Genomic DNA, 55,175 nt, shown 5'->3' on the forward strand with positions numbered 1-55,175 from the left:
GTTCTAGGTTCTAGGTTCTAGGTTCTAGGTTCTAGGTTCTAGGTTCTAGGTTCTAGGTTCTAGGTTCTAGGTTCTAGCATCAACCTAACCCCCCTAGCCTTTATTTCTAATTTTTATTGTTATGTTTTGGATTTTATATGCTCTAATCTTTTCGTCTTTTCCGTGAGTGAGCTTGCGAACGTTCCGTTATCCGCCAGCGAAGCATTCGGCCCAGCTTTTATCCTTCCTAGCCCCTAGTACCTTTCTTAGCTCTTCCTAGCACCTTCTTCGCTATAACAAAAACAGTCTGTAGTGTGGTCATTGACCATGCCAACCGCTTGCATAAAGGCGTAGCAAATTGTCGGGCCGACAAAGTTGAATCCCATCTTTTTTAATGCCTTAGACATGGCTTCTGACTCAGGGGTTTGTGCGGGTAACTCCGCTGAAGAACCAAAATGATTTACCTTAGGAATATCGCCAACAAAGCCCCATAAAAATACTGAGAAATCATTCCCCTGCTCTACATATGCAAGATAAGCTTTTGCGTTTCTGATGATCGAGTTTATCTTTAATCGATTGCGCACAATGCCCGGATTAAGCATTAACTCCTCAACTTTGGCTGCATCAAAGGTCGCAATAGTTTTAGGATCAAAATGGGCAAATGCCGCCTCATAATTTTGCTGTTTTTTAAGAATAGTAATCCAAGATAACCCGGCCTGCTGCCCATCTAAACAAAGCTTTTCAAATAACTCTAAGCTGTCATAAACCGGCCTTCCCCACACCTTGTCATGATACTCTTGATAGATAGGATCTTTGCCTACCCAAGCACAACTTGTCACTTCCATTGCTGTATTCCTAATTTTTTAAGCTATCAGGTAAAAAATAACCTACATAAGCGTTATTCTACAAGGTATAATTGATCCCATTTTCTATTAAAGCTTCCAGGCAGTAGACAAGCGGATATGACGACGAAACACGACGTAAAAACATTCCAGGGCTTCATTATGACCCTGCAGGAATACTGGGCGCAGCAAGGTTGCGCAATCGTACAACCATTGGATATGGAAGTAGGTGCGGGTACATTCCACCCTATGACATTCTTACGTTCATTAGGCCCAGAGCCAATGAGCAGTGCCTATGTTCAGCCATGTCGTCGCCCAACTGACGGCCGTTACGGTGAAAACCCTAACCGTCTTCAGCACTACTACCAATTTCAAGTAGTACTCAAGCCATCGCCAAGCAACATTCAAGAACTCTACCTAGGCTCATTAGCAGCCGTCGGTGTAGATATGAATGTGCATGACGTTCGCTTCGTAGAAGACAACTGGGAATCACCAACACTAGGTGCTTGGGGTTTAGGCTGGGAAATTTGGCTTAACGGTATGGAAGTCTCTCAGTTCACTTACTTCCAGCAAGTGGGTGGTCTAGAGTGTAAGCCTGTAACCGGCGAAATCACTTACGGTCTTGAACGTCTTGCTATGTATATTCAAGAAGTAGACAGCGTTTACGATCTTGTTTGGACCGACGGCCCAATGGGCAAAATCATGTACGGCGATATTTTCCATCAGAACGAGGTTGAGCAATCAACTTATAACTTCGAACATGCCAATGTTGAAGTACTGTTCAAGATGTTCGACGACTGTGAGCAAGCTTGTGAGCGTTTATTGACGCTAGAAAAGCCACTTCCACTACCTGCTTATGAGCAAGTAATGAAAGCCTCTCATGCATTTAACCTGCTTGATGCTCGCCACGCTATCTCTGTTACTGAGCGCCAGCGTTATATATTACGCGTTCGTACCATGGCTAAAGGCGTAGCTGAGTCTTACTATCAGGCCCGTGAAGCGCTTGGCTTCCCAATGTGTAAGTAGAGGAATAACTAATGAATTTTGAAAACTTACTCATTGAAGTAGGCACTGAAGAGTTACCACCAAAATCACTACGTAAGTTAGCTGAGTCTTTCTTGGCTAATTTTACCGAAGAGCTAACCAAGGCAGAATTAAGCTTTGAGTCTGCGGTATGGTACGCAGCGCCACGTCGTTTAGCGATTAACATCAACCAACTAGCACTAGCACAAGCAGACAAGGTGGTTGAGAAGCGTGGACCTGCTGTAGCGCAAGCATTTGATGCTGACGGTAACCCAACGAAAGCGGCTATGGGCTGGGCTCGTGGTAACGGTATTACTGTTGAACAAGCCGAGCGTTTAAAGACAGATAAAGGCGAATGGTTACTACATCAAGCACGTGTTGTTGGTGTTGAAACTAAAAGCCTTATCGCCGACATGGCGCAGCGCTCTTTAGATAAATTACCTATCCCTAAGCCTATGCGCTGGGGTAGTAACACCACGCAATTTATCCGTCCTGTTCACACGGTCACTATGCTACTGGGTAGCGAAGTGGTTGACGGTGAGCTACTAGGCATCAAGTCCGATCGCGTTATTCGTGGTCACCGCTTTATGGGTGAGTCTAGCTTCGAGTTAGATCATGCTGACAACTACCTTGTTGCTCTTAAAGAGAAAGGTAAAGTATTAGCCGATTACGAAGCACGTAAAACGATTATTAAAGCGGGCGCAGAAGCTGCAGCAGCTAAAATTGGTGGCGTAGCCGATCTTGAAGATGACCTGCTTGAAGAAGTGACTTCTCTCGTTGAATGGCCAGTCGTTTTAACAGCAAGCTTCGAAGAAAAATTCTTAGACGTACCTGCTGAAGCTTTGGTTTACACCATGAAAGGCGACCAAAAATACTTCCCTGTATTTGATAATGCTGGCCAGTTACTGCCTAACTTTATTTTCGTGACTAACATCGAATCTAAAGATCCACAGCAAATTATTTCAGGTAACGAAAAAGTGGTTCGTCCACGTCTTGCTGATGCTGAGTTCTTCTTTGAAACCGATAAAAAGGAATCTCTTGAAGCACGCCTTGCCAGCTTAGAGACCGTTGTATTCCAAAAGCAACTTGGCACCATTAAGCAACGCGTTGAGCGTATCTCTGCGATGGCCGGTTACATAGCCACCAGCATTGATGCTAATAGCGAAGAAGCGGCCCGTGCAGGTCTATTATCAAAGTCAGATTTGATGACTAACATGGTAATGGAATTTACTGACCTTCAAGGCACTATGGGTATGCATTACGCACGCCTTAACGGTGAAACTGAAGCCGTAGCCGTTGCACTATCTGAGCAGTATAAGCCTAAGTTCTCTGGCGATACCGTTCCAACGGCCCCTATCTCAATTTGTGTGGCACTAGCAGAAAAGCTCGACACCCTCGTGGGTATCTTTGGTATCGGCCAAGCACCAAAAGGTGCTGCGGACCCGTTTGCACTTCGCCGCGCAGCAATTGGTGTGCTACGTATCTGTTTAGAGAACAACTTACCGCTAGATCTTGTAGACCTGATTGCTAAAGCACAAGAGCTACACGGTGAATCTCTGACTAACCCAGACGTGGCAGAACAAGTACTTGAGTTCTTTATGGCGCGTTTCCGTGCTTGGTACCAAGATCAAGGTGTGAGTGTAGACGTGATCCTAGCCGTATTGGCTCGTCGCCCTACAGCTCCTGCTGATTTTGAAAGCCGCATTAAAGCCGTTGCTCACTTCAGAACACTAGAGCAAGCATCTGCACTAGCCGCTGCTAACAAGCGTGTATCAAACATCTTGGCTAAAGTTGAAGGCGAGCTACCAGCAGCTATCGATGAAAAACTACTTGTCGAAGATGCTGAAAAGGCGCTTGCAGCTAAACTTGCTGAGCTTCAGCCACAGCTAGCACCGCTTTTTGCGGCGGCTAACTATCAAGAAGCGCTAGCACTGCTTGCGAGCCTGCGTGAGAGTGTTGATACATTCTTCGAAGATGTGATGGTAATGGCTGACGATGAAGCCCTTAAGAACAACCGCCTAGCGCTACTTTCTAGCCTACGCGAACAGTTCTTACATGCTGCTGATATTTCATTACTTCAGTAATCGCTGAGTAATGAGTAATAAAAAACGCGCCTATTGGCGCGTTTTTTATATTATCTTTTAGCTAAAACTGCACGAGTTTCAGATGCAGTAGTTCAAATGTCTCACGGTCTATAGCGGCTTCAAATAACAGCCGATTCAATTGTTCTGGTGGTAACTTACCCGCTTCAAATAACATAGAACATTCACTGATAAGATTTGCGCGCCAGACGACTTCTGCGAGTCCACCAGCAGGCTTAAAATCGGCGACAGCTAAACGGCCGAGCTCTGACTCAAATAAGGATGGTAATTCCCAATAGCGAGCCAGTAGCGCGCTTAAACTCAAAGATTTTGTCGTCATCACCTGTCGAAATAAGCTCGAACAAGGCTGCTCACCGGGTTCTGCTTGCTTAAATGCTTCTAGTAACAATTTAAAAATCGCAATTTTGCCTACGTCGTGCAGTAAACCTAATAAAAATGCACTGTCAGGATCGTCATCGGTAAGCTCACTTGAAAGGTAGGCAACCTGCATCGAGTGGCGCCAAATTTGACTGCCAAAACGACGAAAATAGATAGGTTTAACCTCTACGACTTTACGCATCATGGCTGTAGTCACAAAGCGACGCATCTGTTCACGGCCAAGCTGAACTAAGGCCTGCTGTAAGCTAGTCACCTCTTTATCACCGCGCCTAAATAGCGGTGAATTACAAAGATTAAGCACCTCTACACTTAATACCGGATCTTTTTCGATTAAGGCTAACAAAGCTTTAGTGTCGCTGTTTTCATCTGCGAGCTGCTGATCTAATGCAGCGATTTGAGTCGGTAACTTTAATACCCGTTCAGCAATGGCCTTAGGAGAGGCGATTGCAGCTTCTACACGCCTAAATACGCTTTTCTCAAGCTCATTTGCAGTGCCGATCATTTGAGAGCTTGGAAATAACAAGCTATAAAACAACGCCGAAAGATCAATCGCCACCGGAGTATCGACGATCTGTTGGGGAATTTTTGGCGCAGATTCACTTTGCTTGGACTGAAAATGATCCATTGATCCACTAAAGCTCTTTGGCTTCTCAATAACTAGCTGTTCTCTGATATTAAACAGTTTTTTTATGGCTTTACTAAACAATTTATTATGACCGGGTACTGTATTTTAAACAAAAAAATCGGTGCATATAGCACCGATTTCACTCAATCTCTAAGTGTACTTATAAAAATAAACTTAAACGTCGAGGTTAGCCACATTAAGCGCGTTAGCTTCAATAAACTCACGACGAGGCTCAACGTGATCACCCATCAAACAAGTAAACAGTTGGTCAGCACCAATCGCATCTTCAATAGTTACTTGCAACATACGACGAGACTCAGGATCCATTGTAGTTTCCCACAACTGCTCAGGGTTCATCTCACCCAATCCCTTATAACGCTGTATGTATAGGCCGCGCTTAGATTCGCTCATCAACCAATCAAGAGCTTCAACAAAGCTTGTTACATCCTTAGTACGCTCACCACGTTGTACATAACCGCTTGCTTCAACCATACCGTTGATTTCAGAGCCCATCTTAACGATGCGCTGGTAATCTGTAGACTGGAAGAAGTCATACGAGAACATATAGTGTGTATCGATACCATGCTTACGGATAGTAATCTTTGGTAGATAAACCTGACGCTCAGGATCGAGTACCGGCTCAGCACTATATAAAATACCGCCAGACTCTTTTTCAATGAGGTCAGCAATAAATACATCAACCCAAGCCTTCACCTGTGCTTCATCGCTCAACATCTCATTAGTGATTGCTGGGTGATATAGCATTAGATCGGTAATATTAGCTGGGTAACGTTGCTCTAGACGCGCAATGATAGACTCAACTTCACGATACTGATTAACTAAACGCTCTAACGGCTGGCCAGACATGCCTGGTGCCCCCTGCGAAGGATAGATGTTTGCATTATCAAGCGCTTGAGTCGTTAGGTACTCTGTTAGTGCCGGATCATCTTTTAAATACTGCTCTTGCTTACCTTTCTTAACTTTGTACAAAGGTGGCTGTGCAATATAAATATAACCACGTTCAATAAGTTCAGGCATTTGACGGAAGAAGAAGGTCAACAACAGCGTACGAATGTGCGAGCCGTCGACGTCAGCATCGGTCATGATTACAATGTTGTGGTAACGCGTCTTATCTGGATCATATTCGTCACGACCAATACCACAACCTAGTGCAGTAATTAGCGTAGCAACTTCCTGAGAAGATAACATTTTATCGAAACGGGCTTTTTCTACGTTTAGGATCTTACCCTTTAGTGGCAGAATCGCTTGGTTCTTACGGTTACGCCCCTGCTTGGCTGATCCGCCAGCAGAGTCACCTTCCACTATGTAAATTTCAGAAAGACCGGGGTCTTTCTCTTGGCAGTCAGCTAGCTTACCTGGCAAACCACCTAAATCTAATGCGCCTTTACGACGAGTCATTTCACGCGCTTTACGCGCCGCTTCACGAGCACGAGCAGCATCGATAATCTTACCAACAATCATCTTAGCTTCGTTTGGATGCTCGATTAGGTAATCACCCAATTGTTCACCCATTGTCTGCTCAACTGCCGTTTTCACTTCACTAGAAACCAGTTTGTCTTTAGTTTGTGAACTGAACTTTGGATCCGGCACTTTAACAGAAATAACTGCAGTTAAACCTTCACGAGCATCGTCACCCGTCGCTGCAGTCTTACCTTTCTTGTTATACCCTTCACGTTCCATGTAGTTATTCAAGTTACGTGTTAACGCACCACGGAAGCCCGCTAAGTGAGTACCACCATCGCGTTGTGGAATGTTGTTGGTAAAACAGAAGATATTCTCTTGGAAACCATCGTTCCACTGCATAGCCACTTCAACGGTAATACCGTCTTCACGCTCTTGGCAGAAGTGGAATACTTCTTTGTTTACCGGTGTCTTGTTAACGTTTAGATAGTCAACAAACGCGCTGATACCGCCTTCGTACTTGAAGAACTCATCACGGTTATCACGCTCGTCAACAAGACGAATACCAACACCTGAGTTCAAGAATGACAATTCACGAACACGCTTGGCTAAAATATCAAAATGGAACAGGACATCGGTAAAGGTTTCTGTACTTGGCCAGAAACGGATTTCAGTACCAGTCTTAGTCGCTTCACCAATAGGCGCAATAGGAGCATCTGGTACACCATGGGTGTAAAACTGCTCATATACCTTACCTTCACGACGAATAGTCATCTGTAACTTAGAAGATAGTGCGTTTACAACTGAGACACCCACACCGTGCAAACCGCCTGATACTTTATAAGAGTTATCATCGAATTTACCACCAGCGTGAAGTACAGTCATAATAACTTCAGCTGCAGAGATACCTTCCTCTTCGTGAATAGATACCGGAATACCACGGCCGTCATCTCGAACCGATACCGAACCATCGGCATGAATCGTAATAATGACGTCGTTACAGTGGCCCGCTAACGCTTCATCGATAGAGTTATCGACTACTTCGAATACCATGTGATGTAGACCCGTGCCATCATCGGTATCGCCGATGTACATACCTGGTCTCTTACGTACCGCATCAAGGCCCTTTAGAACCTTAATACTCGAAGAATCATAACTATTCTCTGACATATTATTCTCTCGTCGGTTATTCAATTACCGTTACACGACCGTGTTCCACATGGAACATCTTACTTGGCGGCGTGATTAACGAATCCACTATTGCTGCAGGCTCAATAGCCGTGACAAAAACTTGTGCCCCGGTATCCACTAACTGCTGTAACAATAGTTTTCTATGCTGTGCATCCAATTCCGATGGAAGATCGTCCACCAGATAAATACTTTTTTTATCTATTTGTTGTTTTAGCAACTTTCCCTGTGCAATGCGTAATGCACAGACTAACAATTTCAGCTGACCACGAGATAAAGCATCTTGTGCCGGTAGGGTTCCTACCCGCAAACGTAAATCCGCTTTATGAGGTCCACTGACGGTATAGCCTGTGGCTAAATCTCTGGGATATTGCGTCTCGAGTAGCTGTACATACTCGGTTTTTGCATCCCATCCTCGGGTAAAAGAAACCTTAACATCAACCTGAGGTAAAAACTCTCCGATTATACCCTTAAGTAGCTCATTTAACGAGTCTACATATTGCTTTCTTATGTCGGTGACCAGTTCAGCATAACGAATAAATTCTTTATCCCAAAATTGGATAGAACTATAAGCAGCACCGTCCCTGAGTAACTGATTTCGCTGCTTTAAAATTCGACGTACATTGATCCATGCAGCATAAAAACGGGGGTCAGAATGAAACGCGCCCCAATCAATAAACTGACGTCTGGATTTAGGTCCCTCAAAAAGCAATGAAAAGCTCTCTGGAGTAATAACCTGAATGGGTAAGGTTTCAGCCAACGTTGATAAACGCTTTACTTTATCACCATTAATTTTAACTTCAATATCGCCGCTTCTAAAGCGACGCAATCCGATCTTACTCTGCTCGTCGCCATTATTCATACTGGCAAATAGCGTCAAAGCGTCGTCATCATTTTTAATCACACGCTGCGAAAGATGACTGCGAAAGGAACGGCCCATCCCAAGGAAGTAAATCGCCTCAAGAATACTGGTTTTACCGCTACCATTCTGACCATAAATTAAGTTAAGTCCGTCACCCGGCTGCAACTGTGCAGAGGTTATATTTCGAAAAGCTTCAATATGAAGACGGCTAAGACTCATTAATGACCTTTATAGCAGCGAAGGAGGTTCTATGACTCATTATGAGGTTAACCAGATAAAAACGCGTTAGCTTTTATCTGGTTAGCCGTAGATGGAGATAGAAGAGAGAGTTGTAGACTACAATCTCATTGGCATAACAACATACATAGAGTCTTGCTCTATGTGATTGTCGATAAGCGCACTTGAGTTGCCATCGATCAAGGTGATACGCACATCATCAGAAGGCAGATTATTTAATACATCGAGTAAGTAACTGACGTTAAAACCTATCTCTAATGGTGTATTCTCATATTCAACATCTAAGATCTCTTCCGCCTCTTCCTGTTCCGGATTATTCGCAGTGATCTTAATAAGGTTATTCTCAAGCTGTACACGCACACCGCGGAACTTCTCATTCGACAGAATAGAAGCACGCAATAGCGCTTGTTTTAGCTGCAGACGGCTAGCAATAACGATTTTGTCACCACCTTTCGGCAATACACGACGATAATCAGGAAAGCGTCCATCCACTAACTTACTGGTAAATACCGCTGTTGCCGTTGTCGCCCTAATCGCATTGTCACCAATAGCAATGGTGACATCGAGATCATCAGCTTCAAACGAGCGCATCAGTTCTAATACGCCTTTGCGCGGCACAATCACCTGCTTCTCAGGTAGAGAGGCTTCAATGGTACGATGGCTTAGCGCCAAACGATGACCGTCTGTAGCAATAGCGCGTAATACGTTACCTTCGGTTTCAAGCAGTAAACCATTGAGATAATAACGCACGTCTTGGTTGGCCATAGAGAACTGCGTCGCGTCGATCAACGACTTCATTGTGCCCTGCTTTAGCGTAAACTCAATCTCGGCCTCAAAAGCATCAACATTTGGATATTCTTCAGCAGGCAAGGTCGCCAAAGTGAAGCGACTACGGCCAGAACGTAATAATAAACGATTTGCTTGCTGCTCTATCTTAATCTCAACTTGATCCGGTAATGACTTAACGATGTCTAGAAACTTCTTAGCAGGAACCGTGGTACGACCTTCAGTAACTTCACCTTCTAGCGCAACCTCACCAACCAACTCTACTTCTAAATCAGTACCCGTCATCTTAAGAGTGTGATTACTTACTTCAACGAGTAAGTTGGCCAAAATAGGCAAGTTGTGACGTCTTTCTACCGCCCCGCTGACGAGTTGTAACGGTTTTAATAGAGCATCCCTATCAATTGAAAATTTCATTGATTCAATATCCCAGATATTAAGAAGATAAGGTTCTTATCAAGTTAGCATAATCTTCTTTGATGTCATGACTTTCTTCACGCAATTGTGCAATTTTACGACAAGCATGTAATACCGTTGTATGATCACGACCACCAAATGCATCACCAATCTCAGGTAAGCTTTGGTTAGTTAACTCTTTAGATAAAGCCATGGCCACCTGTCTTGGTCGTGCCACACTGCGCGAACGACGCTTAGATAACATGTCCGCCATCTTAATCTTGTAGTATTCCGCTACTGTCTTCTGAATATTATCAATGGTGACTAACTTCTCTTGTAAAGCCAGCAAATCACGCAGTGCTTCACGCACAAAGTCGATAGTAATCGGGCGACCAGTAAAGTTCGCGTTAGCAATAACACGGTTTAGTGCGCCTTCAAGCTCACGTACGTTTGAACGTAAACGCTTCGCAATAAAGAAAGCCACCTCATCTGGTAAGTTAATGCCACTCTCTTGTGCTTTACGCATCAAGATCGCCACTCGGGTTTCTAACTCTGGCGGTTCAATAGCAACCGTTAGGCCCCAACCAAAACGAGACTTTAGACGATCTTCAACACCGTCGATCTCTTTCGGGTATTTATCTGACGTCAAAATGATCTGATGATTACCCTCTAATAAGGCATTAAAGGTATGGAAAAATTCTTCCTGAGATCGGTCTTTATTAGCAAAAAATTGAATGTCATCAATAAATAATGCATCAACGCTACGGTAGTAACGCTTAAATTCTTCTATTGCGTTATTTTGTAACGCTTTAACCATATCCTGCACAAATCTTTCTGAGTGCATATAAACCACTTTGGCATTCGGGTTGTTTTTAATTATGCCATTACCAACAGCGTGCAATAAGTGAGTTTTACCTAAACCGGTGCCGCCATAAAGGAACAAGGGGTTATAGGCACCACCAGGATTTTCTGCCACCTGCATAGCAGCCGCTTTACCTAACTGGTTTGATTTACCTTCGACGAAGTTATCAAACTGATAAGTTGGATTAATATTGCTACGATGATTAGCATTAGCAATCGGATCGGCATGAGGTGTATTAAAAAAGGGTTTTACGACGTCCCTACTAACAGGTCTAGTCGTTCTTATTGCTGCAGTGGCTTGAACAACGGGTCTAGCCGACGGGCGGCTACCGATATCGAAACGCAAATTTGGCGCATCGCTACCCATTTGTTCAGTAAAAAATTGGTTGATGATATTTAGGTATTTATCCCGAACCCAATCTAACACAAAACGATTAGGCGCATAGATGACGAGCGTGTCGCCTTCCATTTCTGCTTGTAACGGTCTTATCCACATACTGAATTGCTGAGCAGATAGCTCATCTTGCAGCCTTGCGATACATTGTTGCCAAAGTGAAACCGCCACGTACTTATCCCCAAAAGATCATACTAAAGAGGCCTATTCTATAGTGAGACCACGCGGATCGCTATCCTTTAAATATATTTATCCCCAGATAGATTGTCTAATCATTCAGATCTCGATCTTAAAAGATCTGTTGCGATCAAAAAAGATTAGCCAAGCAGCAAATCCAGCTTTATAAAGCGATCCAAATCGATCTATAATATAAAACATTCGATCAGTATTTAGATCGCCTAAACCACTAGATGTAGTGGTAACTCACAGAGTTATCCACATATTCTAGTGGCTTTAAACTGACGAATAATATTAATAGATGGCAATATTTAACCACTTAAACTTATTCATGGTTGACGTGCATAACTAAAGTGATTACAATTCGGCCTCTTTTTTGCCCTTAGCTCTTTTTTGGAGTTTAAGGTTTATTAACCTAACAAAGACGGATTGCCATAATGAGTAAACGTACTTTTCAACCTAGCAACCTGAAGCGCAAGCGTTCTCACGGCTTCCGCGCTCGTATGGCTACTGTAGGTGGCCGTAAGGTCATCGCACGTCGCCGTGCTAAAGGTCGCGCTCGTCTTTCTGCGTAACCGTAGAGATGCAAGTGACTAGCTATACCTTTACGCGGGAGTTACGTTTGTTAACTCCCGCGCAATTTAAATCTGTTTTTACCAAACCTATCAAAGCGTCCTCCGCTGAAATAACCTTACTTGCAATTCCTAATTCTGAACAACACCCACGTTTAGGACTAACTGTTGCCAAGCGTTATGTCAAAAAAGCAAACCAACGTAACCGCATTAAACGTGTCATTAGAGATAATTTCCGTTTACACCAGCATGATCTACCAGCTGTGGATATCGTTGTGCTTGTCAGAAATGGCGTGCTTGATATGGAAAACGCAGAACTCAAAAACTTAGTAGAAAAGCTATGGCGAAAACTATCTCGCCGTTACAATGGCTAGCAACTACGATTATTCGTGGTTACCAACTACTTATTAGCCCCGTAATGGGGCCTCGTTGTAGGTTCAATCCAACGTGCTCATACTATGCAATCGAAGCAATTCGTTTGCATGGGGTGCTGAAAGGGTGTTGGCTCGCAATAAAACGCATATTAAGATGTCACCCTTTACATCCGGGCGGAGAAGACCCCGTCCCTAACAAAAAACATAGGTGCGATAAATAGGTTATGGAATCTCAACGCAATATATTGCTGATCGGTTTGCTGTTTGTCAGCTTCCTACTGTGGCAACAGTGGCAAGCAGATCAAGCGCCTCTACCGGTGGCTGCAGCTCAAACACAATCTTCTATTCCAGCTTCAACAGTTGCTGACGCTCATAGTTCAGACGTACCTGATGCCGATTCGGCAGTACCTGAAGCTGTGACAGCATCTAAAGAACTCATCACAGTTATTACTGACCAACTAGCTATCAAAATTGATCCCGTTGGCGGTGATATCGTTTACTCAGCACTACTTGCTCATAATCTTGAGGAAAATGGAGATGAGCCATTCGTTCTTCTAGAGCAAACTAACGATATCTATTACATCGCACAAAGTGGCCTTATTGGTCGTGACGGTATCGACAGCAGTGTAAAAGGTCGAGCTCATTTTGACAGCGCTTCACGTGAGTACAAATTGGCTGATGGCCAAGATACACTAAATGTGCCACTAACTTATGTTAGTGATAAAGGCGTAACTTACACTAAAGTATTTGTTTTCACTCGTGGCAAGTACAACATCGCAGTTGATTACCAAATCAACAACACTTCTGATGCTTCGCTTCAAGTTCAAATGTATGGACAAATTAAGCACAGCATCAAGGAGAGCGAAAGCAGTATGATGATGCCTACTTACCGTGGTGCGGCATTCTCAACTGCTGATACTCGCTACGAAAAGTACAGCTTTGACGATATGGCTGACAAAAACCTAGATGACTCAACACTGGGTGGCTGGGTTGCTATGCTACAGCATTACTTCGTATCGGCATGGGTACCACCTGCAACTGAAAAGAACATTATCTTCTCTAGTGTGAAGAATGGTCTTGCTAATATCGGCTTCCGTGGTGAGCTACATGATATCGCGCCAGGCACAGAGCAAAGCATTAAGTCTGAGTTCTATGTTGGTCCTAAAGATCAAGAAGCCCTATCAGCACTTTCTCCATCGCTGAATCTAGTAGTAGATTATGGTTTCCTATGGTGGTTAGCCGTACCTATCTACAAACTATTGATGTTCTTCCAGTCAATCGTTGGTAACTGGGGCTTTGCTATTATCCTAATCACGCTAACTGTTCGTGGTATGTTATATCCGCTAACGAAAGCGCAATACACCTCTATGGCGAAAATGCGTAATCTGCAGCCTAAGCTTGCTGAACTAAAAGAGCGCTTTGGTGATGACCGTCAGAAGATGGGTCAAGCTATGATGGAACTGTACAAGAAAGAGAAAGTGAACCCTATGGGTGGCTGTCTTCCAATCTTGCTACAGATGCCTATCTTCATCGCACTATACTGGGTCCTGCTAGAAAGTGTTGAATTGCGTCATGCGCCATTCATGCTTTGGATTACTGACTTGTCAGTACAAGATCCATACTACGTACTCCCAATCCTTATGGGTATCTCGATGTTCATTATGCAGAAGATGCAGCCAATGGCACCGACGATGGACCCTATGCAAGTTAAGATGATGCAGTGGATGCCAGTAATCTTTACCGTATTCTTCCTATGGTTCCCAGCAGGTCTGGTTCTATACTGGTTGGTAGGTAACTTAGTAGCGATTACCCAGCAGAAAATTATCTATGCTGGTCTGGAGAAAAAAGGGTTAAAATAACCTTTAGCTCCGACTAACAAAAAGCGGTCTAATACTGAGTATTGACCGCTTTTTTGCTCTCTATGTAGACACAATTTTTTTATTAGCAACCTCGTCAAGTCAAACCCCACATCCTTACGCAGCAAAATCTGCCACGAATATGGGATGAGATGCATACCGAGATGACTATAAATAAATCACTGATAATCAGATTAGGAAACACAGTAATGACAACAGATACTATCGTGGCGCAAGCGACCGCTCCAGGACGTGGTGGCGTAGGTATTATTCGCGTATCTGGCGACTTAGCAACGAATGTCGCCATGGCGGTGTTAGGACATATACCTAAAACGCGTTATGCCGATTACTGTGATTTTAAAGATGACTCAGGTGAAGTCATCGACCAAGGCATCGCGCTATTCTTTAAAGGTCCAAACTCCTTTACTGGTGAAGACGTATTAGAGCTGCAAGGCCATGGTGGCCAAATCGTTCTCGATATGTTGATTAAGCGCGTGATGGAAGTCGATGGACTGCGAATAGCAAAACCAGGCGAATTCAGCGAACAAGCCTTTATGAATGACAAGCTTGACCTAACTCAAGCCGAAGCGATTGCCGACTTAATTGATGCCACCAGTGAGCAAGCCGCTAAAAGCGCGTTAAATTCACTTCAGGGCGAATTCTCTACTCAGGTACATGAACTGGTAGAACAGGTCACAAATCTGCGCTTATACGTCGAGGCAGCAATTGATTTTCCTGATGAAGAGGTCGATTTTTTATCAGATGGTAAAATTGCAGCCTCACTCAACGGGATTATTGGCAGACTAGATGGCGTGCAAGCAAGCGCTAAGCAAGGCTCTATTATCCGTGAAGGGATGAAAGTAGTGATTGCAGGTCGTCCTAATGCTGGCAAATCAAGCTTATTGAATGCCCTAGCAGGTAAAGAGTCTGCTATTGTGACTGAAATTGCTGGCACCACACGTGATGTACTACGTGAACATATTCATTTAGATGGTATGCCACTGCACATAATCGACACAGCAGGTTTGCGTGATACCGTCGATACCGTTGAAAAAATTGGTATTGAACGCGCTTGGGATGAGATAAAAACAGCCGATCGCGTACTGTTTATGGTCGATGGCACTACCACGACGGCGGTTGACCCACATGACATTTGGCCTGATTTTATCGATCGTCTCCCCAACAACTTAGGGGTAACAGTGGTACGTAATAAAGCCGATATTACCGGTGAAGATCTTACTATAACCCAAGAAACTGGCCACAGCGTTTTCCGGATCTCAGCTAAAACGGGCTTAGGCGTTGAAGAATTAAAGCAACACCTTAAATCATTAATGGGCTACCAGAGTAATCTTGAGGGTGGCTTTATTGCCCGTCGCCGTCATTTAGAAGCGCTCGACTTAGCTAGCAGCCATCTGTTACTGGGTAAAGAGCAATTAGAAGTGTATCAAGCAGGCGAGTTGCTCGCAGAAGAGCTGCGTATGTGTCAGATGGCACTATCAGAGATCACAGGTAAATTCACTTCTGATGATCTACTTGGAAAAATCTTTAGTTCCTTCTGTATTGGCAAGTAAAACCGCTAAAATTAAGAACGATTCAACTAAATAGAAAGCCACAGCAGAGTTACCTGCTGTGGCTTTTTGTCGATCAAAATTACTATCATGTTACAGCTTCGATCCAGAATGATCTAAAGCTGAAAAGCAATGATCGAGATCACCAAATGATAAATAAGTATCAACAGAGATATCAACAAGCAAAACAGATCTGTGGACAGATCTCATACCGCTGACAACTACAAGCGTAAGCCTTTGTTTATAATGCTTTTATGATGGAATTTATTCATACTGGAACTATAAATAATTTTGTACATTTGGATCTTTACAGATAAGTTATACTCAGAATATAAGCAAATGATCCCAGCCTAAATTCGATCTCTATTTTCCAAGCAAGCACACATAAATTTGCGGGTCACAACCAATTGGTAAGATAGACTTATCTTACTTTATCGTTTGGGATCTAACATTGATAACAAATTTAACAGCGCTCTGGATACTCATACTAAAAGGCTAGTATCGGCTTATGAAAATAAATCGCAGTGATAGCATCATTCAGATAACTCAGCTTAGTGAATCCCCCCTTAAAACAACAAGAGATCCAATAGATTACAGTAAAGCTCTATTTTCCAGTTAGTGACAGAAAGCTGCGTAGATAAGGGTTTTCAATTCTAGCGTTCAACAAACCTTCTAGTACATTAGTTCCACGTGAAACCTTATATAAGTTAATAACTTGCTTATTAATATGAGCTACCAACCAATAAAAACAGTAAGCTTTTGATTAACAACCAAAATCCACAATTTCAAAGGCGGGTGGCGTTGTGGGACTTGTGGCCTCTGTGTATTTTAGGAAACAATTATCACCACTATACTTTTTTGATTGCGTCATAAAGCGAATGTAATTTTTACCATTATTATGAAAATACCAATCACCTGGTTCGTCATCGTTAAAAACAGAATCAGTGAAGGTCGCCATAATTAATATGCTCCAGGCTTTCTTGGAGTCAGCAGCGGGGTAACCGTAGGCTAAATGTATTTTTTGGCCATCGATGATGATGACATTTTCATCATCGGTTGTATCATCCTTATCTTCACCAGGCTTATTCTGTAAGCCCTGCAACACAGATTTTGGATAAAGCACACTCATAGCACCATGCATCTCGGCTCTAAGGCCCTTCAACGACGATATTCGAGCATCAGATTGAAGATCAATAAAACGGGGAGCAGCAACAACAGCGAGTAAACCTAGAATAATAATAACCACTACTAACTCAATTAGTGTAAAGCCACTTTTCTGCATGAAATTCATCGTTTTATTTAACAAGAAGAGAACACTATTATATTGAATTAACAAATAATTTGAAATGAATACTGCTCACTTTTACAAGGCTATGGCTCACACTCTATTTGATCAATAGGACGAATGCCAACCACATTAATGAGTACGATTGCTATTAGTAGACAGGGATAATTAGACCAACAGGAACTGACAATGGCAGGATACAAAATACCGCTGTAGTTCAAGCGTAAACAAACTCTGCCAATCGAGTGAGTACTTTTACGTGCTGTATCACTTTCATTCCAATTCGATCACTGTAAAATCCGCGCCTTGTTTTGATTGCTTACTTTTATACAGCGCATTTATGATGATCGATTTAGCTTTACTACCACTATATTTAACCACTGTCGTCGCCCTACTTCTTATCCCTGGCCCGGATATGCTATTGATAGCAAGCTCTAGCCTAAGCTACGGTAAAAAAGTAGGCGTTTATGCGAGCTTTGGTAATGCAACATCAGGACTCATTTTAACTTTGTTGGCTGCAATGGGTGTGTCGGCGGTAATAGCGATGAACCCGATGGCACTGGAAGTGCTGAGAATATTGGGCGGGGCCTACTTGTTAAAAATGGGTTGGGACTGCATGCGTAGCTCTGCTGCACAGGCACCTGAAATAGAGCAACAGAATAATCTTGCTAAACTGCTATATCGCCGCGCAGTCGTCAGTAATCTACTCAACCCTAAAGCATTAATATTTTTCGTTTTATTTTTGCCTCAATTCGTTTCAACTCAATTAACTGCCAGTTCAGGCGAACAAATGTTAGCACTAGGGTTACTGCTTAACGTGATGGGATTGGCCTTTAATCTACTACTGGTGGCCTTAGTTGGTAGCGTAGGCAAGCCATTGCTCAAGAATGAGAAATTCCGAACTTATCAAAATAAGTTTATGGGGGTGATCTTCTTTGTTTTGGCTATCTGGCTACTGGCTTCTCAAGTACAAAATATCAGTTGATATAAGCAAAATAGAGATCAAAAAAAGCGGGGATATCCCGCTTCTTATGTACATGATGCACTCGGTCAACATTTGAAGCTATCTTCAGCTTTTTGGCAAAGAAAAAACGGCATATTTTGCGAAAATTAAAATGTGCCTCCTGTTAGGATAATAATCCCAACCACCATTCCCATATACATAATAAAACCAAGGCTATTACCCACCCAAATTGTTGCATTTTTATGATATAAACCATAGGTCGTCCACAACAATGCGATAAAGGCATAAAGCACCCAAGTAATCAGTGATAAACCTGCGGCATGCTCACTGTGAGAGAAAAAAAGCTTGTACAGTTGCGGTAAAGTGGCAAGTGGGCTAATCAGTCCCATAGCTAACATTAGAGGCTCTAGTGCTTTGCCTACTCGTTCAATGATTGACATACTATCACCTCTTTATTGTTGTTATATCGCGCCAGTATTTAATTCAAACAACACTTTTTATATTTTTTTCCACTGCCGCAAGGACAAGGATCATTGCGGCCAGCTAAAGTAGCTTTGATGAATGGTTGCTGAGGCTCAAGATTCTCAAAATAACTTTCGTCAAATTCATTCGGCGAACTCATAAGATCATCGAATACCGCCATCAATGCTTCATCACTCATCTCTGATTCATTATTGAATCCTGCCCACTGACTCAGCGAGTCGATAATATCGTATTCACCACTTATCAGGCCACTTTCCCATTCAGAGTAACCAATACTGTTATTATTCCAATCGATAATACATTGATTCTCAAGCGGTCCCTCATCTATCACTTTACGCTCAACGTACTCTGCCATTTGCGCATGATACTGATTAAACTGGTTAGAAATTAATAAATTAACCAACTCAAACAGAGCGATAGAATGATTATTAGCAACAAGGTTTTCGATAAAATCAGGAATGCGTTGATTCAGTGCCTCTTTATCAATTTGGCCCGTATGAAGCTGTGAAAATAGTGCACTCAAAGCTGCCATTTTAACGATTTCACCGGCCAGTTCTGAGTTAATCAGACGGCAAAGCTGCTCAGGTTTACCTTGTGCCAAGATATAATAAGCAGTAGAAAGATCAGAACCAATAAAATCCCCTAGCAGGGTTTCTAAGGGGCTATTACAGTCATCTTTATTGGTTAAATTGATCAGTGAATCAAAACAACTGAATTGCTTACGGTCGACAATAAGACATATACCGAAGAACAACAAATTCGCCTCAGGGTCAGTCAATGTTTCTTTAGCAATAAACGTCTGTATTAACTCATTGATAACGGGAAGTAAGTCAGGCCATTGCTGCCTAGCAACTTGTAAAGCGTCAACCGGAAGTGCAGTTAAGTCGCCTCGACTTAGCGTCGTTATTATCTCATCTAATTTCATATTACATTCAAAGTTCAAAAGGGATTTAGCATTTTAGAACACTCAAAAAGAAAGCTAAAGCCCCACTCAATACAGTGGTAACGATTATCTTGAATACAAGGTGACTATCGAACTGTCGTCGATACTGAGCGAAATATTGAATGTCGCGATGAAATATCAATAGATATAAGCAAAAATGGGTAATAAAAAAGCGGGGATTTCCCGCTTTTTTTAGTTATCCGCAATGAGCCACACGATGAAACTAACCAGGCGCTAGTCCCTGAGTGGTTTAGCTTCTATGACCATATTCAATAATCGTGTCACGATAAAGCTGCAGTAAAGCCTCATCATTTACAGCCACTCCAACTTGCTGGGCAGGTTTTGATTCCCAATCATCATGTGAATAGATGCGGCCATCAAATTTTTGAATGGTTAGCCCTTCTGCAGGTCCATCAGTCACAACGCGAATGGGTCCTTTTCTTAAGCTGAATAAAGAAGGCTCGATAACATAAGCAATAGCAGATGGGTCGTGCACATGACAGCCTTCTAAACCGACTTTTTCAGAGTAAAATTTAAGATAATAACGGCTAATATCCCAAATAAACTGACCGACTTCGCCTGCGTCATCTCTTAATTGGTCTAGATAATCTTTAGTAAAGAAACTTTCTTCCGTGACGTCTAAACCAATAACGACAACTGGCCAAGCTGCGGTAAAGACGATGTCAGCAGCATGTGGATCGTCATGAATGTTAGCTTCAGCATAAGGAGTAACATTACCACGATGATTGTTCTCACCGAAAGCACCACCCATCACCACAACTTCTTTAACTAATGCAGCAATCTCTGGTGCCGCATCCAAAGCTAGCGCCAAGTTAGTTAACGGCCCAACTGCAACTAGCGTGATCTCGCCTGGCTCGGCTTTAACAGCATCGATAATGTATTGATAAGCCGGACGAGGATCAGCCTGCAGATCCGTTACGATAGGAGCTTGCACGTCACCAAAGCCTGTTTCACCATGTACAATAACCGTAGGCCCAACAGGATCTCGAATAATCGGTTGACTTGCCCCCTGCACTACATCAGCTTTAAAACCATATTTTTTCTTTAAAAACAGAGCATTATTAGTACCATTCTCAATAGTGGCATTACCATAAACCGTGGTGATAGCTTTAAGTTCGATGGCAGGATGAGCTTCAGCAAATAAGATTGCCATTGCATCATCAATCCCGGGATCAGTATCGAGAATTATTTTATTTATCATTTTATGCAAATCCTAATCAGTACATTTTTATCGCCGTAGGTAGCCGAATAAGATACCTTTATCCGCCTTTTACAAACGTGATCTAAGCGCGAGAGCTTGAATCTATCCCAAGCAACCCTCTATATTTATTGATTAATTATAACAATCAGCATAAATATCATACCGAGTAAGCTAACACGCTATTCCTCATCGCTAATTAAATAATCAATCTAGTGTTACTTTTTCAGCTAAGCTCCCCAAAAAACCGCCATTAAGCAGCTAAATTAAGTGTAAATCACATCAAGCTACGAGATTCAAAAGCGAATTTAAATTATGATGCTGGAAAATAGTGGGCAGCAATAACCTATAATTTGTCCTTAATATAGAAGGCAATTAACAGATTAAGCTCAATTTAGATGGTAATAATTAGGACAAGTAATGGCAAAAGTAGACATTTTAGTGGGCACAACCTTAGGTAGCGCGGAATATGTGGCAGATGAGATCTCCGACCAATTGAGCGATTTAGGCCATGAAACGATCGTACATCTAACCCCAGATTTGAGTGATCTGAGCCAAGATTCTCTCTGGTTAATCGTTTCTTCGACTCATGGCGCCGGTGATCTTCCAGATAATATAGTGCCATTTTTTGATGAAATTCTTGCCACAAAACCGGATCTCGCCACCGTAAAATTTGCATTATGCGCAATCGGCGATTCTAGCTACGACACTTTTTGCCAGGGCCCAGAAAAACTGGTCGAGCAACTTAGCCAATGCGGTGCACAAGTCTATGTGGATAAGATCCAGATCGATGTGCAATACGATCCAATTCCGGAAGAACCAGCATTATCATGGCTTAGCAGCTGGCAAGATCAACTTTAAGATCTGACTTCAGCTTGCCATCCTTGTTTAATTTTTCAGTAATGCACAGATTAGATCTAACTTATCCACATATAACGTCTTTATTTAATAAACATGTGGATAAGCTATTATTTTGATCTGATCAACTGCTGTATTAATTCACACCCGATCTGCTCAATGATCCACCTTGTGGATAAGTAGGCGATCTATCCCCAAGCTTACGCCAGTTAGATCGCGATCTGATCACAGGATCGTTTTAACGTAAACCAATGAACTTAATAGAGAAATAGAGTTATCCACCGAAAAGTGCGATCCTAATAGTAAACATAATAAGAGATCTATTTAAAGATCTTAAGATCTATTAAGGCGATCCACCCTGATCAAAACAAGCAAAATAGATCGTTCACCTTAAGCAAAGCAAATGCTAAAATAATCCGCTCAGAAACAATTTTATCCTTTTACGAATCGAAGGCTGTCGAATGCAATTTCATGAACGGTTTGATGTAATCGTTGTTGGTGGTGGTCATGCTGGTACAGAAGCTGCGTTAGCTTCTGCAAGAATGGGCTCCAAAACACTTTTACTGACCCATAACATAGATACTTTAGGACAGATGTCCTGTAACCCTGCTATCGGCGGCATCGGTAAAGGACACTTGGTCAAAGAAATTGATGCCCTAGGTGGAGCGATGGCTGTAGCTACCGACTTTGCTGGTATTCAATTTCGTACATTGAACTCAAGCAAAGGGCCTGCTGTTCGTGCTACTCGAGCGCAAGCTGACAGAGCACTTTATCGACACAAGATCCAAGAGATTTTGCAGCACCAGGTTAACTTACGCATTTTTCAACAAGCGGTAGACGATCTGGTTGTTGAAAACGGTAAAGTCGTCGGTGTAGTGACTCAGATGGGCTTAGCCTTTGAAGCCCCAGCCGTTGTGTTAACCGCTGGTACTTTTCTAGGTGGTAAGATCCATATCGGACTAGAAAACTATAGCGGTGGCCGAGCTGGCGATCCACCGGCTATCGCCTTAGCCCATAGACTTAGAGAATTACCCATTCGTGTTGGACGTTTAAAAACGGGTACACCACCACGTATTGACGCTAATACCATTGATTTTTCTTTGATGACAGAGCAAAAAGGAGATGATCCATTACCTGTAATGTCATTTATCGGCGATGTTAATGATCATCCAGAGCAAGTATCTTGTCACATCACTCATACCAATGAGCGCACTCACGATATTATTCGTGGTGGATTAGATAGAAGCCCTATGTACTCTGGGATCATCGAAGGTATTGGCCCTAGGTATTGCCCTTCTATCGAAGATAAAGTTAATCGCTTTGCAGATAAAACATCGCATCAAATCTTTATTGAACCAGAAGGATTAAATACCACTGAAATCTATCCAAATGGTATTTCAACCAGTTTGCCATTCGATGTTCAGTTAAATTTAGTGCGTTCAATCAAGGGGATGGAAAACGCACAGATCATGCGTCCTGGTTATGCCATCGAATATGATTATTTTGATCCACGCGATCTGAAAAACTCATTAGAAACCAAAACCATTAACGGCTTGTTCTTTGCTGGTCAAATTAACGGTACTACTGGTTACGAAGAGGCGGGTGCGCAAGGCTTGTTAGCTGGCATGAATGCATCATTGCAAGTTCAAGGTAAAGAAGCTTGGGCGCCACGACGTGATCAAGCATATCTAGGTGTATTGGTCGACGATTTATCGACGCTTGGAACCAAAGAACCGTACCGTATGTTTACTAGTCGCGCGGAATACCGTTTGTTACTTCGTGAAGATAATGCCGATCTGCGTTTGACCGAAAAAGGGCGTGAGTTAGGTCTAGTTGACGATAAGCGTTGGGCGTTATTCTGTGAGAAAAGGGAAGCGATCGAAACTGAACTGCAACGTTTACGTGGTCAGTGGGTTCACCCTAATTCACCGTTAGTTGAGGCGCTTAATCCTAATTTGAACACGCCAATTACTCGCGAAGCAACGTTTGAAGATCTATTGCGTCGCCCAGAAATGGATTATCCAAAGCTAATGTCTATCGATGGCTTTGGTCCAGGACTAGAAGATCAACGTGCTGCAGAACAAGTACAGATCCAAGTTAAGTATTCTGGCTATATCCAGCGCCAGCAAGGTGAAATTGATAAAGCAATTCGTCATGAAACCACCCTGCTACCGTTAGATCTAGATTACCAAGAAATACCTGGCCTATCCAATGAGGTGATTGCGAAGATGAATGAGCATAAGCCTGAAACGATTGGGCAAGCATCACGTATATCTGGAATGACACCAGCGGCAATCTCCATTTTGTTGGTTCACTTGAAAAAACGTGGTTTATTGAGAAAAAGCGCTTAGCTGTCTCAATATCGCTAGTTTTACATGATAAAGGGAAGCTTTGAGGCTTCCTTTCATCTTTTATGCGATTCATAATACTGATTGATTTTTGATTCGCTTTATTTTGAGGACACAAACTGTGTTATCTGCCCAATTAAATGATTATTTGGCCGAAGTAGGCCTGACTGCCACTGAGCAGCAAAAGAAGCAGCTTGTAGACTTTGTCGGCATGCTCAACAAGTGGAATAAGGCATTTAACCTGACGTCTGTACGCGATCCTGAGCAGATGTTGATCCGCCATATCATGGACAGTTTAGTGGTGTCACCTCACCTTAAAGGATCGCGCTTTATCGATGTGGGTACTGGTCCAGGTTTACCTGGGATCCCGCTCGCGATCTTAAATCCAGATAAAGAATTTGTCTTACTCGATAGCTTGGGTAAGCGTATCCGTTTTCAAAAGCAGGTACAGTTTGAGCTAGGCATTAATAATATTTCTTCAATAGAGAGCCGTGTAGAAGCTTACCAACCAGAAGAGCTATTTGATGGTGTGTTAAGTCGAGCATTTGCGTCTATTCAAGACATGCTGCACTGGTGTCATCATCTGCCAAAAGCGGGTGGGTGTTTCTATGCACTAAAAGCGCAATTAAGTGAACAAGAGATGTCACAGTTACCTGCGGGTTTTGTGGTGACTGATATCATTGAGCTTAAGGTGCCTAAATTGGAAGAACAGCGCCATTTGTTGCGCGTCATTAAGCAAGACTGATTATAAAATAGGCTTGTCTCGCTTTGGTGGCCGTTAGCTTATTTTATTTATGTCGCGAAAAGATGGACTAAGTGAAGCAGTGGTTGCAGATAAAAGCGTACGGAAGAGTTGCAATCTTTCAGCGCTTCAAGCAATTTGTTACTAATAACCATTAGATTAGTGCGCTAATTTCTACGGTGATACGCCGTCTAGAAATATAATAAAAGTGACTTACAGGGTGATATTGTGGGTAAAGTGATTGCCGTGGCCAACCAGAAAGGTGGCGTCGGAAAAACAACAACTTGTGTAAATTTAGCGGCCTCTCTTGCGGCAACTAAACGTCGTGTTCTGTTGATCGATCTCGATCCTCAAGGCAATGCGACCATGGGCAGTGGTATTGATAAATATACTGTTGAAAACACAGCTTATGAATTATTGGTTGAAGAAAAACCATTTGAAGATGTTGTTTGCCGAGATACTAGCGGAAAATATGATCTTATCGCTGGTAATGGTGATGTTACTGCTGCAGAAATTAAGCTCATGGAGTTCTATGCCCGTGAGGTTCGTTTACGTAATGCTCTCGCCCCAATCAAAGATGATTACGACTTCATTTTCATTGACTGCCCGCCATCATTAAACATGTTAACCGTTAATGCTATGTCTGCGGCCGATTCTGTTTTAGTGCCAATGCAGTGCGAATATTACGCTCTGGAAGGACTCACGGCACTAATGGATACCATCAGTAAGCTTGGCGCTATGGTTAACCATGGTCTGCATATCGAAGGGATCTTACGTACAATGTACGATCCACGTAACCGACTTTCTAATGATGTTTCTGATCAATTGAAGCAACATTTCGGTGATAAAGTTTACCGCACCGTCATCCCAAGGAATGTTCGTTTAGCTGAAGCACCAAGTTTTGGCGCACCAGCTATGTATTATGATAAATCGAGCGCGGGAGCAAAAGCCTACCTCGCACTGGCGGGTGAAATCATTCGCCGAGCAGAGCAATTAGAACTGGCTGAGCAAGTTTAAGGATTAAAAATGACACTAAAAAAAAGAGGCTTGGGTAAAGGTCTTGATGCATTATTAAGCACAAGCCAAGCTGCCAGTAAGCGCGCGGAACCTATTACTGCGGCAGAAGTTGAACAAAATATTAAAAACGACGATTTAATTACGTTAGATATTGATAGATTACAACCTGGTAAATATCAGCCACGTAAAGACATGTCATCGGAGGCGTTAGAAGAGCTTGCCAAATCGATTAGTGCTCAAGGTATTATTCAGCCTATTGTAGTGCGTAAGATCTCGCCTGAAAGCTACGAAATTATTGCTGGTGAACGCCGCTGGCGTGCATCTCAACTTGCTGGTTTAACTAAAATCCCCTGTATTGTAAAACAAGTCGCTGATGAAGCTGCTGTTGCTATTGCCTTGATTGAAAACATTCAGCGTGAAGATCTTAATGCAATGGAAGAAGCGATTGCATTAAATCGCCTTATCGAAGAGTTTCAACTGACTCATCAGCAAATAGCCGATGCAGTTGGTAAGTCTCGTGCAACGGTATCAAATTTATTACGTTTAAATGGTTTGAATGAACCGGTAAAGCGAATGCTTGAATACGGTGATATTGATATGGGACACGGTCGTGCATTACTCGCAATTAGCGGTGATGAGCAGACAAATTTAGCGCGATTCGTCGTTGCTAAAGAATTAACTGTTCGTGAAACTGAACGATTAGTTAATAAAACCTTAAATCAAACTGAAATCGTCGAAAAACCAGCTAAAGATCACGATGTAGTCCGTTTAGAGACCCAACTAATTGAAAGACTAGGTGCTAAAGTTACTCTGACCCATAACAAGAAAGGCAAAGGGAAAATGGTAATTAACTATCAAGATCTGGCTGAATTAGAGGGTATTATCAGCAAAATCCGCTAAAAAAACAAAGTTAACACTATATTATGTAATTTTGTGACATTCGTTAATCTTAGTCTTTTAGACTTTTGGTGTAGATCACGCTAAAAGTCTCCTTTTTCTACTACTTAAACTTGCTTTGAATGCCTGAAACGGTATACTTTCGCAAGCTTTTTGTACCTCGGGTTTATACGGATATTTGTAATCCGTACATCGAAACAAGAAGTTATAATGCGGAGAAGGTAAATTGAGCAAAGTTTTAGCACGTCGTGGCCGGTGGTCAGCCTATAAAATAGTTTTACTACAGGCAGCGATGGCTGGATGTGTTTCAGTTTTCTTTTTTGCTATGTGGGGGGGGCCGTATGGCATATCTGCTTTGGCAGGTGGTGCTATTGCAGTACTCCCTAATTTTGTGTTCGCAACCCTAGCTTTCTCCCATGCGGGGGCACAAGCATCAGGAAAAGTCGTACGGTCTTTTTTCCTGGGGGAAGCGGTAAAGTTGCTGTTAACCATAGTGTTATTTTCACTTGCGTTTAGCTTGATGAAATCGTCATTTATGCCGTTATTCGTCAGTTATTTACTGGTGTTAATCGTACCTTGGACAGCCCCTTTATACTTCAAACAAAATTAAGTGAGATTAATCATGGCGACAACTGGGGATGACACGTTAACTATAACGGCTTCCGACTATATCCAGCATCACCTGACTAATGCGAAAATGTGTTCCACGGATAGTGGAATTGCTTTTAACCATGCATGTCAAGATGCGGGATTTTGGACTTGGCACATTGACTCACTTTTGTTTTCAGTAGGTCTAGGGGTTCTATTTTTGTGGGTTTTCTACAAAGTAGGACAAAAGGCAACAATTGGTGTTCCAGGCAAACTTCAATGTTTCGTTGAAATGTGCGTGGAAGGTGTTGATAAAATCGTTAAAGACTCATTTCATGGGCGGAACGCGGTTATTGCACCATTAGGTCTAACTATTTTTGTCTGGGTTTTCCTGATGAACTTAATGGACTTGATTCCTGTTGACTTTATACCTGAGGCCGCAAACAGATTATTAGGCGTACCTTACCTAAAGATTGTACCTACAACTGACTTGAACGTTACTTTGGGCTTAGCTTTAAGTGTGTTTGCGTTAATTGTTTTCTACAGTATCAAGGTTAAAGGGTTTGGTGGGTTCACTAAAGAACTGACCATGCAGCCTTTCAATCACTGGGCTCTGATTCCAATCAACTTTGTGTTGGAAACAGTTACCCTGATTGCGAAGCCGATTTCATTATCGCTTCGTCTGTTTGGTAACCTGTATGCAGGTGAGTTGATCTTTATTCTGATAGCACTGATGCCTTGGTGGGCACAGTTTGCACTATCAGTGCCTTGGGCCATTTTCCATATTTTGGTTATTGTGCTGCAGGCGTTTATCTTCATGATGCTTACGATTGTATATCTAAGCATGGCACATGAAGACCATTAATTTAATAAAATTAGATATTTACCGGAGATAAAATGGAAACTGTAATTAGCTTTACAGCAATAGCTGTTGCAATTATGATCGGCTTAGCAGCGCTAGGTACTGGTATTGGCTTTGCTATTCTAGGTGGTAAATTCCTAGAAGCTTCTGCTCGTCAGCCAGAACTTGCCCCTGCACTTCAAACTAAAATGTTCATTGTAGCTGGTCTACTTGATGCGATCTCAATGATTGCAGTTGGTGTTGCATTATTCTTCGTATTCGCTAACCCGTTCTTAGGTCAATTAGCAGGCTAATCGTCCCCCTTAGAAGGAGTTGTCGTTATGAGTATTAACGCTACCCTGCTAGGCCAAGCGATTTCTTTTCTTCTCTTTGTGTGGTTTTGCATGAAGTTTGTATGGCCGCCATTGATGAACGCTATCGAAGAACGCCAGAAGAAAATTGCTGATGGTCTAGCTGATGCAGGACGTGCTGCAAAAGATTTAGAGTTAGCTCAGGTTAAAGCCACGGAGCAGCTAAAAGACGCAAAAGCAACAGCAAACGAAATCATTGAGCAAGCTAATAAGCGCAAGGCTCAAATCGTTGATGAAGCAAAAGTTGAAGCAGATACCGAGCGAGCGAAAATTATTGCTCAGGGACATGCTGAAATTGAAAACGAACGTAATCGCGTGAAAGAAGACTTGCGTAAGCAAGTTGCTGTACTAGCAATTGCTGGCGCAGAAAAGATTCTTGAACGTTCGATTGATGAAGCCGCCCACAGTGACATAGTTAATAAACTAGTTGCTGAACTTTAAATAAGGAGATTGAGTTATGGCTGAAATAACCACCATCGCTCGTCCTTACGCAAAGGCAGCTTTTGAATTAGCTCTTGAACACAAAGCAGTAGATAGTTGGGCAGAAATGCTGAGCTTTGCCGCATTAGTGAGTGAAAACGAAACTATGCAGCCTTTACTGTCTGGCTCTTTAGCCAATGGTAAGCTTGTTGAACTCTTTATTGGAGTTTGTGGCGAGCAAATCAACGAGCAAGTTCAGAACCTGTTAAAGGTAATGGCTGAAAACGGTCGTTTAGTTGCGCTACCTGCTGTTGCTCAACAATTTGTTGAGCTGCAACGTGAGTATGCGAAAGAAGTTGAAGCGAATATCGTTTCAGCGACGGAGCTAACCTCTGAGCAACTACAAGCGCTGAGCGCTTCTTTAGAGAAACGTCTAGCACGCAAAGTTAAGCTGAATTGCAGTATAGATACCAGCCTTATTGCTGGTGTAATTATCACGGCAGGAGACTTAGTCATTGATGGCTCGGTCCGCGGAAAAATTTCGCGTCTGTCTGATGCACTGCAATCGTAATTGGGAGTTTGAGCATGCAACTGAATTCCACTGAAATCAGCGATCTGATTAAACAGCGGATCGAGCAGTTCGAAGTCGTTAGTGAAGCTCGCAACGAAGGTACTATCGTTGCAGTAAGTGACGGCATCATCCGCATTCACGGCCTAGCCGATGTTATGCAGGGTGAAATGATCGAGCTGCCTGGTAACCGTTTCGCAATCGCGTTGAACTTAGAACGTGATTCTGTCGGTGCCGTAGTGATGGGTCCTTATGCCACGTTGGCAGAAGGCGATAAAGTTAAAACCACTGGTCGTATTTTGGAAGTCCCAGTTGGCCGTGGTCTTTTAGGTCGCGTAGTCAACACATTGGGTGAGCCAATCGACGGAAAAGGACCTATCGACAACGATGGTTTCTCTCCTGTTGAAGTAATCGCACCAGGTGTTATTGAACGTCAGTCAGTAGATCAGCCAGTGCAAACTGGTTATAAAGCCGTTGACTCTATGATCCCAATCGGTCGTGGACAACGTGAATTGATTATTGGTGACCGTCAGATCGGTAAAACCGCTCTAGCGATCGATTCAATTATCAATCAAAAAGATACTGGCATTAAGTGTGTATACGTAGCGGTAGGCCAAAAGGCTTCTACCATTGCTAACGTGGTACGCAAGCTAGAAGAACATGGCGCTTTGGCGAACACCATTGTTGTTGTTGCTACAGCTTCTGAAGCTGCAGCACTGCAATATTTGGCTCCATACTCTGGTTGTTCAATGGGTGAATACTTCCGCGACCGCGGTGAAGATTCACTGATTGTCTATGATGATTTGTCTAAGCAAGCAGTTGCTTACCGTCAGATCTCATTGCTACTTAAGCGTCCACCAGGACGTGAAGCATACCCAGGTGATGTTTTCTATCTACACTCTCGTCTGTTGGAACGTGCTTCACGTGTTAACGCCGAGTATGTTGAGAAGTTCACTAAAGGTGAAGTGAAAGGCCAAACGGGTTCTTTGACTGCTCTGCCGATTATTGAAACTCAAGCGGGTGACGTATCTGCATTCGTACCGACCAACGTAATTTCGATTACAGATGGTCAGATCTTCCTTGAAACAGACCTGTTTAACTCTGGACTACGTCCTGCTGTTAACCCAGGCATTTCGGTTTCTCGTGTTGGTGGTGCGGCTCAGACTAAGATCATCAAGAAACTGTCAGGCGGTATTCGTAGCGCACTTGCACAGTATCGAGAGCTTGCAGCGTTCTCACAGTTTGCATCTGATTTAGATGATGCAACACGTGCTCAGCTTGAGCATGGTGAGCGTGTTACCGAACTTATGAAGCAAAAGCAATACGCCCCTATGAGCGTAGCTGATCAGTCTGTGTCTATTTTCGCAGCTGAAAAAGGTTACCTAAAGAGCGTTGAGCTTAATAAGATTGGTGATTTCGAAGCATCTTTGCTCTCTTTCATGAACAGCGAGCATGCTGAGCTTATGAAGACCATTAACGATACTGGCAATTATAATGCCGATATCGAAGGTGAGTTGAAAGCCGGCCTCGATAAGTTCGTCGAAACCCAAACCTGGTAATCGAACGAGGTGCCTTTGGCACCTCAGGTCCAGAATTGGAGAGTTAAGATGGCCAACGCTAAAGAGATTAAAACCAAGATCGCGAGTGTTCAAAACACTCAGAAGATCACATCCGCTATGGAAATGGTTGCCGCCAGCAAAATGCGCAGAGCGCAGGAACGCATGGCAGCAAGCCGTCCATATGCAGAAAATATGCGTAAGGTGATCGGTCACGTGGCGCAAGGTTCTCTCGAGTATAAACACCCCTATTTAGAGGTGAGAGAGGCTAAGCGTGTTGGTTACATTGTTGTGTCAACCGACCGTGGTCTTTGTGGTGGTCTGAACGTTAACCTTTTCAAAAAGGTTATCGCAGACGTGAAGCAGCAACGTGCAGCTGGTGTAGAAGTTGAATTCTGCCCTATCGGCGCACGAAGCGTACAGTTCTTCACTAATTTTGGCGGAATCGTACCTGCTCAAGCATCTGGTTTAGGCGACGCTCCTAAGCTCGCTGACCTGATCGGAACAGTACGTGTGATGCTAGAAGCATACAACGAAGGCAAGCTGGATCGTTTGTACGTGGTATTTAACAAGTTCGTTAATACTATGTCGCAAACTCCTGTGATCGAACAGCTGCTACCTTTGCCTAAGTCAGAAGCAGATGAGTTTACTCATCAGTGGGATTATATCTACGAACCAGATCCAAAGTTATTGTTAGATACTTTGCTAGTTCGTTTTGTTGAATCTCAAGTTTATCAAGGTGTTGTCGAAAATATTGCATCCGAACAAGCGGCCCGTATGGTTGCTATGAAGTCTGCAACAGACAACGCTGGTGATCTTATTAGTGACTTGCAGTTAGTTTACAACAAGGCTCGTCAGGCTGCTATTACGCAGGAACTGTCGGAAATTGTTGCTGGCGCTGCTGCGGTTTAGGCTAGGTAACGAATACAAGTTTTAGAGGATTTATCATGAGTACAGGTACTGTTGTCCAAGTAATTGGCGCGGTTGTGGACGTTGAGTTTCCACAAGATTCCGTACCTCAGATATATGACGCTCTAAAGATCGAAAGTGAAGGCTTGGTGCTGGAAGTTCAGCAGCAACTTGGTGGTGGTGTAGTTCGTACCATCGCTATGGGTACTTCAGACGGTCTGCGTCGTGGTCTTGAGGTTGTAAACTCTGGTTCACCTATTTCTGTTCCGGTTGGGGAAAAAACCCTAGGCCGTATCATGAACGTATTAGGTCAACCTATTGATGAATGTGGCGAAATCGGTGAACAAGAGCGTTATGTTATTCACCGTGAAGCCCCTTCATATGAAGACCAATCAAGCTCAACTGAACTTTTAGAGACGGGTATCAAGGTTATCGACCTTGTTTGTCCATTCGCTAAAGGTGGTAAAGTTGGTTTGTTTGGTGGTGCTGGTGTTGGTAAGACCGTCAACATGATGGAACTTATTAACAACATCGCTAAAGCACACTCAGGTTTATCTGTATTTGCTGGTGTAGGTGAGCGTACTCGTGAGGGTAACGACTTCTACTACGAGATGAAAGATTCTGGTGTTCTCGACAAAGTGGCCATGGTTTATGGTCAGATGAACGAGCCTCCAGGAAACCGTCTACGTGTGGCACTTACCGGTCTAACCATGGCTGAGAAGTTCCGTGACGAAGGTAAAGATGTTCTTTTCTTCGTTGATAACATCTATCGTTACACCTTGGCAGGTACTGAAGTATCTGCACTGCTAGGCCGTATGCCATCAGCAGTAGGTTACCAGCCAACATTGGCTGAAGAGATGGGTGTACTTCAGGAACGTATTACATCGACTAAGTCAGGGTCTATTACCTCTGTCCAAGCCGTTTACGTACCTGCGGATGATTTGACCGATCCGTCACCAGCAACAACCTTCGCTCACTTAGATGCGACTGTTGTATTGTCACGTAACATCGCTTCTATGGGTATTTACCCAGCGGTTGACCCATTGGATTCGACTTCACGTCAGCTAGATCCATTGGTTGTTGGTCAAGAGCACTATGATGTTGCTAACGGTGTGCAGACTGTACTTCAGCGCTACAAAGAGCTGAAAGATATTATTGCGATTCTAGGTATGGACGAATTATCTGATGAAGATAAGACGACCGTTGCCCGTGCTCGTAAGATTGAAAAATATCTTTCTCAGCCATTCTTCGTAGCAGAAGTATTCACCGGTTCTCCAGGTAAGTACGTTTCTCTTAAAGACACCATTCGTGGCTTTAAGGGCATTCTAGAGGGTGAGTTTGATAGCCTTCCTGAGCAAGCGTTCTACATGGTTGGTTCAATCGACGAAGCTGTTGAGAAAGCTAACAAAAAATAACTAAGTCTTTGACTTAGTTTAAGGAGAACGGATGGCAGCCATGACAGTACAGCTTGATATGGTAAGCGCAGAGAGTCATATCTTTTCTGGTCGAGTAGCTCAGCTACAAGTATCAGGAACAGAAGGTGAACTAGGTATTATGCCTGGTCACGCAGCTCTGTTGACAAGTATCAAGCCTGGCATGGCGCGCATCGTCAAACAAGATGGAAGCGAAGAGGTGTTTTATCTTTCAGGTGGTATTCTGGAAGTACAACCTTCTTCAATTTCAGTATTGGCTGACGTCGTTATGCGTGCCGATGAGATTGATGAGCAGGCAGCTATAGAAGCCAAGCACCGTGCAGAAGCTCATATGGCAAATGCAGGTGGTGACTTTAACTATGCTGCGGCAGAAGTTGAGTTAGCTCAAGCTATTGCCCAGTTGCGCGTTGTCGAGATCATCAAGAAGAACCTTGCCAGATAGGTTATTGTTTGAAGAAAAAAGGCGACCTTCTTAACGGATGGTCGCCTTTTTTGTGTCTGGAACACTTATGCCAAAACCCATGGATGGTTAGTTTTGGTATTTGTGTCTGGAACACTTATGCCAAAACCCATGGATGGTTAGTTTTGGTATTTGTGTCTAAAAGAAGGTTAAAAGCAGGCCCTAGGAAAAGCGAAGAAAGGTCCTAGGTGCTAGGAAAGACAAAGACGAACGGCCTGCGGCCTAGGGAACGTGACTGCGTCACTTACGGAACGCTACGCTTACGGAAAAGAAGGCTCTAGATGATAGGAAAAGCAAACGCTTTACTGACGGATAACGGAACGTTCGCAAGCTCACTCACGGAAAAGATAAAAGCTAAGTTTAGCGAGAGCTTCTGTGACCCTTCTCATCAATCTACTCTAGGTTGTTTTGCCCACCAGCCTTGGTATTAGCCACCTTAGGACAGCTGATGCTGCTCTTATAGGATCTAGCAGGAACGTAGTGACGCTCTAGCCGTGACGAGGTCACGTCCTAGCGGCTGGTATATTTAACTGTCTGAAGAACTCTTTTCCGCAATCGGCATAACGTCAGAACGTGATCTAAGTAAGAACCCTTGGCTAATTTGAGTGTTACCCTCAGGGATTAATTTTATGCTTGAGAGTTCTTCCATGCAGCACGTACTGATAATTGTTAATGATGCCCCCTATGGTACAGAAAAGTTGTTTAATGCCCTTCGATTGGCTATACAGCTCAACGAGCAAGACTATTCACCCGTTCGAGTGAGCCTATTTTTACTGTCTGATGCCGTTACTGCAGTTCTACCTAATCAGAAACCTACTGAAGGCTATAATATTCAACAGATGCTAGAGATTGTTGCCGCACAAAAAACACAAATTAAGTTTTGTGGATCTTGCATGCAAGCTCGTGGAGTGGCAGATCTGAAAGTCATTGAAGGTTGCGAGGAAGCGACTATGGATGATCTTGCTCAATGGGTACTAGTGGCAGATAAAACCATCACCTTTTAATGCTGGTATCGTTATCGAGTCGCTTTTAATACTGGTATCGCTTAAAATCAACAATCTAAAAAGACCTCATTTTCTAATATTAGCTCAAATACTAGCTTAAGCATTAGCTCAAGGATATAAACCAATGGCACTGAATGTAGTGATTTTGGCCGCAGGCAAGGGAACCCGCATGCGCTCAGATCTTCCAAAAGTTCTCCACCCTATCGCTCATAAGAGCATGGTTCAGCATGTAATCGATACTGCGCATCAAGTGGGCAGTGATGCTATCCAGCTGGTTTACGGCTATGGCGCCGACAAGTTACAAGCAAAATTGGGTGAGCAGCAGCTTAACTGGGTACTACAAGCAGAGCAATTGGGTACAGGCCACGCGGTAGCGCAGGCGAATGACAACATTAACGACGATGATACCGTGCTGATCCTTTATGGTGACGTGCCGTTGATCCAAGCCGCTACGCTTGAGTCTCTACTGGCTGCTCGTAAAGATAATGGTCTCGCTATCTTAACCGTTAACTTGCCAAATCCAACTGGCTATGGCCGCATAGTTAGAGAAGGCGGAAACGTAGTTGGTATTATCGAGCAAAAAGATGCCAATGCTGAGCAGCTAGCAATTAATGAAATTAATACCGGTATTATGGCGGCTCCGGGTAAGCAACTTAAAGCTTGGTTAGGTCAGTTGTCGTCAGACAACGCTCAAGGTGAGTATTACCTTACTGATATCGTTGCCATGGCGCACAATGATGGTGTGGCGATTACTACTGCACAGCCTGAGTCTGCAGTGGAAGTTGAAGGCGCTAATAACCGCGTACAGTTGGCGCAACTTGAGCGTGCTTACCAGGTGCGCGCGGCTGAAAAGCTGATGCTTGAAGGAGCCAACCTGCGCGATCCCGCCCGTATCGATATTCGTGGTGACGTAACCGTTGGCATGGATGTGATGATTGACGTCAATGTCATTATTGAAGGTAAGGTAACAATTGGCAACAACGTAAGCATTGGTGCAGGTGCGATCCTTATTGATTGTGATATTGCCGACAACGCGGTGATCAAGCCGTACTCAATCGTTGAGAGCGCTAAAGTTGGTGTTGCGGCGAGTGCAGGACCTTTTGCTCGTCTTCGCCCAGGTGCTGAGCTGAAAGAAGATGCTCATGTTGGTAATTTTGTCGAAATGAAAAAAGCGGTACTCGGCAAGGGGTCAAAGGCGGGTCACTTAGCCTATATTGGTGATGCAACTATCGGCTCAGGTGTGAACATTGGCGCGGGTACTATTACTTGTAACTATGATGGTGCTAACAAGTTCCAGACGATTATTGAAGACAACGTCTTTGTTGGTAGTGATACTCAGTTAGTTGCTCCGGTTACTATTGGTAAAGGGGCCACCTTAGGTGCAGGTTCCACCATTACTAAAGATGTTGCAGCCGATGAGTTAGTGATTACGCGTGTTAAGCAGCGTCATTTAACGGGATGGGCGCGTCCTATTAAAAATAAGAAATAGTTAATACCGACGTTTAAAGAAACGACCTTATGGTCGTTTTTTTGTTTTTAATTTGAATGAGTAAGATTGTGTCCTATCCGTTCATTGGAAAATTAACACATAAAAGGTAGAGACCGACTAATACATTTATATGCATCAAGGTTACACCGTAATGGTAAGTTTGAAGTGCGTCACTATAAATCGTAAAGAAGTGTAAAGAAACTTAAATAAAAATAATTCTCATTTATATTGCGACTCAATTAATACATTCATGTGTCATTTTGGGGTTGGATATGTCTGTTGGGACGTCATTTAAGTTTTCACGTTTAGGGCTTGCAATTGTTGCTGGATTGGCTTCATCTTCTGTTTTTGCTGAGGATGCTAGTGTTGGAGCTGCTATTGTCGCTGAGCCAAATATCGAGCGTATTAGCGTTATGGGTCGTAGCTTTAACGATTACAACGTTGGCTCATCTTCAGGTGCTATGCGTGGTGATATCGATATCTTAGACACGCCTCAATCTGTCACCGTTATCCCTGACTTTGTTACTGATGAACAGCTAGCGACTAACCTTTCTGAAGTGCTGGTTAACGACTCGAGTGTGACGGGGGGATCTGAAAAATGGAATCGCCAAGTATTTAATATTCGTGGTTTCGAACTTTCTTCTGGTTCAGGCTTTTTGATCAATGGTCAGCAGCAGTGGTCTCACTACGTACAGCCTATTGAAACACTACAGCAAGTTGAAGTGCTTAAAGGTCCGTCAAGTATGCTTTATGGCCAGTCAGGCCCTGGCGGCTTGATCAACATGGTTACCAAGAAGCCTACTTACGAGACGATGCTAGATATTGGCTTTGATACCGATGAGCATGGTTCTACCCGTTTCCAACTTGATGCGGGTGGTAGCCTCAACGAAGCTGAGACTATTCGTTACCGTACAGTCTTAGTTAAGCAGGACACGACTTACTGGCGTGAGTACCAAGATGGCACAAATCAAGAGCGTGACCGTTGGTTAGGCTATTTAAACCTAGAGTTTGATATTACCGATGACCTATTACTATCGCTTAAATATGATCACACCCAAGATAAAACTGGAATTGATCGCGGTGGTTGGCTAAACAGTAGTGGTGACTTGATTGGTGGCCGTGACATTATTTGGGATCAGCCATGGGCATTTACCGACAACACCATCTCTAACTTAGGTGCTGAGCTGCTTTATAACCTAACCGATGACTGGCAAGTTAAAGCGGGTTATAACGATCAGCAGTTTAATCGTCAACGTTTAGATTCTTCGCCATCACTTATCAGTGGCTCTGAAGATCCGTTTACAGATGGTTATTATATTAGTCCATTTGACCGTTATGACGACTGGCAGCACAAAACCGGCTTTGTTGATTTCACTGGTAATATCTACACCGGTGATATAGAACACCAGTTGCTTGTTGGCGCCAACATGCTTGATTACTACTATGGTCAGCTCAAAGAGTCGGGTGAGAAAAACCAATTAGTCATGCCTGGTCAGGCTGTCCCTAGGCCAGATCTTGATTACAACAGTGATGCAACCAAATACGAAAGTGAATACAAGCACTACGGTTTCTATGTTCAAGACTTAGTGACGATTACCGATGAGTGGCAAGTGCTTGCTGGTGTACGTTACGACGAACAGAAGAAAGAAGGTTCGGGTAATAATAGTTATGCGGTATCGCCTAAATTTGGTGTGATCTACTCACCTGCGGATAACGGCAGCATCTACGTTAACTACTCTAAGAGTTTTACCCCTCAAGGGATAGTGAACAACATTGATGACGTTAATGATGGTAAGAATCTCGATCCTGAATACGGCGAGCAGTATGAAGTTGGCACTAAGTGGGAACTGTTTGACGGTAGCCTACTGTTAACCGGTGCCGTATTTGATATCACAGTATCAAATGTGACGGTAACTGAAGAGATTGAAGGTAGTTCAGAAACTATTACGACTCAGTCAGGTGAGCAGCGCCATAAAGGTTTCGAGATGGGTGCCCAAGGCCAAGTTAGCGATAGCTGGTTTATGACAGGTTCTATGATGTATCTCGATGCTGAGTATCATCGCCCTGAAACGGATAGCTTGAACGGTAAGACTCCTGTTGATGCGCCTGAGTGGTCTGCAAACGTATGGACGCGTTATGAGATGACCGATGATTTAGCATTAAACTTTGGTGCTCTCTATGTGGGTGAGCGTTTTGCTAATACCAGCAATACGATTAGTAAAGATGGTTATGTACGCTTCGATATGGGCGCTGCATACACTATGGACGTAATGGGGAGTGATGTCAGCGTTCGTGTAAACGTGAAAAACCTATTCGATGCTGATTACCTAGCGGGCGGTACTAATACCGATGTGACTGTAGGTGAAGGGCGTCACTTTAGCCTAGCGCTAGAAGCTAAGTTCTAACGAAAGCTGCAAGTCTAATGACTGCTAAAGCCTCAACCTTAGGGTTGGGGCTTTTTTGTATTGATGATTTTTTACTGAAACACTCATTATCATCAAAAACTGGCAAATAAGTTTCGTTTCACTATAATATGCCTTTCGAATCGAAACTTAGCGAAAGGTTTTATGAACAAACGAAACACTCAACAACGACGTCACAGCATTATTAGCCTGCTTAACCAGCAAGGAGAGGTGAGTGTTGAAGAGTTGTCCCTACGTTTTGAAACTTCTGAAGTCACCATTCGCAAAGACTTAGCCACATTAGAAAAAACCGGACTTTTACTGCGTCGTTATGGTGGCGCCGTCGCCGTGCCTGATGAAGTTACCCAGCAGTTTACAGCCAAAATAGCACCGAATAAGTTATCTATCGCAAAGGCGGCTGCTCAGCTGATTAACGACCATAATCGCATTATTATCGATAGCGGCAGTACTACGTCAGGTTTGATTGGTGAGCTTAATGCTAAGCGTGGTTTATTAGTGATGACTAACTCCCTTGCTCTGGCTAATTCGATTCATGAGCTAGAAAATGAGCCGACGCTATTAATGACGGGCGGCACTTGGGATCCGCATTCTGAGTCTTTCCAAGGACAGATTGCCGAACAAGTGTTGCGTTCATATAACTTTGATCAGCTGTTTATCGGTGCTGACGGTATCGATCTTGAGCGTGGCACGACAACCTTTAATGAACTGACTGGTTTAAGCAAGGTGATGGCGGAAGTGTCACGAGAAGTGGTGGTGATGCTCGAGTCAGAAAAGCTGGGTAGACGCATTCCAAACCTTGAACTACCCTGGAGCAAAATCAGCGTGTTAGTCACCGATGATAGGTTACCGAGTGAAGCGCTAGACATCATTTCTAAGCATGGTGTGCGAGTTATTCTAGCACCTTATGCAGGGTAACGTATTCAGAGTCATCATCTCTGATTAATCGCGTTATCCATTTTAAAATTCAATTTTTAACTTTAAATTTATCTCTCACAAAGAGAGTCTAGGTAAATAATATGTGTGGAATCGTTGGTGCTGTAGCACAAAGAGATGTAGCTGAAATTCTTGTGGAAGGGCTAAGACGCCTTGAATACCGTGGATATGACTCTGCGGGTGTTGCGGTATTAAATAATGGTGAGCTCAATAGAACTCGCCGTGTGGGCAAGGTACAAGAGTTATCGGCTGCACTCGATATTGCACCACTTGCTGGTGGTACAGGTATTGCGCATACACGCTGGGCAACTCATGGTGAGCCGAGTGAGCGTAATGCACACCCTCATTTATCTGAAGGTGATATAGCAGTCGTTCACAACGGCATTATCGAAAACCACAATAAACTGCGTGAGATGCTAAAAGGCTTAGGCTATACCTTTGCATCAGACACAGATACCGAGGTAATTTGTCACTTAGTACATCATGAGTTAAAGACACATGACACGCTACTTGCAGCGGTTCAAGCAAGCGTTAAGCAACTAGAAGGTGCCTACGGCACTGTGGTTATCGACCGTCGTGACTGTGAGCGTATGATAGTGGCTCGCTCTGGCAGCCCACTCGTTATTGGTTATGGCCTAGGTGAAAACTTCGTTGCTTCTGATCAGCTAGCACTTTTACCTGTGACACGCTCTTTTGCTTTCTTAGAAGAAGGCGATGTTGCTGAAGTGACGCGTCGGACCGTGAATATTTATGATGTGGACGGCAATGCGGTTGAGCGTGAAGTTAAAGAGTCTGAAGTAACTCATGACGCTGGCGACAAAGGTGAATACCGTCACTATATGCTAAAAGAGATCTACGAGCAGCCAACTGCTATCGCTCGTACACTTGAAGGCCGTATTGCGGGTGGTAAAGTACTTGATACTGCCTTTGGTGACAACGCAGCTGAATTCCTAAAAGACATTAAGCACGTACAGATTATTGCCTGTGGTACCAGCTACCATGCTGGTATGGCTGCGCGTTACTGGTTAGAAGATTGGGCGGGTGTTTCTTGTAATGTCGAGATTGCTTCTGAGTTCCGTTACCGTAAATCTCACCTATTCCCTAACAGCTTACTCGTTACTATTTCACAGTCTGGTGAAACCGCCGATACCTTAGCGGCAATGCGTTTAGCGAAAGAGATGGGTTACAAGGCAACACTAACGATTTGTAATGCGCCGGGTTCATCACTCGTACGTGAGTCAGATATGGCTTACATGATGAAAGCAGGCGCCGAGATTGGCGTAGCGTCAACTAAAGCCTTCACTGTGCAGTTAGCGGGTCTATTAATGCTGACATCTGCTATTGGCCGTTACAATGGTATGTCTGATGAGATGCAAGCTCAGATCAGCCAAAGCTTGCTTTCTATGCCAGCTAAAGTAGAGCAAGCACTAGGTTTAGACGATGCGATTGCCGAACTTGCTGAAGATTTTGCCGATAAGCACAATGCACTATTTTTAGGGCGTGGTGATCAGTACCCCATCGCAATGGAAGGTGCGCTTAAGCTTAAAGAGATCTCTTATATCCACGCCGAGGCTTATGCATCTGGTGAGCTTAAGCATGGTCCATTAGCACTGATTGACGCAGATATGCCGGTTATCGTAGTTGCACCAAACAATGAGCTATTAGAGAAACTAAAGTCTAACGTTGAAGAGGTACGTGCTCGCGGTGGCTTGATGTATGTATTCGCCGATAAAGACGCAGAGTTCGAGTCGGATGACACCATGAAGGTGATTCCGGTTCCACACTGTGATGAGTTTATGGCACCGTTAATCTACACCATTCCACTACAGTTACTGTCTTATCACGTAGCCTTGATTAAAGGTACCGATGTCGATCAGCCACGTAATTTGGCTAAGTCAGTGACGGTTGAGTAACAGATAGAATTAAATTTATCATTTAATGATTAGAAACCTCCCTTGTGGAGGTTTCTTTGTTTTAGAGATCTTACTTTCTCCTATGTTATCCCCCTTAAGGGGGATGCTGTAATGACAGGCTTATCACATGCTATCCATAGGCCAATATCAAGGAGATAAATAATGAAAAAACTAATAAGGCTTAGCGTATCGGCCTTGGCTGTGAGTAGCATACTAGCTCTTACTGGCTGCGGTAGCGACAGCGATAACGCCACCCAACCGCCGGCTCCAGAGCCACAGCCAACAGTATTGACGGGAATATTTTCGGATAGTCCAGTAGCGGGAATGGGCTATGAAACTGCGGATCATAGTGGTGTCACGAACGCTCAGGGACAGTTTAATTATAACGAGGGTGAGTCTGTAGAATTCTACATAGGCGCTACGCGTTTTCCAATTGTCGCGGGTCAGGAAGAAGTGACACCGATGGATTTGTACCAAACAGATTCGGCTGATAATACTGGAGTGATTAACACCTTGCGCTTACTGCAGTCGCTCGATACAGATAATGACCCCGATACAGGAATTCAATTAGCGGATGATATCCATGAAACGCTGGCGGGCCATCAGGTGGACCCTACAGCAGATAATTTTGATGAGCAGGCTGGGCAAGCACTTGTCGCATCAGGATTGGAGGCTGAAGATCTGGTCGATGCTGATGATGCGTTAGCCCACTTCGGTCAGAGTCGGGGATATCAATTAACGGATTTGACTGGGCAGTGGCATACGGTCTTCTTCTCTATCCCCGTTGCCGGCACATACTCACCGGATGCCTTTAATTATGTGGTTGAAGAGTGGACTATCGACGCCGCGGGTAATGTCACTATGGCGGCTAAGGTAAAGAGTGCTGGGGATCTAGATACTGACACATTTAAAGTTAACTTAAGTGAAAGCGGCATGCTGAGCTTTACTGAGATAGACAATCTCGATATGGGTTTAAGCAGTAATAAAGACAAGATTGCCAATTACTTTAGTGAAGAGGGCGAGCAGGAACTTGGCTTTTCGATAAAGTTAGCTGGTGGCCAACAGCTTAGCGATCTCGAAGGACTGTGGTGGGGTACTGGAGTTGAAACCCCTGTGAGCGCTAACTTTAATCAGAACGAGTTTGGTGTGTGGATCGATAAGCTTGTGATTGATGACCAGGGTAAGGCTGACATTACAGAGCTAACAGTTGGTAATCAGCAAGCGAGTAATGAGGTAGAAACGGTTCAATTTGCTATGAATGAGATGGGTAAGATCACCATCGAAGATGACGATGAGTCTGCGGTGACTTACCTTTCTCGCGGTAAAGATGTCATTTTGCGCCATAGCTTTAAAGCAACTCGACAGAATATGTCGGTACTATTGCGTGCCAATGAAAATCCAACTATTGCGGATCTAGAGGGAAGTTGGCGCCTATATAACTTACAGATGCCAGACGATGGCAGCATGAACACCGATGGTTTTGGCTATTGGATTGTCGAACTGGATATTAATGCTGATGGTCTTGCTGTATGGAGCCATGTGGCAACGTCCGAAAATGAGACGTTAACTGACCAATCTATGCAGATGAGTCTAGTGGATGGGTTATTTGTTGGTGACGAAGATAAGTGGGCTATGAACCAAGATAAAGACCTAATGGTGGTGGTATCTCAATGGCAAGATGGGGCTGATGAGTTCTCGGCCTTTGCTATTGCAATTAAGCAAGTTAAGCCATAACTCTCTTTAGTGCTTTAATGAGTAAAGCCTGCAGATATCGGCAGGCTTTTTTTGTAATAGCCAATTGACGAGACCTAACTATTAAGGCCGATTGTCACCACCAGCTCATCATGGTTATAGCGCCACAACAATTGATTTTGATGCTTAGAGCCCGTTTTGTGTAGTACGCTTTTTATCTGGCTCTTTATGGTTTCCTTGCTGACGTTTCGAATATCTGCGATATCAGAGCCCGAATGACCACTGATTAATAAGCTCAGCACCTGGTATTCAGCAGGCGTTAACTTGATCGGTCTATGCCTGATCGTCAGTGGAAAATGTTCTTGGCAGCGACAAAGGGCTTTATCTTGCTCCATACTTGCTAATTGTTTAGCGTGAAAAGCACTAACCCATGGTTGCATTGAATGGCCTAGCTTCTCATGTAATCGTCGTGCGCTACGACTAAATACCTTGTTAAGCGAGTGAGCCGTAAATAACAGGTACAGGTGCTGGTTGACGCCTAAAAGTAGAATTAGGCTTGAACGATAGCGAACATAAGGCAGTAAGTTTTCACTGTAGATTTGGTCCGAAATCAACTCGGGATCAACTAGGCTCTCCATTATTTGCGAAGTATTTATCAGGCCTTTGCGTAAGTAAGTATTAAAGAAAATATCATGCCGCCAGTGTTGTTGGTAAAGCGGGATATCTTTTGTTGAGATCTCTGGTGACCAGGTGTGTTGTCTCTCTAGGCAAGTATCGATAACAGTAATGCTCGTCGCATCAGCCTGCAAAATATTCGATAGATAGCTAAAGTCTTCACCTTTAATCTCTCTCGTCGACATATTTTCTATTAATAAGTACTGCCACTTGGAAAAATCGTCCCAGTTCACAAGCCCTCCTAGCGAAAACATGGGCGAACATGCCGCCATTAACCTTAACTTAACAAAGGTAGCTGTTTTGGAATTGATATAGATCAAAAATATGCTTAAGTAAGCACCGCTAATCGTCATGTATTATCTGGAGTGCTGTGACTAGAGGGGGGGCTTTATTTTAATCTGGTAGAGAATATATTTATAAAAGGCGGTTGGGATTAGAGGAAGTAATACAAATGACAAAAAATCGAGTATGAACATTATCTTTATAACTTGGCGTTAACCACTTAATAGGAGCTCTGTTAAAGCCCCTATAAAATGAGTTGTTTTATAGTTTACTCTTTACCGTAAACGTTATTTTCCTGCTCTTGAACACGAATAAACGTGGTGCGTTTAGTGAGTTCTTTGAGTGATGCAGCACCAACATAAGTACAAGTAGATCGTACGCCACCCATAATGTCATTAATGGTGTTATCTACGCTGCCTCTAAATGGCAGTAATACCGTTTTACCTTCTGCTGCGCGGTACTTAGCAACGCCACCAGAGTGTTTATCCATTGCTGACTGTGATGACATGCCGTAGAACTTAACCATGGTTTTGCCATCTTGCTCAATAACTTCGCCGCCGCTTTCTTCATGGCCAGCTAACATACCGCCAAGCATTACAAAGTCTGCACCGCCACCAAAGGCTTTAGCGACATCACCAGCACAACTACAGCCGCCATCACCAATAATCTGTCCACCTAAGCCGTGGGCTGCATCAGCACATTCGATAATGGCTGAAAGTTGTGGGTAGCCAACGCCAGTTTTAACACGCGTTGTGCATACTGAGCCAGGGCCAATACCGACTTTAACGATATCTGCACCGGCAATAATCAGTTCTTCAACCATATCACCAGTGACCACGTTCCCCGCGCTTATGACTGTTTGTGGATGAGATTGTCTTACTTTGCGTACGTAATCGACTAGATGTTCTGAATAGCCGTTAGCGATGTCGATACAGATAAAGTTAAGCGCATCAGAAAGCGCTAAAATTTCACTTAACTTAATGAAGTCAGCATCTGAGGTACCGCTTGAAACCATCACATGTTGTAGTACATCAGCAGGTTGGCTGGCAACAAACTCGCCCCACTGCTCAACAGTGTAATGCTTATGAACCGCTGTCATAACATTGTGTGTAGCTAGGCTAGCTGCCATCTTAAAGCTGGCTACAGAATCCATGTTCGCGGCAATAATTGGTACACCAGACCAAGTTTTACCACTGTGCTTAAAAGTAAATTGACGGTTTAGATCTACTTGAGAACGACTCTTTAACGTTGAACGTTTAGGTCGGATAAGTACATCTTTAAAACCTAACTTTATATCTTGTTCAATACGCATAGTTTATTCCTCACATGGATTTTGCGCGCAGCAAAACCGCCGATAAAAAGATTTTTTATCGGGCATTAAATTAATTCCTGAGCTTATTTCAGGCACAAAAAAACCGCAGCGTTTTGGGGCGCTCCGGTTTTAGGCATTATAGGAACAGATTTTCAGTTGGCAAGTTCTTAAATTGAAACTGTCATTCCTTAAAAAAGGAAGGTTAATGCACTGTTGATATATGTTTGTGTTGATGTTGGTGGGTAAGGGGGGTAATTAGGCATGAATTAATCTATGCCCAATTAAACCTAATATTTTTTACAAAACTTACTTCTCGGCAGCGCCTTTTTCTTTAGAAAGCTTTATATCAAAATTATCGAGTAAAAGTAGCGTGTCAGCGATAGCGGATTTAAGTTTTGTTGCTGGAGGTGAACTCAGTTTTTTAGCTTGTTTTAATGACTCTCTACGAGTGACAAACTCGAGCATCGTTTCAAGGTTTTCAGGGCAATTAATATCAAGCGGGGGCAGTTTCTTGGTCGATGCATTGTTGTAGATTTCGAATTCTTTTTGAAGGTGTTCTTGAGCTTCTCTAGTTCTTTCCATGTCGGATCGCCTCTCTATTCAATAAACCTATATACCGAAGCTATCTTAATAATGCGGCTTTAACAAGTTTACACTTTTAAGTTTTGGTCTATATTGTCAGAATTATTAGCGGTTTCCACCTTAGGTACTAGTTTTTTGTGCTTTAGCGCTAAGTCATTAATAAAAATACAGTAGGTAAATTGTTATTTCCAAAGGGGAAGCTAAGTCATCCGTCTAGGAATGAGCGCTTGTTTATCTATAGCATAACCTTAATTTTTGGGGCCATAACTTGATTAAAGATCTGCTTAGCTTGGTTTAATGTAGGCTGCAATATTGATTAGTTTACTATTCGGTCAGTACCTAAAATAGTAGCAGATATAATACTTGATAGAACGCTGGACAATACCAAACGGTTTAGGCTTTTGAACTACCAGAGGTGCAACTCCCCTTTAGTTGCTAGCAGTAAAGAAAAGCGCTCCTAAGAGCGCTTTGTTATGGACGGTTAGCTAACACCCAGTGCTTAGTTAGCTGACTTCATTGTGCTGAAGAGAATGTGGTGATCGACACCGCCACATTCGGCATGCTATCTATAGCTTATCGTCAGCTAACCAAACTTCCATTATCCGTTGATGGTTTAGTTAGGCTCAGCTTGGTTGGCCTCGCTGAGTTAGAACTGCTGTGGCAGCAATAGAATAGTCTGTTGCTATTTTCTATCGCTATACCAATCGTACTATAGGTGTGATTGGTATTCGTTAACCGAATTCACCGCTAACATAGCCTTGGGTTCGAGAGTCGATAGGTTGGTTAAATATCTGACTTGTTTCACCATGTTCAACCAATTCGCCCATCCAGAAAAATGCCGTTTTATCTGATATACGCTTAGCCTGATTCATCGAGTGAGTCACAATAACAATGGTAAATTGTTTGCGAAGCTCATCCATTAGCATCTCAATCTTGTGAGTCGCAATCGGATCCAGTGCGCTGGTGGGCTCGTCCATTAAAATCACTTCAGGTTTCATCGCGATTGTACGGGCAATACAAAGGCGTTGCTGTTGCCCGCCCGATAATCCAAATGCCGGAGTGTTGAGTCTGTCTTTTACTTCATCCCACAACGCGGCGCTACGCAGCGATTTTTCAACAGTATCATCGAGTATTTTTTTATCTTTAATACCTTGAGCTTTAAGGCCAAAAGCGACGTTTTCATAAATACTCATTGGGAAAGGGTTAGGCTTTTGGAACACCATGCCAACTCGCATTCTTAAGTGTTTAACATCCACATCTTGATAAATATTGCTGCCCTCAAACATCACGTCACCGTTAATCTTTACTCCCGCAACTAAGTCATTCATGCGGTTTAACGTGCGAAGTAAGGTTGATTTACCACAACCAGACGGGCCAATTAACGCGGTTACTTGGCGAGCTGGAATGGCTAAAGAGATATCTTTGAGCGCGTGGTTGTCGCCGTAAAATAGGTTTAAGTTGTTCACTTCTAGCTTATTCATGGAGATAACCTTATTTGGATGATTTATTTAAACGTGAGGCAATCACTTTCGTCGCCATATTTAAGATGAGAACCAGCACAATCAAAACCGTCGCGGTGGCATAAGCTTGATCCCACTCATGTTGGGTAAATAGCTCTTGGGTTAATTTATAAAGGTGTACAGTCAAGGTGCGGCCTGATTCAAGCACCGATTCTGGAATTTGTGTCACCATACCAGCGGTTAAAAATACGGGGGCTGACTCACCTATCACTCGTCCAGTGCTTAAAATTATTGAAGTTACAATACCTGGTAGGGCGCTGGGCAGGACTAAGCGAAAAATGGTGTAGATTTTTGAGCTACCTAAGGCATAGCCGCCTTCACGATAGCTCATAGGCACTGACAGCAGCGCTTCTTCAGTTGTACGGATTATCACGGGGAGAATTAGCATGGCTAGGGTTAATGCTCCCGATAAAATAGAAAAGCCTAGTCCAAGTGTGGTGACAAAGAAGGTCATACCAAATAGACCATAAACAATCGATGGGATGCCCGCTAATGATTCGGTACAAAAGCGGATCACCTTAACCACTTGGCTGCCTGGAGCGGCATATTCCGTTAGGTAAATAGCTGTCATAATGCCAATCGGGGCGGCAAAGGCGAGTGATAGGCCGACCATATACACGGTGGATACTATCATGGCCCAAATTCCAGATGCTTCACCAATACGAGTGTAAGCGCCAGTAATGAATTCCCAGCTAACGTGAGCGAGGCCATTACTTAATATGTGCCATACCACCCAAAGTAAAAACAGCAGAGTTGTAGCCGCAGCAGACCAGATGGCTAGCATCATCAATTTGTCTTGGTTGTCTCGTGAAAGTTTTAACATTAGTGCGCTCGCTTTCTGTTGAGATAAAGCAGTGAACCGTTAAGTATTACGATAAATACCAGTAACACTATGCCCGTAGAGTAGAGTGCGCTGGCATGAATGCCTGTAGCGTATGACATCTCCATCGCGATATTGGCGGTTAAGGTTCTAGCGGGCTCTAAAATTGAGCCAGGCATTGCTGGGGCATTGCCCATCACCATAATGATTGCCATGGTTTCGCCTATCGCGCGGGCGACACCTAGCGCAATACCAGTGTAAATACCGCTTCGTGCAGCCGGTATTAGTACCTTAAAAATACTGTAGATATGCGAAGCACCGAGTGCGAGCGCTCCCTCTTTATAGATTGGTGGTAAGGCGCGTAGGGAGGTTTCTGAAATCGTAATGACGGTCGGTAAAATCATAATGGCTAAAACGATGACGCCCGCGAGTATGGTGTTACCCGCAGGGATGTTAAATATCGTTTCTATGGCGGGGACGATAATCACCAAGCCAAAGAAGCCATAAACCACAGAGGGGATACCAGCAAGCAGCTCAACGGCAGGGCGAATAATATTGGCCAACCAATTTGGTGCGAGCTCTGCAAGAAATACCGCGGTAAGTAGCGCAATAGGTACACCAATCATTACGGCGCCAGCTGTTGATATTAGCGATGCAACCATCATAGGTAGCAAGCCAAATAGTGCTGGTGGCAGCCACTCTTTACCTAATAGCATTTGTGAAACACCGGCTTCTTTAAAAGCAGGTAAGCCTTCGCTAAAGACAAACCAACCTATAGTCGCAACTGAAAGTATGCCGACCATTGCGCTGCATAAGAAAAGAAGGTGAAACCCCATCTCTTTCAAGTCGTATGATTTTGCTGGGGCGAGCTGAAGCCCTTGGCGCTGGACTTTACTGGCAGTTGTCATCACTTAACCTCAACATCTATCTAAAATGATCTCGTTGATACAGAGGAGTATTAATTCCTCTGTATCTTGGTACGATTTATTGAACGCTGATGTAGCCTTGTTCAGACACTATTTTTTGGCCATCTTCAGACAGAATATAGTTAATGAATGTACTGGCATTGTCTGGCGCATTTTTATCTACTAACACGATGAAAGGACGTGCGATTTGGTAGTCACCAGCCACTATGTTGCCTTCTGTCGCAGCGACACCGTCTACTGCAATGGCACGTAAGCTGTCATCAACACTGCCAAGAGAGATATAGCCAATAGCAAATGGGTTATTAGCGACTATGGTTTTGATCATACCGTTACCATTACCTACTTGAGCGGTCGGAGAAATTGCGGTGACCTTGTGGCCGTTAATCGTGCGTTGAAGTTTCATTATCTCTTCAAATGCACCGCGAGTACCGGATCCATTCTCACGAGTGACGACAACGATTGGGCGTGATTCACCGCCGACTTCGTTCCAGTTTTTAATCTCACCACGGTAAATTTTTGATATTTGTTCTTGAGTTAGGCTTTGCACTGGGTTTGCTTTGTTGACCGCGGCGGCAATACCATCACGAGCAATAACAATTTCTTTGGTGTCACTCGTTAATTCATTATCTTTTATGTTGCGTGACGACATACCAATCATGCTGGTGCCGTCTTTAGCTGCTCGTATACCTGCTGATGAGCCTGTACTTTGCACTTCAACGCTGATGTTAGTGTTGTTTTGATAGTTTTCTGCAAGCACTTCCATCACGTGTGCTACAGATGTCGAACCTGATACTGTTACTGTGCTTGCCTGGGCAAGTGGTGTTGTCATTAGACCTACTGCGGTTAACAAGCCAAATACTTTTTTCATTACGATTTCCACTCTATTGTTTGGTCGTTTAGATACGAGTTATTTACAAAACCAAGTTAGTGCCTCGCTGAAGGCAAGCGCATTAAGACAGAGTTATATGACAGTTATGTGACGTTTATTATGAGCTGGTGGGGGAACGCTGCTGTTAGTACCAAGTGCTACTTTAGGCGCCGCTAATGTTAAGGTTGGTATTTGTTAAATTAATAAAAATTAAGCTGAGATTTATTAAGCGATTTTAAATGTAAGGCTGGGGCGCTACATAAGGCTTTGCTTCATGCTGGTAAGGGTTTTTCGCACGAGTTAAAAGGGCGGCTATTAACTTAGCGTTAAGCTAAATTTAACAATTTTTGCGGCTATTTATGTTATATTTCGGCAATACGTTTGGTAGATAAAATTATTATTAAACTTTTATTACAGCGCTGAATGAGTCGTAACTTTACCGAACAGGAAACCTTTCTGCGCCATAATTGGCTGTATTTAACTGCTCTCAATATAAAACGACTACTCTCAATACTTAAGTTATCTCTCAATTATATAAGGTGTTTCTATGACGACTGAAATGGTCATGATTGGTATGTCGATTCTGATCTTAGTCGGTATTTTGCTGCATCACCCCTCTAGAACCTTAGGTATTCCTTCATTACTCATTTTTATGGGGGTAGGCTTAATGCTAGGTAATGGTGAGTTTAACTTTGTGTACGATGACTTAGACAAGACTGCCTGGATAGGTGGCTTAGCGTTAAATATGATTGTATTCGTGGGGGGGATAAATACCTCAACCGATAAAATCAAAGTAGCTTATAAAGAGGGGGGAGTACTTGCTTCTTTTGGGGTGTTATTTACGACGCTGATTTTTGCGGTGATTTTATATTGGTTGTTAGATTTTGACTTTATTACCTGCTTACTGTTTGCAGCCATCGTTTCATCAACAGATGCCGCAGCAGTATTTTCAATTCTAGAGTCTAAAAAGCTTAAGTTAAAAGAGCAGACTGATACCGTATTAGAGTTTGAGTCGGCAACTAACGATCCCGTTGCTATGCTATTGGTTATTTTCTTAACGGATATGGCGCTTTCAAGCAGTAAGACAGTCGTTGCCTCAGAGATCGCTATTGAATTGGTCACGCAAATTGGTATTGCCATGGTCGTGGGCTTTGGGGTTGCTAAAATAGCGGTCTGGTTACTAAATCGTATCCACCTGTCTGAATTTGGACTCATTCCAGTATTTGTATTGGCAAGCTTTATTGTTGCGACCTACGGCGCCGACGTGCTGGGCGGTAATATTTTGTTAGCGTCATATATAGCGGGCGTGGTGATTGGCAATGGTATTAAGCGAGGGCAGCTGGTTAATCAGCACTTCTTTAATAGCTTATCTTGGTTAGCGCAGGCGTTGATGTTTATCGTGTTGGGCTTACAAATATTCCCACAGTCATTAGCGACCGTATTTATTAGTTCGTTATTACCTGCAATATTATTGATGTTCGTTGCTCGGCCGTTAGCTGTGCAGCTTTGTTATTTGCCTTTTACTAAGGCCAGTTGGAAGAAGCGGTTGTTTATTTCCTCTATTGGTCTTAAGGGGGCGACTCCTATCGTATTCGCATTGATCCCTGCCGCGGCTGGCGTGCCAGGATCTTTAGATATAGTGCACATGGTGTTCTTTATCGTTTTATTCTCGGTGTTTATTCAGGGAGGCGCTATAGCTCCGTTAGCGAATAAACTAGGCTTGAACAATAGCGATAAAGACTAGGCTGATACAGCTTCCAGCGCATTTTTAGACTCGATGCCTTTCCAGACTTTTTCATGGAAATAGAAAACAACGGTATTCACAGCGGGTTCGATTAAGGCTACAGCACCACCAATGACTACGCTTCCAGTTAAAAGGTAAGTAATGGTAAAAGCGACACAAAAGTGAAGAATCGCGAAAGTCATAGTTTTAATCATATTAAGTACCTCTATTTAAGTTGTATTGATGATAATGGTTATCATTTGCAATTAAAAGGGGTTTACTTAGATTAGTTTGATAGAAGATGCAGATTAGAAAGGTGACTTGGTTATAAACCCATCAACGTATTTAATGCGTCGGTGGGTTTATAACGACATAATTTACAGTGCGGCGCCGTAAATTAGTAATGCCAAGGGAATGATGAGAAGTCCTGATCGCGCTTCTCAAGGAAGGCATCACGGCCCTCTCTAGCTTCTTCGGTTCCGTAAGCAAGACGGGTAGCTTCCCCAGCAAATAGCTGCTGACCCACTAAGCCATCATCCGGCAAGTTAAAGCCATATTTCAACATACGCATTGCGGTTGGCGACTTAGAGTTAATCTCTTTAGCCCATTTTAATGCTTCAGTCTCTAGATCTTGATGAGGGATAGCGCGGTTAACCATCCCCATATCAAATGCTTCTTCGGCGGTATAGTTAAAGCCTAGGAAGAAGATTTCACGCGCACGTTTTTGACCAATCATCTTAGCAAGATATGCACTGCCATAACCTGAGTCAAAGCTACCTACATCAGGGTCGGTTTGCTTAAATACGGCATGTTCTTTTGACGCAAGCGTTAAATCACAAACCACATGTAAGCTATGACCACCGCCAACAGCCCAGCCAGGGACTACAGCAATAACCACTTTCGGCATAAAACGGATTAAGCGTTGTACTTCTAAAATATGTAAACGACCCATGCGAGCCACATCAGGGATACCTTCTTCTGCCCCTTCATACTTGTAGCCATCTTTACCACGAATGCGCTGATCGCCACCGGCACTGAAAGACCATTGGCCTTTGGCTGACGGACCATTGCCCGTTAGCAATACGCAGCCAACATCAGACCACTGACGTGCGTGGTTGAGTGCAGTATAGAGTTCATCAACAGTTTTAGGACGAAATGAGTTTAAGCAATCTGGGCGACTAATTGCGATACGTACAGTGCCCTGAACTTTGGCTCTGTGGTAGGTAACATCTTCGAAATCAAAGCCTGGAACAAGATCCCATAATTCGGGATCAAAAATGTCAGATACTGGTTGTGTCATGAGCCTTTAGCCTTTTTGCTTCATTGGAATTCGATAATAGCTAAAGGCTAGGCCGAATCAGATCTCAGGTCAATCTAGTTTGTATGCTAATCGAGTAACTGAGATCTATTGCGTTATTTGACTAAAGACTAAGGTGATTAGTTAAGCTTATCGCAGATGTAGGTTTGGTTCTCTTTACTAAAAGCTGAATGTTTATTGGCACCAGTGCCACAAAACTCAGTTTTAAACTCATTTAGCTTTGTCTGTGATTGCGTAATAAGCTGCAACGCTTGTTGCTCCGTAGCTGAAAGACGGTCAGCAATATCGGTTTTTAGCAGATTAAGAGTATTGTCTGCGCGCTGTATTTGAGTACCCGTCATGCTATCGAGTTTATCTTCAGCTTGTTGAAATATCCCTTCAACCTCTGCAATTGGCTCATCTAAAGTATCAGTTTGTGTATAAAGGTAATAAACAATGCCAGCGATAATTGCCAATATGATCCAGCCTTTCATCTTTTAGTCCTATGTAGGTGAATAACTTGTGGTATAAGCGTTATAATAAGCTAGTTTTCCAGAAAAATTAAAGCTGTAAGGCTGCAAAATGAGCGCAGAACAAAATAAAAAAGACTTCTCTAAAGCTGAAAGAATCAAAATTCATCAACCCGATGCCAATAAAGCGGATCGCTTTAATCCACGTAATCGTATCTATGTGCGTGCAGTTAAAGGGCTATGGAGTACGCTGCGCCGCCGTTTAGGTTGGGTGGCAATGCTATTCTTTTTAATTCTGCCTTGGATCCCTTGGGGAGACCGCCAAGCGGTTTGGTTTAACCTTGAAGAGCAAAAGTTTCATGTCTTTGGCTTAACCATCTGGCCGCAGGACTTTACCTTATTAGCGGCATTATTAATGATAGCTGCGTTTGGTTTGTTTTTCGTGACAACCTATCTTGGGCGGGTATGGTGTGGTTACACCTGCCCGCAAACGGTTTGGACGTTTATCTTTATCTGGTTTGAAGAGAAACTAGAAGGGGCGCGCAATAAGCGGATTAAACTAGATCAAATGCCATGGAGCTTTAATAAGCTGTGGCGAAAAACTGCCAAGCATACCTCTTGGTTGTTGGTGTCATTACTGACTGCAATGACCTTCGTGTCTTATTTTGTGCCCACCAGTGAAGTCTATAAAGAGGTATTCACCCTAAATGCCAGCGGTGGCATTTACTTCTGGGTTATCTTCTTCACCTTTGCTACTTATGGTAATGCAGGCTGGATGCGTGAAATCATGTGTATCCACATGTGCCCCTACGCAAGATTCCAAGCGGCAATGTTTGATAAGAATACTTATATAGTAGGTTATGACACTAAACGAGGCGAAACTCGCGGCCCACGATCGAGAAAAGCCGACCCTAAATCCATGGGCTTAGGTGACTGTATCGATTGTGACTTATGTGTTCAAGTGTGCCCTACCGGAATTGATATTCGTAATGGCTTACAATACGAGTGTATTAACTGTGGTGCTTGTATTGATGCATGCGATACGACTATGACTCGAATGGGTTACGCTAAAGGCCTTATTAGTTACACCACCGAAAATAAGTTGGAAGGTGTAAAAGAGAAAGTGCTTAGGCCTAAGCTAGTAGGCTATGGCGTAGTACTTTCAGTTATGGTGCTAATCTTTATATATGCTACTGCCACGATAGCGCCAATTAGAATTGATATCATTCGAGACAGAAACCAGCTCTTTAGAGAAACAGATCAAGGGCTGATAGAAAATACCTTTACGTTGAAGATCCTTAATAAGACAGAAGAGACTCACCTTTATAATATGAGTGTTGAAGGATTAGCTAGCTATGATTGGATTGGTCCACAGCAAGTGAGTATTAAAGGTGGAGAAGTGCTTACATTGCCAATAAGTATCTCTGTCGACCCTGTAGATCTATCTAGAACCATGACACATATAAATTTTGAGGTGGTTACTGATGATGGCGCTATAGAAGCAAAGCAGGAATCTCGCTTCTTTGGTAACTAATCTTCTAGGGTAAAACAGATTAAAAGGGGCTTTTAGCCCCTTTTTTGCGCGTATCGTTTGATATCTATGCATTTGATTCAGTTATTTCATTTTTATTAATAAACCCTCTTGCGCTGATCTCAAATCTCCCTATAATGCGCATCCACTGACACGGCACAGCAGGCCATTCGC

50 protein-coding genes are annotated in these 55,175 nt (G+C 43.3%); 30 read left to right on the top strand and 20 right to left on the bottom strand.

Annotated elements, in window-relative coordinates; translation table 11 throughout:
* Nucleotides 1-245 precede the first annotated feature (245 nt).
* On the bottom strand, nucleotides 246-824 hold the full coding sequence (locus tag ACVBIL_RS15185) for a DNA-3-methyladenine glycosylase I (protein ID WP_447167811.1): 579 nt from the start codon (nucleotides 822-824) through the stop codon (nucleotides 246-248).
* A 117-nt stretch (nucleotides 825-941) separates the two neighbouring features.
* Here ACVBIL_RS15185 and glyQ point away from each other — a divergent pair, with 117 nt between their 5' ends.
* Nucleotides 942-1,847 (top strand): glycine--tRNA ligase subunit alpha, encoded by a 906-nt coding sequence (glyQ, locus tag ACVBIL_RS15190; protein WP_447167812.1) that lies wholly within the window; start codon nucleotides 942-944, stop codon nucleotides 1,845-1,847.
* An 11-nt stretch (nucleotides 1,848-1,858) separates the two neighbouring features.
* The gene (glyS, locus tag ACVBIL_RS15195) at nucleotides 1,859-3,928 is read left to right on the top strand and encodes a glycine--tRNA ligase subunit beta (RefSeq protein ID WP_447167813.1); all 2,070 of its coding nucleotides are present in this window, start codon (nucleotides 1,859-1,861) and stop codon (nucleotides 3,926-3,928) included.
* A gap of 61 nt (nucleotides 3,929-3,989) precedes the next feature.
* Here the strand turns inward: glyS and ACVBIL_RS15200 are convergent, their stop codons facing one another.
* From ACVBIL_RS15200 to dnaA, 5 genes are all read right to left on the bottom strand, one after another.
* Entirely contained in the window at nucleotides 3,990-5,030 is a 1,041-nt protein-coding gene (locus tag ACVBIL_RS15200) for an HDOD domain-containing protein (protein ID WP_447167814.1), read from the bottom strand.
* 93 nt (nucleotides 5,031-5,123) lie between these two features.
* Nucleotides 5,124-7,541 (bottom strand): DNA topoisomerase (ATP-hydrolyzing) subunit B, encoded by a 2,418-nt coding sequence (gyrB, locus tag ACVBIL_RS15205; protein ID WP_447167815.1) that lies wholly within the window; start codon nucleotides 7,539-7,541, stop codon nucleotides 5,124-5,126.
* Between the two features lie 16 nt (nucleotides 7,542-7,557).
* The gene (recF, locus tag ACVBIL_RS15210; protein WP_447167816.1) at nucleotides 7,558-8,640 is read right to left on the bottom strand and encodes a DNA replication/repair protein RecF; all 1,083 of its coding nucleotides are present in this window, start codon (nucleotides 8,638-8,640) and stop codon (nucleotides 7,558-7,560) included.
* Between the two features lie 117 nt (nucleotides 8,641-8,757).
* Entirely contained in the window at nucleotides 8,758-9,858 is a 1,101-nt protein-coding gene (dnaN, locus tag ACVBIL_RS15215) for a DNA polymerase III subunit beta (protein ID WP_447167817.1), read from the bottom strand.
* A 19-nt stretch (nucleotides 9,859-9,877) separates the two neighbouring features.
* Nucleotides 9,878-11,263, bottom strand: a complete 1,386-nt coding sequence (dnaA, locus tag ACVBIL_RS15220) for a chromosomal replication initiator protein DnaA (protein WP_447167818.1) — start codon at nucleotides 11,261-11,263, stop codon at nucleotides 9,878-9,880.
* A gap of 443 nt (nucleotides 11,264-11,706) precedes the next feature.
* Here dnaA and rpmH point away from each other — a divergent pair, with 443 nt between their 5' ends.
* From rpmH to mnmE, 5 genes are all read left to right on the top strand, one after another.
* The gene (gene rpmH, locus ACVBIL_RS15225) at nucleotides 11,707-11,844 is read left to right on the top strand and encodes a 50S ribosomal protein L34 (RefSeq protein ID WP_011867659.1); all 138 of its coding nucleotides are present in this window, start codon (nucleotides 11,707-11,709) and stop codon (nucleotides 11,842-11,844) included.
* A 14-nt stretch (nucleotides 11,845-11,858) separates the two neighbouring features.
* Nucleotides 11,859-12,215 carry a ribonuclease P protein component gene (rnpA, locus tag ACVBIL_RS15230; RefSeq protein WP_249000585.1) on the top strand — a complete coding sequence of 119 codons (357 nt, stop codon included), beginning with the start codon at nucleotides 11,859-11,861 and terminating at the stop codon, nucleotides 12,213-12,215.
* The gene (gene yidD, locus ACVBIL_RS15235; protein ID WP_447167819.1) at nucleotides 12,182-12,436 is read left to right on the top strand and encodes a membrane protein insertion efficiency factor YidD; all 255 of its coding nucleotides are present in this window, start codon (nucleotides 12,182-12,184) and stop codon (nucleotides 12,434-12,436) included. Before rnpA ends, yidD begins: the two co-directional genes overlap by 34 nt.
* Before the next feature lie 3 nt (nucleotides 12,437-12,439).
* Entirely contained in the window at nucleotides 12,440-14,074 is a 1,635-nt protein-coding gene (gene yidC / locus ACVBIL_RS15240) for a membrane protein insertase YidC (protein ID WP_447167820.1), read from the top strand.
* A gap of 206 nt (nucleotides 14,075-14,280) precedes the next feature.
* Nucleotides 14,281-15,642, top strand: a complete 1,362-nt coding sequence (gene mnmE / locus ACVBIL_RS15245) for a tRNA uridine-5-carboxymethylaminomethyl(34) synthesis GTPase MnmE (protein ID WP_447167821.1) — start codon at nucleotides 14,281-14,283, stop codon at nucleotides 15,640-15,642.
* 760 nt (nucleotides 15,643-16,402) lie between these two features.
* On the opposite strand, the gene ACVBIL_RS15250 is transcribed toward mnmE, so the two are convergent.
* A complete protein-coding gene (locus tag ACVBIL_RS15250; protein ID WP_447167851.1) occupies nucleotides 16,403-16,921 on the bottom strand; it encodes a type II secretion system protein in 519 nt (172 codons plus the stop codon).
* Nucleotides 16,922-17,264: 343 nt separating this feature from the next.
* On the opposite strand from ACVBIL_RS15250, the gene ACVBIL_RS15255 reads away from it, so the two are divergent.
* Nucleotides 17,265-17,909: a LysE family translocator gene (locus ACVBIL_RS15255; RefSeq protein WP_447167822.1), complete on the top strand. Its 645-nt coding sequence runs from the start codon at nucleotides 17,265-17,267 to the stop codon at nucleotides 17,907-17,909.
* Between the two features lie 125 nt (nucleotides 17,910-18,034).
* Here the strand turns inward: ACVBIL_RS15255 and ACVBIL_RS15260 are convergent, their stop codons facing one another.
* From ACVBIL_RS15260 to ACVBIL_RS15270, 3 genes are all read right to left on the bottom strand, one after another.
* On the bottom strand, nucleotides 18,035-18,328 hold the full coding sequence (locus tag ACVBIL_RS15260; protein WP_447167823.1) for a SemiSWEET transporter: 294 nt from the start codon (nucleotides 18,326-18,328) through the stop codon (nucleotides 18,035-18,037).
* A 38-nt stretch (nucleotides 18,329-18,366) separates the two neighbouring features.
* Complete coding sequence (locus ACVBIL_RS15265; protein WP_447167824.1) at nucleotides 18,367-19,296, bottom strand: YecA family protein; 930 nt, start codon at nucleotides 19,294-19,296, stop codon at nucleotides 18,367-18,369.
* Between the two features lie 268 nt (nucleotides 19,297-19,564).
* Nucleotides 19,565-20,536, bottom strand: coding sequence for a nucleoside hydrolase (locus tag ACVBIL_RS15270; RefSeq protein ID WP_447167825.1), 972 nt, complete (start codon nucleotides 20,534-20,536; stop codon nucleotides 19,565-19,567).
* Between the two features lie 417 nt (nucleotides 20,537-20,953).
* Here ACVBIL_RS15270 and mioC point away from each other — a divergent pair, with 417 nt between their 5' ends.
* The 20 genes from mioC (at nucleotide 20,954) to ACVBIL_RS15370 (ending at nucleotide 43,037) form a co-directional block, all read left to right on the top strand.
* Entirely contained in the window at nucleotides 20,954-21,394 is a 441-nt protein-coding gene (gene mioC / locus ACVBIL_RS15275; protein WP_447167826.1) for an FMN-binding protein MioC, read from the top strand.
* A 458-nt stretch (nucleotides 21,395-21,852) separates the two neighbouring features.
* The gene (gene mnmG, locus ACVBIL_RS15280; RefSeq protein WP_447167827.1) at nucleotides 21,853-23,742 is read left to right on the top strand and encodes a tRNA uridine-5-carboxymethylaminomethyl(34) synthesis enzyme MnmG; all 1,890 of its coding nucleotides are present in this window, start codon (nucleotides 21,853-21,855) and stop codon (nucleotides 23,740-23,742) included.
* A gap of 118 nt (nucleotides 23,743-23,860) precedes the next feature.
* Nucleotides 23,861-24,484: a 16S rRNA (guanine(527)-N(7))-methyltransferase RsmG gene (gene rsmG / locus ACVBIL_RS15285; protein WP_447167828.1), complete on the top strand. Its 624-nt coding sequence runs from the start codon at nucleotides 23,861-23,863 to the stop codon at nucleotides 24,482-24,484.
* Nucleotides 24,485-24,709: 225 nt separating this feature from the next.
* A complete protein-coding gene (locus ACVBIL_RS15290) occupies nucleotides 24,710-25,498 on the top strand; it encodes a ParA family protein (RefSeq protein ID WP_447167829.1) in 789 nt (262 codons plus the stop codon).
* A gap of 9 nt (nucleotides 25,499-25,507) precedes the next feature.
* A complete protein-coding gene (locus ACVBIL_RS15295) occupies nucleotides 25,508-26,398 on the top strand; it encodes a ParB/RepB/Spo0J family partition protein (RefSeq protein ID WP_447167830.1) in 891 nt (296 codons plus the stop codon).
* 223 nt (nucleotides 26,399-26,621) lie between these two features.
* Nucleotides 26,622-27,005, top strand: a complete 384-nt coding sequence (locus ACVBIL_RS15300; protein ID WP_447167831.1) for an ATP synthase subunit I — start codon at nucleotides 26,622-26,624, stop codon at nucleotides 27,003-27,005.
* A 12-nt stretch (nucleotides 27,006-27,017) separates the two neighbouring features.
* The gene (gene atpB / locus ACVBIL_RS15305) at nucleotides 27,018-27,848 is read left to right on the top strand and encodes a F0F1 ATP synthase subunit A (protein ID WP_447167832.1); all 831 of its coding nucleotides are present in this window, start codon (nucleotides 27,018-27,020) and stop codon (nucleotides 27,846-27,848) included.
* Nucleotides 27,849-27,880: 32 nt separating this feature from the next.
* Nucleotides 27,881-28,138, top strand: coding sequence for a F0F1 ATP synthase subunit C (gene atpE, locus ACVBIL_RS15310; protein WP_012157432.1), 258 nt, complete (start codon nucleotides 27,881-27,883; stop codon nucleotides 28,136-28,138).
* Nucleotides 28,139-28,165: 27 nt separating this feature from the next.
* Nucleotides 28,166-28,636, top strand: a complete 471-nt coding sequence (atpF, locus tag ACVBIL_RS15315; RefSeq protein WP_110458822.1) for a F0F1 ATP synthase subunit B — start codon at nucleotides 28,166-28,168, stop codon at nucleotides 28,634-28,636.
* Between the two features lie 16 nt (nucleotides 28,637-28,652).
* Nucleotides 28,653-29,186, top strand: coding sequence for a F0F1 ATP synthase subunit delta (gene atpH, locus ACVBIL_RS15320; RefSeq protein ID WP_447167833.1), 534 nt, complete (start codon nucleotides 28,653-28,655; stop codon nucleotides 29,184-29,186).
* Nucleotides 29,187-29,200: 14 nt separating this feature from the next.
* A complete protein-coding gene (gene atpA, locus ACVBIL_RS15325) occupies nucleotides 29,201-30,742 on the top strand; it encodes a F0F1 ATP synthase subunit alpha (protein WP_447167834.1) in 1,542 nt (513 codons plus the stop codon).
* A gap of 48 nt (nucleotides 30,743-30,790) precedes the next feature.
* Nucleotides 30,791-31,651, top strand: coding sequence for a F0F1 ATP synthase subunit gamma (gene atpG / locus ACVBIL_RS15330; protein ID WP_447167835.1), 861 nt, complete (start codon nucleotides 30,791-30,793; stop codon nucleotides 31,649-31,651).
* A gap of 35 nt (nucleotides 31,652-31,686) precedes the next feature.
* Nucleotides 31,687-33,063, top strand: a complete 1,377-nt coding sequence (gene atpD, locus ACVBIL_RS15335; RefSeq protein WP_447167836.1) for a F0F1 ATP synthase subunit beta — start codon at nucleotides 31,687-31,689, stop codon at nucleotides 33,061-33,063.
* Between the two features lie 31 nt (nucleotides 33,064-33,094).
* Nucleotides 33,095-33,523 carry a F0F1 ATP synthase subunit epsilon gene (locus ACVBIL_RS15340; protein ID WP_447167837.1) on the top strand — a complete coding sequence of 143 codons (429 nt, stop codon included), beginning with the start codon at nucleotides 33,095-33,097 and terminating at the stop codon, nucleotides 33,521-33,523.
* Nucleotides 33,524-34,188: 665 nt separating this feature from the next.
* Nucleotides 34,189-34,545 carry a DsrE/DsrF/TusD sulfur relay family protein gene (locus ACVBIL_RS15345; RefSeq protein WP_447167852.1) on the top strand — a complete coding sequence of 119 codons (357 nt, stop codon included), beginning with the start codon at nucleotides 34,189-34,191 and terminating at the stop codon, nucleotides 34,543-34,545.
* Between the two features lie 124 nt (nucleotides 34,546-34,669).
* The gene (gene glmU, locus ACVBIL_RS15350) at nucleotides 34,670-36,034 is read left to right on the top strand and encodes a bifunctional UDP-N-acetylglucosamine diphosphorylase/glucosamine-1-phosphate N-acetyltransferase GlmU (RefSeq protein ID WP_447167838.1); all 1,365 of its coding nucleotides are present in this window, start codon (nucleotides 34,670-34,672) and stop codon (nucleotides 36,032-36,034) included.
* Nucleotides 36,035-36,306: 272 nt separating this feature from the next.
* The gene (locus tag ACVBIL_RS15355) at nucleotides 36,307-38,439 is read left to right on the top strand and encodes a TonB-dependent siderophore receptor (RefSeq protein ID WP_447167839.1); all 2,133 of its coding nucleotides are present in this window, start codon (nucleotides 36,307-36,309) and stop codon (nucleotides 38,437-38,439) included.
* A gap of 162 nt (nucleotides 38,440-38,601) precedes the next feature.
* Entirely contained in the window at nucleotides 38,602-39,372 is a 771-nt protein-coding gene (locus tag ACVBIL_RS15360) for a DeoR/GlpR family DNA-binding transcription regulator (RefSeq protein ID WP_447161614.1), read from the top strand.
* A 101-nt stretch (nucleotides 39,373-39,473) separates the two neighbouring features.
* A complete protein-coding gene (gene glmS / locus ACVBIL_RS15365) occupies nucleotides 39,474-41,303 on the top strand; it encodes a glutamine--fructose-6-phosphate transaminase (isomerizing) (RefSeq protein WP_447167840.1) in 1,830 nt (609 codons plus the stop codon).
* A gap of 162 nt (nucleotides 41,304-41,465) precedes the next feature.
* Nucleotides 41,466-43,037, top strand: a complete 1,572-nt coding sequence (locus ACVBIL_RS15370) for a hypothetical protein (RefSeq protein ID WP_447167841.1) — start codon at nucleotides 41,466-41,468, stop codon at nucleotides 43,035-43,037.
* Between the two features lie 74 nt (nucleotides 43,038-43,111).
* Here ACVBIL_RS15370 and ACVBIL_RS15375 read toward each other — a convergent pair whose 3' ends face one another.
* From ACVBIL_RS15375 to ACVBIL_RS15405, 7 genes are all read right to left on the bottom strand, one after another.
* A complete protein-coding gene (locus ACVBIL_RS15375) occupies nucleotides 43,112-43,903 on the bottom strand; it encodes a helix-turn-helix transcriptional regulator (protein WP_447161611.1) in 792 nt (263 codons plus the stop codon).
* 317 nt (nucleotides 43,904-44,220) lie between these two features.
* Nucleotides 44,221-45,264 (bottom strand): GMP reductase, encoded by a 1,044-nt coding sequence (locus ACVBIL_RS15380; RefSeq protein ID WP_447164300.1) that lies wholly within the window; start codon nucleotides 45,262-45,264, stop codon nucleotides 44,221-44,223.
* Between the two features lie 306 nt (nucleotides 45,265-45,570).
* A complete protein-coding gene (locus ACVBIL_RS15385) occupies nucleotides 45,571-45,846 on the bottom strand; it encodes a hypothetical protein (RefSeq protein WP_447167842.1) in 276 nt (91 codons plus the stop codon).
* Nucleotides 45,847-46,577: 731 nt separating this feature from the next.
* Complete coding sequence (pstB, locus tag ACVBIL_RS15390; RefSeq protein ID WP_447167843.1) at nucleotides 46,578-47,327, bottom strand: phosphate ABC transporter ATP-binding protein PstB; 750 nt, start codon at nucleotides 47,325-47,327, stop codon at nucleotides 46,578-46,580.
* Nucleotides 47,328-47,337: 10 nt separating this feature from the next.
* Entirely contained in the window at nucleotides 47,338-48,189 is an 852-nt protein-coding gene (pstA, locus tag ACVBIL_RS15395; RefSeq protein ID WP_447161607.1) for a phosphate ABC transporter permease PstA, read from the bottom strand.
* Nucleotides 48,189-49,094, bottom strand: a complete 906-nt coding sequence (gene pstC, locus ACVBIL_RS15400; RefSeq protein WP_447167844.1) for a phosphate ABC transporter permease subunit PstC — start codon at nucleotides 49,092-49,094, stop codon at nucleotides 48,189-48,191. Before pstC ends, pstA begins: the two co-directional genes overlap by 1 nt.
* A 76-nt stretch (nucleotides 49,095-49,170) precedes the next feature.
* Nucleotides 49,171-49,980 carry a phosphate ABC transporter substrate-binding protein gene (locus ACVBIL_RS15405; RefSeq protein ID WP_447167845.1) on the bottom strand — a complete coding sequence of 270 codons (810 nt, stop codon included), beginning with the start codon at nucleotides 49,978-49,980 and terminating at the stop codon, nucleotides 49,171-49,173.
* A 547-nt stretch (nucleotides 49,981-50,527) separates the two neighbouring features.
* Here ACVBIL_RS15405 and ACVBIL_RS15410 point away from each other — a divergent pair.
* Nucleotides 50,528-51,724, top strand: coding sequence for a potassium/proton antiporter (locus tag ACVBIL_RS15410; RefSeq protein ID WP_447167846.1), 1,197 nt, complete (start codon nucleotides 50,528-50,530; stop codon nucleotides 51,722-51,724).
* Here ACVBIL_RS15410 and ACVBIL_RS15415 read toward each other — a convergent pair.
* From ACVBIL_RS15415 to ACVBIL_RS15425, 3 genes are all read right to left on the bottom strand, one after another.
* Nucleotides 51,721-51,918, bottom strand: coding sequence for a DUF2061 domain-containing protein (locus tag ACVBIL_RS15415; RefSeq protein ID WP_447167847.1), 198 nt, complete (start codon nucleotides 51,916-51,918; stop codon nucleotides 51,721-51,723). The genes ACVBIL_RS15410 and ACVBIL_RS15415 overlap by 4 nt on opposite strands.
* Nucleotides 51,919-52,100: 182 nt before the next feature.
* Nucleotides 52,101-53,003, bottom strand: coding sequence for a 1,4-dihydroxy-2-naphthoyl-CoA synthase (locus ACVBIL_RS15420; RefSeq protein WP_447167848.1), 903 nt, complete (start codon nucleotides 53,001-53,003; stop codon nucleotides 52,101-52,103).
* A gap of 137 nt (nucleotides 53,004-53,140) precedes the next feature.
* Nucleotides 53,141-53,494, bottom strand: a complete 354-nt coding sequence (locus ACVBIL_RS15425) for a hypothetical protein (protein ID WP_447167849.1) — start codon at nucleotides 53,492-53,494, stop codon at nucleotides 53,141-53,143.
* A gap of 88 nt (nucleotides 53,495-53,582) precedes the next feature.
* On the opposite strand from ACVBIL_RS15425, the gene ccoG reads away from it, so the two are divergent.
* Nucleotides 53,583-55,004, top strand: coding sequence for a cytochrome c oxidase accessory protein CcoG (gene ccoG / locus ACVBIL_RS15430; RefSeq protein ID WP_447167850.1), 1,422 nt, complete (start codon nucleotides 53,583-53,585; stop codon nucleotides 55,002-55,004).
* Nucleotides 55,005-55,175 lie beyond the last annotated feature (171 nt).

This window comes from Shewanella sp. 125m-7 (assembly GCF_052977045.1).

Coding starts and splice junctions, on each gene's coding strand:
- ACVBIL_RS15185 (WP_447167811.1), bottom strand. CDS start 824: ATGGAAGTGACAAGTTGTGCTTGGGTAGGCAAAGATCCTATCTATCAA.
- glyQ (WP_447167812.1), top strand. CDS start 942: ATGACGACGAAACACGACGTAAAAACATTCCAGGGCTTCATTATGACC.
- glyS (WP_447167813.1), top strand. CDS start 1,859: ATGAATTTTGAAAACTTACTCATTGAAGTAGGCACTGAAGAGTTACCA.
- gyrB (WP_447167815.1), bottom strand. CDS start 7,541: ATGTCAGAGAATAGTTATGATTCTTCGAGTATTAAGGTTCTAAAGGGC.
- recF (WP_447167816.1), bottom strand. CDS start 8,640: ATGAGTCTTAGCCGTCTTCATATTGAAGCTTTTCGAAATATAACCTCT.
- dnaN (WP_447167817.1), bottom strand. CDS start 9,858: ATGAAATTTTCAATTGATAGGGATGCTCTATTAAAACCGTTACAACTC.
- rpmH (WP_011867659.1), top strand. CDS start 11,707: ATGAGTAAACGTACTTTTCAACCTAGCAACCTGAAGCGCAAGCGTTCT.
- yidD (WP_447167819.1), top strand. CDS start 12,182: ATGGCGAAAACTATCTCGCCGTTACAATGGCTAGCAACTACGATTATT.
- yidC (WP_447167820.1), top strand. CDS start 12,440: ATGGAATCTCAACGCAATATATTGCTGATCGGTTTGCTGTTTGTCAGC.
- mnmE (WP_447167821.1), top strand. CDS start 14,281: ATGACAACAGATACTATCGTGGCGCAAGCGACCGCTCCAGGACGTGGT.
- ACVBIL_RS15250 (WP_447167851.1), bottom strand. CDS start 16,921: ATGCAGAAAAGTGGCTTTACACTAATTGAGTTAGTAGTGGTTATTATT.
- ACVBIL_RS15255 (WP_447167822.1), top strand. CDS start 17,265: ATGATGATCGATTTAGCTTTACTACCACTATATTTAACCACTGTCGTC.
- ACVBIL_RS15260 (WP_447167823.1), bottom strand. CDS start 18,328: ATGTCAATCATTGAACGAGTAGGCAAAGCACTAGAGCCTCTAATGTTA.
- ACVBIL_RS15265 (WP_447167824.1), bottom strand. CDS start 19,296: ATGAAATTAGATGAGATAATAACGACGCTAAGTCGAGGCGACTTAACT.
- ACVBIL_RS15270 (WP_447167825.1), bottom strand. CDS start 20,536: ATGATAAATAAAATAATTCTCGATACTGATCCCGGGATTGATGATGCA.
- mioC (WP_447167826.1), top strand. CDS start 20,954: ATGGCAAAAGTAGACATTTTAGTGGGCACAACCTTAGGTAGCGCGGAA.
- mnmG (WP_447167827.1), top strand. CDS start 21,853: ATGCAATTTCATGAACGGTTTGATGTAATCGTTGTTGGTGGTGGTCAT.
- ACVBIL_RS15295 (WP_447167830.1), top strand. CDS start 25,508: ATGACACTAAAAAAAAGAGGCTTGGGTAAAGGTCTTGATGCATTATTA.
- atpB (WP_447167832.1), top strand. CDS start 27,018: ATGGCGACAACTGGGGATGACACGTTAACTATAACGGCTTCCGACTAT.
- atpE (WP_012157432.1), top strand. CDS start 27,881: ATGGAAACTGTAATTAGCTTTACAGCAATAGCTGTTGCAATTATGATC.
- atpF (WP_110458822.1), top strand. CDS start 28,166: ATGAGTATTAACGCTACCCTGCTAGGCCAAGCGATTTCTTTTCTTCTC.
- atpH (WP_447167833.1), top strand. CDS start 28,653: ATGGCTGAAATAACCACCATCGCTCGTCCTTACGCAAAGGCAGCTTTT.
- atpA (WP_447167834.1), top strand. CDS start 29,201: ATGCAACTGAATTCCACTGAAATCAGCGATCTGATTAAACAGCGGATC.
- atpG (WP_447167835.1), top strand. CDS start 30,791: ATGGCCAACGCTAAAGAGATTAAAACCAAGATCGCGAGTGTTCAAAAC.
- atpD (WP_447167836.1), top strand. CDS start 31,687: ATGAGTACAGGTACTGTTGTCCAAGTAATTGGCGCGGTTGTGGACGTT.
- ACVBIL_RS15340 (WP_447167837.1), top strand. CDS start 33,095: ATGGCAGCCATGACAGTACAGCTTGATATGGTAAGCGCAGAGAGTCAT.
- ACVBIL_RS15345 (WP_447167852.1), top strand. CDS start 34,189: ATGCAGCACGTACTGATAATTGTTAATGATGCCCCCTATGGTACAGAA.
- glmU (WP_447167838.1), top strand. CDS start 34,670: ATGGCACTGAATGTAGTGATTTTGGCCGCAGGCAAGGGAACCCGCATG.
- ACVBIL_RS15355 (WP_447167839.1), top strand. CDS start 36,307: ATGTCTGTTGGGACGTCATTTAAGTTTTCACGTTTAGGGCTTGCAATT.
- ACVBIL_RS15360 (WP_447161614.1), top strand. CDS start 38,602: ATGAACAAACGAAACACTCAACAACGACGTCACAGCATTATTAGCCTG.
- glmS (WP_447167840.1), top strand. CDS start 39,474: ATGTGTGGAATCGTTGGTGCTGTAGCACAAAGAGATGTAGCTGAAATT.
- ACVBIL_RS15370 (WP_447167841.1), top strand. CDS start 41,466: ATGAAAAAACTAATAAGGCTTAGCGTATCGGCCTTGGCTGTGAGTAGC.
- ACVBIL_RS15380 (WP_447164300.1), bottom strand. CDS start 45,264: ATGCGTATTGAACAAGATATAAAGTTAGGTTTTAAAGATGTACTTATC.
- ACVBIL_RS15385 (WP_447167842.1), bottom strand. CDS start 45,846: ATGGAAAGAACTAGAGAAGCTCAAGAACACCTTCAAAAAGAATTCGAA.
- pstB (WP_447167843.1), bottom strand. CDS start 47,327: ATGAATAAGCTAGAAGTGAACAACTTAAACCTATTTTACGGCGACAAC.
- pstA (WP_447161607.1), bottom strand. CDS start 48,189: ATGTTAAAACTTTCACGAGACAACCAAGACAAATTGATGATGCTAGCC.
- pstC (WP_447167844.1), bottom strand. CDS start 49,094: ATGACAACTGCCAGTAAAGTCCAGCGCCAAGGGCTTCAGCTCGCCCCA.
- ACVBIL_RS15405 (WP_447167845.1), bottom strand. CDS start 49,980: ATGAAAAAAGTATTTGGCTTGTTAACCGCAGTAGGTCTAATGACAACA.
- ACVBIL_RS15410 (WP_447167846.1), top strand. CDS start 50,528: ATGACGACTGAAATGGTCATGATTGGTATGTCGATTCTGATCTTAGTC.
- ACVBIL_RS15415 (WP_447167847.1), bottom strand. CDS start 51,918: ATGATTAAAACTATGACTTTCGCGATTCTTCACTTTTGTGTCGCTTTT.
- ACVBIL_RS15420 (WP_447167848.1), bottom strand. CDS start 53,003: ATGACACAACCAGTATCTGACATTTTTGATCCCGAATTATGGGATCTT.
- ACVBIL_RS15425 (WP_447167849.1), bottom strand. CDS start 53,494: ATGAAAGGCTGGATCATATTGGCAATTATCGCTGGCATTGTTTATTAC.
- ccoG (WP_447167850.1), top strand. CDS start 53,583: ATGAGCGCAGAACAAAATAAAAAAGACTTCTCTAAAGCTGAAAGAATC.